Here is a 57,671-nt window from a genome sequence, read left to right as displayed (position 1 = left end):
ATTTATTTGGGATAATATAACTGTTCATGATTGAACAAAACATCTATGCATATTATGAATTTTTTTCGTCCAAACGACTGCGTGAAACTCCATGCAAGATTTTTGTTGAAAAAGCGGGGAAACCCTTGATTCATATCGGATCCAAAAGGATGAAAACGGAGAAAACTGGTGAAAAAAATTCATTGAATTATTATGTATATGACTGTATAATCATACATATATTTTCGGAGTAACGGGGGAATTCATATGAGTCAAATCGTTAGAGCGGCTATTATTGGGGCTACAGGGTACGGTGGCGCGGAAGTAATTCGTCTTTTGCAGGCGCATCCTCTTGTGAAAATCACTTCGGTCATCTCGACCTCGAATGCGGGAGCTCCGCTTGCTGATCATTTTCCGCATTTGCAGGAAGTGGTTGTTGATATCTTGGATCAACTCGATGTTGATCTTATTGCTAGCAAATCCGATGTCGTGTTCCTGGCAACACCAGCGGGCGTAAGTGCAGAGCTTTCACCCAAACTTTTGGCTGCCGGGCTGAAGGTTATTGACATTTCTGGGGATTTGAGATTGAAATCAAGCAGTGATTATGAAAAATGGTACAAAAAGAAGCCGGCTTCCGAGGACATGTTGGCGAAGTCGATCTATGCTTTGTCCGAGGTATTCGGGGACGAAGTCAAAGGCAGCAATTTGATCGCAAATCCTGGCTGTTACCCGACAGCAACGCTGCTGGGGCTAATCCCTGCTGTGAAAGCAGGCTGGATTGATCCGTCCACGATCATCATTGATGCCAAATCGGGCGTATCCGGCGCAGGGCGCGGCGTTAATCTGGGCGTACACTACGCGGAAGTCAATGAGAATTTGAATGTGTATAAAGTGAATAAACATCAGCATATTCCGGAAATTGAGCAAGCGCTCAGCCGTGTAGCGGGTAAGCCGGTTGTGACGACATTTACAACACATCTTGTGCCAATGACGCGTGGAATTATGTCCACGATGTACGCTACCGTCAATGGTGAGCATACGGCTGCAGATTTTATTGAACTCTATCGTCAATTCTATGAGGGTCGCAAGTTTGTACGGATTCGTCAAGAAGGCAAGTTCCCTTCCACGAAGGAAGTGTATGGTTCTAATTATTGTGATATTGGTTTTTCCGTGGATGAGCGGACGGGTCGCGTGACGATTGTTTCCGTTATTGATAATGTCGTGAAAGGCGCTGCCGGGCAGGCCATTCAAAACTTGAACTTGATGTACGGTTGGGAAGAAACGACCGGATTGCTTTTCGCACCGGTATATCCATAAGAAGCGGAACATGTGAGGAGACGAGGATGTTGGATACAGTTAGTTTCACGGTGGTGCCTGAGGGCACAGTAACGACACCGAAAGGCTTTCGTGCAGGCGGCCTGCACTGTGGATTAAAGAAAACGGAGCGCTTTGATCTAGGCGCGATCGTATGTGATGTGCCGGCGGCAGCGGCAGGCGTGTACACGCTGAACGCGTTTCAAGCGGCACCGCTGCGCGTGACGCAAGAAAGCATTGCCCAAGGCGGCAAGCTGCAGGCCATGATCGTGAACAGCGGCAACGCCAACGCGTGCACCGGCCAGCAAGGCGAAGACGACGCGTACGCGATGCGTGCAGCCAGCGCGAAGGCGCTAGGCGTAGCTGAGCATCAAGTCGGCGTGACGAGCACAGGCGTAATCGGCGAGCTTCTGCCGATGGGCAAAGTGCTGGCAGGCATCGAGCAGCTGCCGCAGCGCATTAAGCTAGACGGAGGCGAAGACTTCTGCCAGGCGATCCTGACAACGGATCTTGTGCAGAAGATGACGTGTGTCCGTCTTGTTGTGGGCGGCAAAGAGGTTCACATTGCCGGTGCAGCCAAAGGTTCGGGGATGATTCACCCGAACATGGCGACGATGCTCGGTTTCATGACAACCGACGCACCGATCGAAAGCGAATACCTGCAGCAGCTGCTTAGCAGGATTACAGATAACACCTTCAACATGATTACTGTTGACGGCGATACCTCCACCAACGACATGGTCGTGGTGATGGCTAGCGGTTTGGCTGGCGGCGAGACACTGACTCCGGAGCATCCGGATTGGGAAGCATTCGCAGCAGGTTTCCAATACGTTGGCGAGTATTTGGCCAAAGCGATTGCACGCGACGGCGAGGGCGCAACGAAGCTGATTGAGACGACGGTTATCGGCGCGGAGAGCGACGAAGCAGCTCGCAAGATCGTGAAATCGATCATCGGATCGAGCCTTGTGAAGTCCGCTGTGTACGGCGCTGACGCGAACTGGGGCCGAATCATTGCAGCTGTCGGTTACTCGGGACAACCGGTGAATGTGAACACCGTCGATATTCGCTTAGGCGATATCGCAGTGCTCGAGCAATCGCGTCCGGTGAAGTTCGATGAGGAAGCGGCGCTTGCTTATTTGAAAACAGATACCATTCAAATTCATGTGAATTTACATATGGGCACTGGCAAGGCAACGGGCTGGGGCTGCGATTTGACATATGATTACGTGCGCATTAACGCGGCATACCGCACATAAGAAGGGGACCGAACGCAGTGAAGAACAATTGCTTTGTGATGAAATGCGGAGGCAGCACGCTTGCGGCGCTGCCTGCCAGCTTTTTTGAAGATATGCGTCAGCTTCAGGAGGAAGGCATCGTAACGGTTATCGTTCACGGCGGCGGCCCTGCCATTTCGGAAACGCTCGGGAAGCTGGGCATCGAGTCCGGTTTCGTGAACGGCTTGCGAGTGACGAACGAAGCGGTGCTCGACGTTGTAGAGATGGTGCTTTCCGGCCAGATCAACAAAGAGATCGTACGCCGCATTCAATTGACAGGTGCAGCAGCGTTAGGTTTGTCCGGTGTGGATGGACATTTAATTGAAGCTAAGCCGGTGGCGAACAGCCACGAGGTCGGTTTAGTCGGCGATGTGACGAAGGTGAACGCGGAGCTGATCCAAGGCATCGTGAACATGGGCTACATTCCGGTTATTGCGCCGGTTGGGCTTGGTGAAGATGGCGGACAGCGTTACAATATTAATGCGGATACGGCAGCTGGCGCGGTGGCCTCCCACCTTGGCGTGGAACAAATGGTTGTCGTGACAGACGTACCTGGCATCATGAAGACCGTAGACGGCGAGAAGCAGGTGCTGCCGGTTGTGAGTGTTGCTGAGATCGAAGAAATGATTGCAAGTGGAGACATTTACGGCGGTATGATTCCGAAAGTTCGCGCAGCGATCGCTTGCATTCAAGGCAAGGTGCAGGAAGTTGTGATTGTGAATGGAGCGGAGCCGAATGTGCTTAGCAAAGTGCTGAAGGGCACGGGAATTGGTACAAGAATTGTACGATAACACTATAAGGAGGGAATGTACATGAGTGAAACGGGTAAAAGCTCGCTCTTTCCAACGTACGCCAGATATCCAATTACGCTGGTGAAGGGGGAGGGCAGCCGACTATGGGACGATACAGGTAAGGAGTACATCGATTTGATGAGCGGAATTGCGGTAGCGAACCTCGGGCATGCGCCTAAAGAAGTGAAGGAGCAGCTTGTTCAGCAGCTTGATCAGCTATGGCATGTCAGCAACCTTTTCCATATTCCGAACCAGGAAAAACTAGCTTCCTTGCTTACGGCTAACAGTTGTGCGGATGCTGTATTTTTCTGTTCCACAGGAGCAGAGGCGAATGAGGCCGCAATTAAGCTGGCGCGTCGCTACAACCAAAAGGTGCTGAACAACGGTCGGTACGAGATTATTACGTTCAACATGTCGTTCCACGGACGGACATTGGCAACATTGACCGCTACAGGTCAAGACAAAGTGAAGGAAGGCTTCCTTCCGCTTCCTGAAGGCTTCGTGTATGCGCCTTATAACGATATCGAGGCTGTGCGCAGTCTTGTGAATGACAAAACATGTGCGATCATGTTGGAAATGGTACAAGGGGAAGGCGGCGTATTGCCGGCTGATCCGGAATTCGTGAAACAATTGGCGGAGCTGTGCAAACAGGAAGGCCTGCTTTTGATAGCGGATGAAATCCAAACGGGCGTAGGACGTACAGGCAAGCTTTTTGCCTATGAACACTATGGTGTGGAGCCTGACATTTTCACATTGGCCAAAGGACTGGGCGGCGGATTCCCGATTGGGGCTATGCTGGGGAAAGCTTTCCTTGCTGAAGGTTTTAGCGCTGGCAGTCATGGTTCGACATTTGGTGGAACGCCGATTGCGACGGCTGCGGGTTTTGCGGCTGTGGATACAATCCTTGCACAGAAGCTGCCGGAACGCGCAGCAGAGCTAGGTGAGTACACGATCAAGAAGCTGGAGAGCAAGCTTGCCGGCAATCCGCTAATCGCGAAAATTCGCGGTATCGGGCTTTTGATCGGGATTGAGTGCACGCAACCTGCAGGTGAAATCATTAATGAAATTCATAAAAAAGGCGTGCTCGTTATTCCAGCTGGGCCTAACGTTATTCGTTTAGTGCCGGCCTTAAATATACCGCAAGAAGATTTGGATCAAGGGCTGGATGTGCTGTGCGCGGTCCTTGCAGAGAAGGCATCTACGATCAGCAGCATCTAGGGAAGTAACAGGAGAGAGGTTGAATGAAATGAATATTACCTTACAAGAAGAAATGGCTGCCCAATTGAAGGGCAAAGATTTCCTTGCTTTGGCTGACTATACACCGGAAGAAATCGAATACTTAATTCACTACGGGATCGAGCTCAAGCGTAAGCAAAAGGCTAGAGAGCCTCATGCTGTGCTTGCCGGCAAGACACTCGGGATGATCTTCGAGAAATCCTCGACGCGTACGCGTGTTTCCTTTGAAGTGGGGATGTACCAACTGGGAGGTCAGGCTTTATTTTTGAGCAAAAATGATCTGCAGCTTGGACGCGGTGAAACGGTTTGGGATACGGCACAAACGCTGTCCCGTTACCTCGATGGCATTATGATTCGTACGTATGAACACCGTAAGGTGATCGATCTTGCGCGCGGTGCGACGGTTCCCGTTATTAACGGCCTGACGGATTATGCGCATCCTTGCCAAGTTATGGCGGATTATCAGACTGTTCTTGAGAAAAAGGGCCGTCTCAAAGGCATTAAAGTAGCTTACATCGGGGACGGCAACAACATGGTGCATTCCTTAATGGTGGGGGCAAGCAAATTGGGGATGGACTTCGCGATTGCTTCTCCTGAGGGTTATGATCCTGACCAGGAAGTGATTCAGAATTCCAAGGAAAATGCTGCGCATTACGGCGGCAGCGTACTTCTCACACGCGACCCTCGCGAAGCGATTGAGAATGCGGACATCGTCTACACGGATGTATGGGCAAGCATGGGCTTCGAGGCTGAGCAGCAGGAGCGGGAGATTGCTTTTAAAAACTACCAAATCAACGAAGATCTGGTGAAGTACGCCAAATCGGATTACTTGTTTATGCACTGCCTGCCTGCACACCGCGGGGAAGAAGTGAGCGAAGGCGTCATTGACGGCGCACATTCCATTATTTTCGACCAAGCAGAGAATCGTCTTCATGCGCAAAAGGCTATTATGGCCGCGACCATGATATAATAAATAGATAGAAGAAACGGAGAGATTTGTAGACATGGCTAAGGAAAAAATCGTGCTCGCCTATTCCGGCGGGTTGGATACTTCGGTAATTTTGAAATGGCTTAAAGAGACTTACGACGCTGAAATCATCGCGTTCACGGCAGATATCGGGCAGAAAGATGAGCTTGACGGTCTGGAAGAAAAAGCGCTCGCAACCGGCGCCTCCAAAATCTACATCGACGATCTGCGCGACGAGTTCGCGAAGGATTTCATCAACCCGATGTTCCAAGCGGCTGCGCTTTATGAAGGCCAATACCTGCTGGGCACGAGCATTGCGCGTCCTTTGATCGCGAAGCGCATGGTTGAAATCGCACGCGCAGAAGGTGCAACAGCGATTGCACACGGCGCAACCGGCAAAGGAAACGACCAAGTGCGTTTCGAACTAACAGCTGCAGCGCTTGCTCCTGAGATTTCGGTGATCGCGCCTTGGCGTTTGGAAGAATTCCGCGAGCAGTTCCCGGGCCGCGCTGAGATGATCGCGTATGCCGAGAAACATGGCATTCCGGTAACGGCATCCGCTGCGAAGCCGTATTCGACAGACCGCAACTTGCTTCACATTTCCTTCGAGAGCGGTATGCTGGAGGATCCTTGGTTTGATCCATCCGCTACATCCAACAAAGATATGTTCGTGCTGAGCGTTGACCCTGAGGATGCGCCAGACCAAGCCGAATACATTGAACTTGAGTTTGAAAAAGGCGACTGCGTAGCCGTTAACGGTGCGAAATTGACGCCGCTTCAAGTGATGGAAACGCTGAACGAAGTCGGCGGCAAGCACGGTATCGGCCGTGTCGATATGGTCGAGAACCGCTTCGTCGGCATGAAGAGCCGCGGCGTATATGAAACTCCAGGCGGTACGATCCTGTTCACCGCTCACCGCAAAATGGAGTCCTTGACGATGGACCGCGATGTGATGCACCTTCGTGACTCCCTGATCTCCAAATATGCAAGCCTTGTTTACAACGGCTTCTGGTTCGCTCCAGAGCGTTTGGCCATTCAAGCGCTTGTTACAGAAAGCCAAAAGAACGTATCCGGTACAGTTCGCTTGAAATTGTACAAAGGCAACGTTATCGGAGCTGGCGTGAAAAGTCCGGTATCCTTGTACAATCCGGATATTGCCACAATGGAAGCTGATCCGACGAAAGCTTACGATCAAGGCGATGCGACAGGCTTCATTCACTTGAATGCTCTTCGTTTGAAAGTATCTTCGGGTGTTGAGCAAAACGCTAAGAAGTAAGTTAACATAGGCTGTGAAACCGGGCTTTCCCTCGTGGAAAGCCTTTGGGCTGTCAAATAGAGAGGAGTGGGTGCACGTGTCAAAACTATGGGGTGGACGATTTACGAAGCAAACCGACCAATTGGTTGAAGAATATACAGCATCAATTATGTTTGATAAAGAGCTGGCCGAGGAAGATATTCAAGGCAGCTTGGCGCACGTGACGATGCTTGGCAAATGTGGCATTCTTCCTGCGGAAGATGTCGAGAAAATCAAGGACGGCCTCTATGCGGTCCAAGGCATGATTCGCCGCGGCGAGCTGGAGTACACGATTCAGAACGAAGATATTCACATGAATATCGAAAAAACGCTGATCGATTTGATCGGTCCTGTTGGCGGCAAGCTGCATACGGGCCGCAGCCGTAACGATCAGGTAGCGACGGATATGCATCTGTACCTGCGCAAGCGGGTAGTCGAGTTCGTTGGCCACCTCATCAAGCTGCAGGAAGCTCTTCTTGAACAAGCGAAGAAAAACATCGATACGATTATCCCGGGATATACGCATCTTCAGCGTGCGCAGCCGATTTTGTTCGCGCATCACATGATGGCTTATGTCAGCATGTTCCAGCGTGACCTTGAGCGCTTGCAGGACAGCTACAAGCGCGTAGACATCCTGCCGCTGGGCGCTGGTGCGCTAGCCGGCACGACGTTCCCGATCGACCGCCATTTCGTGGCGGAGCAGCTCGGGTTCGGACGCGTGTACGAGAACTCCCTGGATGCGGTCAGCGACCGCGATTTCATCCTGGAGTTCCTCTCTAACGCGTCCATGATCATGATGCACCTTTCTCGCTTCAGCGAGGAAATGGTGCTCTGGTCTTCCACCGAGTTCGCGTTCGTTGAACTCGATGATGCTTTCTGCACCGGCAGCTCGATCATGCCGCAGAAGAAAAACCCGGACGTGGCGGAGCTCGTCCGCGGTAAAACAGGCCGCGTCTACGGCAACTTGTTCGGTCTGATGACCGTGCTGAAGTCGCTGCCGCTGGCGTATAACAAGGACATGCAGGAAGATAAAGAAGGCATGTTCGATACGGTTCGCACGCTGCAAGGCGCGCTTCAACTGTTCGCTCCAATGGTCGCTACCATGAAAGTGAACACGGATCGCATGAGACAAGCCGTGAACCAGGACTTCTCGAACGCTACGGACATCGCCGATTACCTTGTAAACAAGGGACTGCCATTCCGTCAAGCTCACGAAGTTATCGGCAAAACGGTGCTGTATTGCATCCAGAACAAAAAGTACTTACTCGATATGAGCATCGAGGAGTTCAAAACGTTCTCTACGCTGTTTGAGTCCGATATTTATGCCGTGCTGCAGCCGGAACAAGTTGTGAATGCACGTAATGTATACGGCGGAACGGCAAGCAATCAAGTGTCGGAAGCTATTGCCCGCGCCGAGCAAGTGTTGGCGCAATCCAATGAGTGGTTGCAAACATATTTGGAGAAGAGCAAATAAGTTTAATGATATAAAAAGCCTTCAACGTCATCCGAATGGATGAAATTGAAGGCTTTTTGCTGCTTATCTACCCGTAACCGAGATATATCCGGTGTCGACGCGAACTTTCACTTTTTTGCTGCCATCTCCGAGAGTACCTTTGGCAGAGTGATGGTCTTCCCGATCTACAGTAAGACCAGGCACTTCCAAATTGGCGCTGCCTGTATCGGCGCTTAGATCGAAGCTCACATTTTTAGGCGTTGGCTCAAGTGTAAGGCGGACACTGCCGGTGTCGGATTCTAAGGAAACGGAGTCGCCGATATCGCTTAATTTTGCTGTAATGCCGCCCGTATCGGTTTTTATCTTTATATCTCCTTGGGCTTGCTGGATGTTGATATGCCCTGTATCAGCTTGGAGGTTAAGCTGTTTGCCTTCGTAACGGTCGAGTGAAATGCTGCCGGTATCCGTATTGGCCGTCAGCTTCTCCGATTTGAGATCATTGAATTTGATACTCCCCGTATCGGAAGAAACGGTGATGGCTTTGTACATTTTATCCGGTAGGGAGACTTCGGTTTTGAGCCCAAAGCCGCGGCCGGCAATCAAATTTTTGAGTTCGGTGATGTCAAAACCAAAATTGATGCGATCTTTTTCTTTCTTGCAAACATCAACCCGCCATACATTGCTTCCTTCTGTGGCTGCGTCAATCGTGCATTCATTCGCGTTAGCTTCCCGCACCGTACCGACCAGGTGAACTTTAATTTCATCGCTGTTTGTAGGGACGAAAGTGATGTTCGAGTTATCATTTTGAAGGATGAGGGTGTCGATATTTGCCGCTGCAATCTTTTTCTCGATATTAATGTTGGAGACGCCTGCATTCAAATCTAAGGTTTTGAAGGAAACAGCCGCACCGATGAGTCCAACTGCCAGGCAGGTAAAGCCCGTTATTAAGAAAAATTTATATCTGCTTTTCACGGCTTAAGCCCCCTTAATTAATTTGGCATTGAACTGGATGTACGCCCGGGTGATTTTGAAAAAAAGTTGGAGCAGCCAGGTGCTGAGCGTAGTGAGAATGACGCCTAACCCGAAGCATGCCAACATGGTAAATCCAATGAACTGCAGATCGCTGCCGACGTGCTCCATAAAGCTGCCAAGCATACCGGCGATCGGAGCGACGATGAGTGCAAAGCCCGAAGCGAATAACGCGATTAACGCTGCCAAGATACCGAACCATGGGCCAACAACGAACAGGAGGTTGAAAAAGCCGAGCGCAATGCTGACGATAATCGCCTTCAGCCCTGTTTCCTGCTTAGCCGGGTAGGGGTAAGGAGGTTGCTGAGCGTAATAAGGATTCTCATAAGGCGGCGGCGTATAGGACGGAGGTGTATAGCCCCCGGCTTCTGGTGCCTGCTTTGGTGCCGCTGACTCGGGTTTCGTATATATTTTCTCAAGCGGAGGAGCTGTTGGTGCTTGAGGAGCTTGATGTGCTTTAGGCGTTGGAGGCGTTTGAGGTGCTTTAGGTGCTATAGGAGCTTGAGGAATTGACTCCTGTTTTGCACTTTTTGCAGACTCCGGATGGCTGACCGTTGAGGCATCTTTCTGTGCGTCCCAGTTAGGGATTCGCGGATAACCTAGCGATTGTGCTACCTCATCCTCGTGTTTGCCGTTCTCAATGGCTTTTTGGAACAATTCCTCGTAGACAGACAATATATTTTGGCGCTCCTTCTCTGGAAGTCCGCGCAGTCGATAGTTGAGTTCTTTGAAATAATCAATCTTGCTCATCGTTCATCCTCCTTATCTCATATTGCGTACTCTTATCATAATAAAAAAAAGTCATAGTGACCTAGTAACTACAGTCACATGACCTTTAGATGTTTGACCCTTTTTATGGTTCAAAATAGTCACAAAGATTACCGGAAGGAAGGTCCTTTGACGCCGTCTTCCAAAATGGGTTGTGGCTCCGGTGCGCCCCCTAGTTCAGGCTTGATATCGCCCCGGTTAGAGGCGACCAAGGTCGGCACCGGAGAGTACTGATCCTTCGAGATGAGCTCTTTGCTGACGAAAACGCCGTTTTCCCTTTTAATCCGATAGGTTTCAACTTTGTAACCTGCTTTACCTGTACTGATGGGCCGAGTGGCTCCTGGGGCTAGCGTTGTATTATGCAAGTATTTAACGGGAGGTTGAATCGTCTCTGTGACGTTTGATTCTATGTCATATGTGATCGAAGGAGACATGTGTCCGAACAGCTTGACGGTGACGTCCCGATCCGTTGTGACAGTGCGAATCAATAGATAGGCATCGGTATTGTTGCGAAACTTGAAATTGATGTAGCCGTTGGCAAAAGTCGCATCTTGTCCAAGCGTGACGTAGCTGACAGGCAGGGAGTGGTTACGGCGCTCAACAATAGCGAGTCCGCTGCGCAAAACAGCATTGTACAGTGTTGTCGATACTTGGCATATGCCGCCGCCGATGCCGGGAACCAGCTTGCCGTTAAGGATAACCGGCGCTTCCTTATAGCCGAACGTGGTTTCTGTCTGTGCAATGATTTTGCTATAGTCGAACGTCTCTCCTGGTGCCATGAGATAATCTTGAATGGACGCGGCGGTAGAACGAATATTGTGAATTCGTCCTTCACCGGAAGCGGGAAATGTGGTCGTAAACTCGGATATTTTGCGGTCGATGCCCTGCTGCTTCAATGTTTCTACGGTTACGGCAGGACTCTGCTCGTACAAGGGCAGCGTCAATCGAACGGGTGCGGCGTTGTGAATATACGAAATGGAGGGAGCGACTTCTTGCAGGTGTTCCCCCAAATGTACGGTGTCAATGCGTAGTACTCTGTGTTCCGGTTCATAAGTTAGCGAGTCCTGAGCGGTCACGATCCGCTTCGCCGGCGCAGGCTGCTGGCTATAAAGGTCTTTCCATGCCTCTTTCAACGCTGCGTTTAGCTGATCTTCGTTCACGGTGACCTCAATCGGAATATCGGCATGACGAAGCTCCCAGCGGGCTTTTATCCGTTGCAAGGGTGAAGCTTTGAACAATTGGGCGATAGATTGCGTGAGGGCCTCATCATGATATTCGACGCCTAGCTGTCCAAGGGTCAATTGTCGATTGGCGATGTCCGTATAGGAGGTTTGCAATTGGACAGGAAAAGCGTTTAGCAGCTTAAGCCTCTCCTCGTATTGCTGCTGGAACGTATCATAAGGCATGCCGCCGACGCGCCAGCCGGCAACCGTAAATTTCGGAGGCAGTGTGCTCTGAGAACCATACAGGTATAGACCGATACTTATAGAGCTTAGCAGTCCTATGGTGATCGTCGCATAGAAGGTTGCTTTTCTGATGAGGGGTGGCATGTACAGCGGCTCCTTTACATACGAATGAGTGAAAGGCCTGTACTACCATATGTATCTTCTTTCCGATCAATTTATTACTAAAACCTTGTGACCCTTAAATGTGTACAAATCATGATATAGTGACAGTAAACAACAGGAATTTTGAACGATTTTAGAAGGAATTTCCGACTTTGTGTCGAACTCCTTAAAGCTGTCTGTACAGCAGAGAGACTTTAGGCTTCGCTTAAGGACCCCTATATTAGGATGTGATATTGTGATCGAAATGCAGGACGTATGGAAAACGTACTCCAACGGTACTCATGCATTGAGAGGGATTAATGTAAAAGTAGACCGCAACGAGTTTGTCTATGTTGTCGGACCTTCCGGGGCTGGTAAATCGACATTTATGAAATTGATGTATAGAGAAGAAAGACCGACCAAGGGCCAGATTTTCGTGAATGGATTCAATTTAGAAAAGCTGAAACAGCGTAAAATACCTTTTTTGCGTCGAAATATCGGAGTTATTTTCCAAGATTATCGATTGCTGCCGAAGTTGTCTATTTTCGACAATGTAGCTTTTGCTATGGAAGTGATTGAAGCACCGAAGAAACAAATCAAGAAACGTACGATGGAAGTGCTTGAACTGGTGAGGTTGAAGGATAAAGCCAATTCGCTTCCCTCACAACTATCCGGCGGTGAGCAGCAGCGTGTCGCCATTGCCCGGGCAATAATCAACAATCCTTCCGTCATTATTGCCGATGAACCGACAGGAAATCTCGACCCTGAGACATCGTGGGGGATTATGAAGCTTATGGAGGAAATTAACTTCCGTGGTACGACAATCGTCATGGCTACGCATAACAAGGAAATCGTAAATACGATGCGTAAAAGAGTCATTGCAATCGAGAATGGCCTTATTGCTCGTGACCAGTTACGGGGGGAATACGGCTATGAAGATTAGTACATTCTCCCGGCACTTGCGGGAAGGTACGCGGAATGTTGTCAGGAACGGATGGATGACGTTTGCGTCGATCAGTTCAATCGCAATCTCGTTGTTCATTTTAGGAATATTCGTACTGATAACATTGAATGTCAATGACATTGCCAGTCAAATTGAAGATCAAGTTGAGATTAATGTGTACCTGGAGGTTAACACCCCTCAGAATCAAATCACAGAGCTTCAGACCCAAATTCAAGGTTTACAAGGAGTTAAAACGATCAAGTTCGTTTCGAAAGAAGAAGGACTTGTCTATTTGCGTCAAAAGTTAGGGGAAAGCGGCAAGGCTTTGCTGGATGGTTTTGAAGGAGAAAACAATCCGCTGAATGATGCATTCACGGTTGAAGTGGATGATCCCCGTAATGTAGCCGTGGTAGCGGATCAGATCAGCGCACTTAACGCAGATAAGGATCCGAAGCCTATTTATAAAGTGAATTATGGCAAAGGGACTGTTGAAGCTTTATTCAAAGTAACGCAAATTGTTCGTTGGGTCGGCTTTGGAATTGTGATTTTGCTCTCCTTTACGGCGGTGTTCTTGATTGCCAACACGATTAAAATTACGATTTTAGCCCGTCGCAAAGAAATTTCAATTATGAAAATGGTTGGAGCGACGAATTCATTTATTCGTTGGCCGTTTTTTATAGAAGGAGCTTTACTTGGATTTGTGGGTTCTCTCATTCCTGCTGTGGTCATTCTCGGCGGATATTGGAAGTTGCTGAACTTAAGTTCTTTGAACTTAAATTTATTAATGATTGAGCTGACGCCTTTCGGAAAAATTGCTCCTACGATGATTGCTTTGTTGCTAGGTATTGGCATTGTCATTGGCGTCTGGGGGTCCCTAATCTCCGTCCGCAAATTCCTCCGCGTCTAATAAGGTGGCTTTAAAAGCCGACTTTGATAACGAAGTTATTCTCTGTAGCTTACTCGGCATCGAATCTTGAACGAAAATGGGGTAGTCCGGTACTCATGTAGCTCGCTACACTCCGTTTCCTCCTACACCCATTTTCGTCCAACCTTCTCGGTTCTGAAAGCCGGTTTTTAAAGCTTTTATTTATGTTTTCATAGATTCAAAGATTAAGAGATAAGAGAATAAGAGATTTGAGATGAAGTCCAAAAAAAGCATCATGTTTTTGATGATGAGGAGGCTACGTGCTTGAAGAAGAAGATTCTACCCTTGGTGATGTCATTTGGGATTGCCGCTTCGCTAGCGGTGCCATATGCAGGTTATGCCGCATCCACAACGGATAAGATCGATCAGCAGTTGACTCAACTTAAGAAACAGAAGGCAGAAGCGCAGCAGAAGGCGAAAGACGCCGAGAATCAGATAGATAAAGTGCATTCTGAGAAAGACCAAGCCACCAAGGATATGAATACGCTTGTCCAACAAGTCAATGAAGCCAGTAAAAAGCTTACGCTGTTGAACGAGCAAATCGATCAAGTTACCGATACGTTGGAGGAAAACGGGAAACAGCTGGATGAGGCGATAGCACGGGTAGAAAGTCGCGACCAAATGCTGAAATCCCGCGTGCGTTTGATGTATATGAACGGTTTTGTTTCCTATATGGACGTGGTTCTGAGCGCTACTAGCTTTTCTGATTTCTTGAACCGGATTGAGGCTTTGAAATCTATTGTAAATCAAGATAAAGTCGTACTAGAAGCAAATAAGAAAGATAAAGAGATTGTTGCTAAGAAGAAGGAAGAGACCGAGCAGCAGCTCGAAAAGGTCAAAAAGCTCTACGCAGATGCGGATGCATTAAGAGATGATCTGCAGGCTAAGGAGAAAGCGAAAGAAGTCAAAATTGCTTCGCTTACGAAGCAGGAGAAGACGCTTGAAGATATTTCGGAAGAGAGCGATAAGTTAATTACGCAATTGGCGAAGCAAGAGGCGGATCTTCAAGCGAAGAAACGTGCTGCGACCAAAGCGAAGTCTCCTTTCACTTATGCCGGAGGCAAGTTAGGTTACCCTCTGGCAGCGCAAGCGCCGCTTACGTCGGATTTTGTTAACCGGATTAATCCCGTTACAGGTAAGGCAGAGAATCATAAGGGCATCGATCTAGGCGCTCCAAAAGGGACAAGCATTCTTGCAGCGGAGAACGGCTCCGTCATTTATGCTTCGTGGATGAACGGTTACGGGAACTGCGTTATCGTCGATCACGGCAATGGATTATGGACACTGTATGGCCATATTATGAACGATGGTATCTATGTCAAAGTCGGCGATACAGTCAAACGAGGGCAGAAGATTGCCGGAGTTGGCTCAACAGGGCAATCGACAGGAAACCATCTGCATTTCGAGGTTAGGCTGAACGAAACTCCGACCGATCCTAAACCGTTCTTGCGATAGGACAACTTGGTTATAAAACGGGAAGAGCTTGTCATATACTACAAACAAGCGAACCCGAATGGGTTTTAGGAAAAAGGTGGTGAATCACGCTTTGCAATTCAAAGGGCGCACGGTCATTGTTTTTGTATTGTTAGCTATGTTTGCAAGTAGTATTGTGACATTGACGGTAGTCGATCCATCCTTCACATGGGGGCGGAGTGAGCAGCCAGCGGGTAGTGCAGCCGACTCAACAGGATCTTCGGCAGGACTGTCGAGCAAGGATTTGAGTAAAATTTCTACAACCTTTCAACTGATTGAAAGCAAATATTTGAAACAGCCGGATCATGATAAGCTCGTTAACGGTGCGATCAACGGCATGTTAGAATCTCTGGAAGATCCGTTCACGGTCTATATGGATCAGAAGGAAGCGAAGCAGTTCGATGAAAGTATTACGTCCTCTTTTCAAGGGATAGGGGCTGAGGTGTCAATTGAGGAAGGCAAGTTCGTCATTGTTTCCCCAATTAAGGGCTCTCCAGCGGAGAAAGCAGGTATTCAAGCCAAAGATGTCATCCTCTCGGTGAACGGAGAAAAGCTGGATGGTTTGACGCTTAACCAAGCGGTCATGAAGATTCGTGGTCCGAAAGGAACACAAGCGAAGCTTGATCTTCTTCGTCAAGGAGCGGGTGATCCGGTTCAAGTAATCGTCGTCCGCGATAATATTGATGTGGAAACCGTCTACGGAGAAATGATGCAGGATCAAATAGGGAAAATTGAGATTCGCCAATTCTCTTCTAATACGGCTGTACGCTTTGCTGAAGAGCTGAAAAACCTTGAAGCCAAAGGGATGAAGGGACTCGTTATCGATGTTCGTAATGACCCGGGCGGTCTTTTGAACGTCGTTGTCGACATCGTGAATCCTTTTGTGAAAAGCGGCAAACCGATTGTTCAAGTGGAAAATCGGGATGGCAAGCGGGAGCCGACGCCATCGACAGGGACAGGCAAGAATTATCCGGTTACGGTATTGATCAATAAGGGCAGCGCCAGTGCTTCGGAGATTTTGGCAGGTGCTTTCCAAGAAGCGGTCGGAAGTAAAATTGTCGGTGAAACTTCTTACGGTAAAGGGACGGTTCAAGTCACTTTTGAGAAGGAAATGGGCGATGGCAGCAACATTAAGATGACCGTCTACAAATGGTTGACGCCGAATGGCAATTGGATTCACAAAACAGGTATTCAACCGGATATCGCCGTAGAACAACCGGCTTATTTCAAAGCGGCGCCGCTTTCCAAGAAAACTGCGCTTAAACAAGATATGACGAGCGATGATGTGAAAAATTTGCAGCTGATGCTCGCAGGTCTTGGTTTTAACCCGGAACGTTCCGACGGTTACTTCAATGAGAAAACAACGACAGCCGTGAAAGCTTTCCAACGGACGAACAGCTTGCCGATGACGGGTGAAGTCGATACGGAAACCGCGAACAAAATCGAGAAGCTGCTATTGGAGCAAATTCGCGAGCCTAAGAACGATTTGCAGTTGAAGGCCGCAATTGCGCAAATTCAAAAGCAACTCGGGAAATAATTGTTAGTGAGATATTGGAAATTCGCAGCGCAAGGCAGGAAAATGAGCCCTCGCAGTCGAAATAGAGTAGGAAGGGTGCTTCGGCAGCCTTCCTATTTCTTTATATCGAGGAGACCGGAATAGTTATGGATGTTCTGATTCAACTCTTGGAGAGGCTGCTTCACGCGGTAGGGCAGCTGTTTGCGAATCCTTTCTACTATATAGGTGTTTTATTTATCGTGCTGCATTATCGAAAGCAAATTCAAATGGAACGTAAGTTATTTCATACACGCCTGCATTCTCTGCTCAATGAGACGTGGCGAACGGTCTTTTGGGGATGGATTGGGGGGCTGTGTGCCTCTGTACTTTTGCTGTTCGTAGGCGTAAACATTCAATTTGATGTGGTTATTTTATTATGGGTTATCACGGTTATCCTAGTCCTGCTCAGAGTGAGATTCCTTTGTTTGGCCTACGCCGTTGGCATCCTGGGAGCTGCCCAAGTGATCTTGTCATGGATTCCGGATATGGCTAGTCTGAAAGAGACATTGCCGATGTTGGATATCGTCAGGCATGCGGATATTCCTTCTTTGCTGGCCATTGTAGCTGTTCTTCATCTGCTCGAGGGGATGCTTGCTCATTTCCAAGGAGCGCGTATGGCGACGCCGTTATTTCTCGAGGGTAAACGCGGTCAAATCATCGGAGGGCAGCAGCTGCAAGGCTTCTGGCCTGTGCCGTTATTTTTGCTGGTGCCTTTGACGGGTGGTAGCGACATAAGCTTACCTTGGACAACTTTGTTCGGTGCGAACCTCGCCTCAGGATGGACCTTGCTTGCATTCCCGGCGATGATCGGATTCACGGAATTAACGATCTCGAAGCTGCCTCGTAAGCAAGCACGCTCAAGTGCGAATCTGCTCTACTTATACGGCATAATTTTGCTGGTTGCCGCGGTTGCTGCGCATTTTTGGTCGGCGATTGTACTATTAGGGGCTTTGTTAAGCATAGTGCTGCATGAGGGATTGATTCGCTATAACCAATGGACGGAAGAGAAGCAAATTCCTTTCTATGTCCATTCAACACGAGGACTTATGGTGCTCTCCGTTGTTCCCAACAGCCCTGCGCAGGAAATAGGGATCCAAACGGGTGAAATCATTCATAAAGTAAATGGCTACAAAATTAAGACAAAGTCTGATTTGCATTTAGCTATGGGGCTGAACTCGGCTTTCTGTAAACTGGAAATCTTGAATGAGGAAGGCGAGGTTCGCTTTCTGCAGCGGGCAATCTTTAACGGCGATCATCACCAACTAGGCATTATTTTAGCTCCGGACCAAGAGGCTTTGTATTTCACAGAGCATAGACCTGTGCATCTATTTTCTTATTTGCGAGGGAAATTAACTGGTTTGCTGAAAAATGATTCGACGAAATCGATGTAAAAAAGGAAGACCCTATCTCACTAAAATTAGGAGGTAGGGTCTTTTGCTTATTTCGGTACACTGGTTGGAGCCAGTCCATCACGCAGGACAATGATTTCAACGCGGCGGTTTTTGCTGCGGTTCTCATCGCTGTCGTTTGGAACTTTGGGCATTGTATCCGCGTAGGCTGTCGCGATGAATTTGTTATCATCCAGCTTGGCCGTATCACTGAAATAGCGCAGCACCGATAGGGATCGAGCGAACGAGAGTCCCCAGTTATCTTTGTATGGAGAGCCGGTTGCGAGCGGCAAATCATCGGTATGGCCTTCAATGCTAACCTTACTGTTTAGCGTCGGGAAGAGCGAAGCGAGCTTTTGCAAAATAGGGGCCGAGCCACCTTTGAGATCTGCTTTTCCTAAATCAAATAAGAACAAATCATTCAGTGTAATCGCTACACCGCGCTCTGTATCGCTTGCGGATACTTGCGCCTCCAGATTTTGATCTTTAATGTAAGCTTGTACTTGTTTTAAAAGATCTTGAAGTTCTTTCTCGCGCTTTTCCTTCTCGTTCTCGTCAGGTTTTGCTTTATCTTTTTCTTCCTTCTGATCGTTCAAGTTTTGCTTGGTATAATCTTTGTCCTTGCTGTCGGAGTCGCCTTGCTTCGGAGTCATCTGGCCGCTAATGCCGTGTCCTTTGTCCAAAACAGAGTCGGCTTTCTGGAACTGCAGGTTTAATACTTGCGCCAGAACGGCATACTTTTGAACATCGACCTTACTCATTGCATACATAATGATGAAGAAAACGAGCAGAAGGGTGATTAAGTCAGCATAAGTAATGAGCCATCTTTCATGATTGACGTGCTCTTCTTGCTTCTTACTTCTCCTCGCCATAATCGGCTTCCTCCTCTACCATTGGTGCTTTTTTGGACGATTTCTCGTGGAGGAAGGAGGTCAGTTTTTTCTTAATCAATTGCGGGTTTTCGCCGGCTTGCAGAGCAAGAATGCCTTCAAGCATCAGTTCCATTTCGGCAACCATTTCCTTACCGCGCACTTTAATTTTGGTCGCAAGCGGCAGATAAATTAAGTTGGCGCTCATAACCCCATATAGAGTAGCTGTGAAGGCAACAGCGATGGCTGGGCCAAGACTCGAAGGATCTTCGAGATTGCCTAGAACGTGAATGAGTCCCATAACGGTTCCGATAATCCCCATCGTTGGCGCATAGCCGCCTCCAGCTTCGAATATTTTGGCCATATTATCAACCTGGTGCTCAATGGCATCCATTTCGAGCTCGAGAATTTGTCTGGTCAATTCGGGATCTGTTCCATCTACGACCATAAGCAAACCGTCTTTCAGGAAAGGATTGGTATGCTCCTGAGCGCGCTGTTCGAGAGCAAGTACACCTTCTCTTCGTGCAATGGAAGCCATGTCTACTAGTTCTTCAATTGTAGCTGCTGGATCTCTCTTTACTTCTTTGAAAGCAATGCCCAGAGCCTTAGGGATTTTCGCGAGAATAGAAAGAGGAAAGCTGACTGCTACCGCTCCAAAAGTTCCGCCGAATACAATTAACATCGCGCTTGGGATAATTAATGAACTAATGTGGCCGCCATCCCACATGTAACCGCCAATCAAACCTACAAGACCTAAGACTAATCCTAAAACTGTTGTCAAATCCATGACTTTACCACTCCTATTTAGCATAAAAAGAATTGGGGCCCTACAAGTGGCCTGATGAAAGTGTGTTGGTGTCTCGTGATGAAGGATTCAGGCCGTAACAGATATTGCCGTTTGCATCAAAGATTTAAAAAGAGTATAATGGAAAAACCAGAACAAACATTCTTATGATGAGTGTCAAATGTTACCATCATATATGTACGACATGTTCCATAAACTTCTTTATCGGAAATTACAAAAAGAAAATGAATAGGATAAAAGTTCGATTTATTACCAATAAGTGTAGGTGATTATTGATGAGTGAACTTGTTAAGAGCTCTAAGAAATTTGAGCTTGTTTCTGATTTTGCTCCACAAGGGGATCAGCCCCAAGCTATTGAAGAAATCGTTCGAAGCATTCAAGCCGGCAATAGACATCAAACGCTCTTAGGAGCTACGGGAACAGGGAAAACGTTCACTGCTGCACAAGTTATTGCGAAGTTGAACCGCCCTACCTTGATTATTGCGCATAATAAAACATTGGCCGCACAGCTTTGCAGCGAATTTAAAGAGTTTTTCCCCCACAACGCCGTCTCCTATTTCGTTAGTTACTATGATTACTACCAGCCAGAAGCCTACATTGCCTCCTCCGACACCTACATCGAGAAAGATTCCAGCATCAATGAAGAGATCGACAAGCTTCGCCATTCCGCGACCAGCTCCTTATTTGAGCGTCGTGACGTGATTATCGTTGCGAGTGTGTCGTGTATTTACGGCTTGGGTTCGCCGATGGAATATGGCAATTTGCTGCTTTCTTTACGCGTAGGGATGGAGAAATCACGCAATGAGATTTTGCACAGGCTTGTGGACATTCAATATCAGCGCAATGATTTGAACTTTGTACGCGGGACATTTCGTGTACGCGGGGATGTTGTTGAGATTTTCCCGGCCTCACATGGTGAACAAGCGGTTAGGGTTGAATTGTTCGGTGACGAAATTGAGCGGATCACGGAGATTAATGTACTGACAGGCGAGATTGTCGGTGAGCGTGATCATATCGCGATTTTCCCGGCATCTCACTTTGTGACGCACGAAGATACCATGAAGCGCGCGCTTGTGAATATTGAGCGAGAGTTGGAAGAACGTCTTGCGGAGCTGAAGGAGCAGGGGAAACTGCTTGAAGCACAGCGATTGGAACAACGAACGCGCTATGATATGGAAATGATGCAGGAGATGGGCTTCTGCTCCGGAATTGAGAATTACTCAGGACCGCTGACATTCCGTGAGCGCGGGGCAACACCATATACGCTGATTGATTATTTCCCTGATGACATGTTATTTATGGTCGATGAGTCTCACGTGACGTTGCCGCAAATTCGCGCCATGTATAACGGGGACAGAGCTAGAAAAGAAGTGCTGGTTGATCACGGCTTCCGCTTGCCTTCTGCACTGGATAACCGTCCATTGCGGTTTGAGGAGTTTGAGGAGAAAGTTAACCAGATTTTATATATATCAGCAACACCAGGACCTTATGAGTTAGAGCATTGCCCTCATATGACACAGCAGATTATTCGTCCTACGGGCTTATTGGATCCTATTATTGAAGTGAGACCGACCAAGGGTCAAATCGATGATTTGATTGCGGAGATTCAAGATCGGATTCGGAAAGACGAGCGGGTGCTCGTTACGACGTTGACGAAGAAGATGTCAGAGGATTTGACGGATTATTTCAAAGAAATCGGCATTAAAGTTCGCTATTTGCACTCGGATATCAAGACGTTTGAGCGGATGCAAATTTTACGTGATCTACGCTTGGGTACCTTCCATGTGTTAATTGGGATTAACTTGCTCAGGGAAGGGCTTGATTTGCCGGAGGTATCCCTTGTCGCCATTCTGGATGCGGACAAAGAGGGTTTCCTGCGGTCGGAACGCTCGATGATTCAAACCATTGGTCGCGCAGCGCGTAATGCCAATGGCCGGGTTATCATGTATGGAGATAAGATTACGGACTCTATGGAGAAAGCCATCCGTGAGACGAGTCGCCGCCGCAGCATTCAGGAAGCTCATAATGAGAAGATGGGAATCACACCACAAACGATTGCCAAGAAAATCCGCGATGTCATTGAAGCTACGAAGGTAGCTGAACAGAAGGCGGATTACTTGACCGATGTGAAAGGTGCGAAGATGTCGAAGAAAGACCGCGCTTCTTTGATCGAACGTTTGGAAGGCGAAATGAAAGAAGCTGCGAAGAATTTGCAGTTCGAACGGGCGGCACAGCTGCGTGACGCTATTATGGAAATGAAAGCTGAAGCCTAAATGGGCTTCAGTTTCACATAGGAGAGGAAGGTTACCCGTGTCTAGAGATCAAATCGTCATTAAAGGAGCCAGAGCTCATAATCTTAAAAATATCGATGTCACGATTCCGCGCGATAAGTTTGTAGTTCTAACGGGCTTAAGCGGCTCGGGCAAATCGTCGTTAGCCTTTGATACGATTTATGCCGAAGGTCAGCGCAGATACGTTGAGTCCTTATCTGCATATGCCAGACAATTTCTAGGCAATATGGATAAGCCGGACGTAGATTCGATTGATGGACTATCACCGGCTATTTCTATTGATCAGAAGACAACAAGTCGAAATCCGCGCTCCACAGTAGGGACCGTAACGGAGATTTATGACTACTTGCGGCTACTATTCGCGCGTATCGGACGTCCGCATTGTCCAACGCATGGCATTGAAATTACATCGCAAACCGTAGAACAAATGGTAGACCGAGTCATGGAGTTTCCGGAGCGCACCAAACTTCAGATTCTGGCTCCTCTTGTTTCAGGACGCAAGGGTGAGCATACGAAACTTTTTACCGACGTACAGAAACAAGGTTTTGTAAGGGTACGCGTGAATGGAGAGACAATGGACCTCTCCGAGAAGATCGAGCTCGACAAGAACAAGAAGCACACTATTGATGTTGTTGTTGACCGTATTGTGATCAAAGACGATGTGCAAACACGTCTTGCCGACTCGTTGGAAACTGCGCTTAAGCTCGCGAATGGACGAGTCATTGTTGACATTATCGACAAAGAAGAGCTAATGTTCAGTCAGAATCTGGCATGTCCGGAATGCGGTTTTAGCGTAGAGGAATTGGCGCCAAGGATGTTCTCCTTTAACTCGCCTTTCGGGGCTTGCCCGGAATGTGACGGACTCGGCAGCCAGATGATTGTTGATCCTGACTTGTTAGTGCCTGATATGAAACTGACGATAGAAGAAGGTGCTTTTGAAGCTTGGGCCGGCAGCACGTCCAACTATTATCCGCAATTTCTTGCGGCAGTTTGCGATCACTATTCGATCCCTCGCAATGTCCCTGTATCCGAGTTGTCGAGTGAGCAAATGAAGGTCATTCTCTATGGGACAGGCGGGGAGAAGATCCGCTTCCGCTACGAGAATGATATGGGAGCGACCAAGGAAGCGCTGGTTCCATTTGAAGGAATTATCCGCAACTTGGAACGCAGATTTAAAGATACCTTCTCTGAAGGCATCAGAGAGCACATCCAGACTTATATGAGCACGAAGCCATGTCCGAAGTGTAAAGGGCAGCGTCTGAAACCCGAAACACTTGCGGTGACGATCAATGGCAAGAACATTGCTCACGCGACTTCCCTTTCCATTGGAGATGCGGAAGAATGGTTCAAAACGTTAGATCTGAACGAGAAAGAGCTTACTATCGCGAACCTAATTCTCAAAGAAATCAGAGCACGCCTTGGATTCTTGGTGAATGTCGGTCTTGATTACTTAACGATGCATCGTGCAGCGGGGACGTTGTCAGGAGGAGAAGCACAGCGGATTCGACTTGCGACGCAGATTGGCTCCAGCTTAATGGGCGTTCTTTATATTTTGGATGAGCCGAGCATTGGGCTGCATCAGCGGGATAATACGCGTCTGATCCAGACGCTTGAACATATGCGGAACCTGGGTAACACCTTGATCGTCGTTGAGCATGATGAAGATACGATGATGGCAGCGGATTACATTATCGATATCGGACCTGGTGCCGGTATTCACGGGGGGCAAGTGATTGCCCAAGGTACGCCAACAGAGCTTATGGCGGACGAGAACTCACTTACCGGTCAATACCTTAGCGGCAAGAAGTTCATTCCGATTCCGGCGGCGCGCCGTAAACCGAATGGCAAGTGGATCGAAGTCAAAGGGGCCAAAGAGAACAATTTGCGCAATGTTTCGGCTAAAGTACCATTAGGTGTGTTTACTTGCGTAACAGGCGTATCCGGCTCCGGCAAAAGTACGTTGATTAACGAAATCCTATTCAAAACGCTGGCACGCGATTTGAATGGAGCGAAAGTTCGTCCTGGTGAACACAAAGAAATTGTTGGGCTTGAGCACGTGGACAAGGTTATTGATATTGACCAATCGCCAATCGGTCGTACACCTCGTTCAAATCCAGCGACCTATACAGGTGTGTTTGATGACATCCGTGATGTGTACGCGAATACGAATGAAGCAAAGGTACGTGGCTACAAAAAAGGACGCTTCAGCTTTAACGTGAAGGGTGGCCGTTGTGAGGCATGCCGTGGGGATGGCATCATTAAGATCGAGATGCATTTCTTGCCTGACGTTTACGTGCCTTGTGAAGTGTGCAAAGGTAAACGATACAACCGTGAAACCATGGAAGTGAAATATAAAGGCAAAAGCATTTCGGAAGTGCTTGAGATGACGATCGAGGACGGCTGCGAGTTCTTCAAGAACTTGCCGCGGATTCATCGTAAGCTGACTACACTTCTAGATGTGGGGCTGGGCTACATGACACTTGGCCAACCGGCAACGACGTTGTCCGGGGGCGAAGCCCAGCGCGTGAAGCTCGCGGCGGAGCTATACCGCCGCAGTACAGGCAAGACGATCTATATCTTGGATGAGCCCACAACTGGGCTCCACATCCACGATATCGATCGTCTGCTGAAGGTGCTTCACCGCCTCGTAGAGAGCGGTGAAACCGTGCTTGTCATCGAGCATAACCTCGATGTAATCAAGACGGCGGACCACCTCATCGATCTAGGCCCCGAGGGCGGCAGCCGAGGTGGTCAGATCGTAGCTTCCGGTACGCCGGAAGATGTTGTGAAGGTGGCCGGGTCCTATACCGGCCAGTACTTGAAACCGATCCTGGAGAGGGATCGGGAACGCTCGGAGAACTATGCGAAGCGGTTGGAAGTGTTGGAAGAATCGGTCGGTTAAGCGGCCGAATCGCAGCAAGGCCTCACGGATGAATGCCGTGGGGTCTTTTTTTGCGTGCGAGGATGGAGGGGGACAAGACCCGCGATGATGAGTCTTCGTCAGACTACTAATCTTCGACAAAAGAGGGTGATCCGATCTTATTCGTCAGAATATTCATAATTCCGACTTATTTAACATGGCTTTTGTTAAGACTTAATTGGATTCGACAATTTAACCCTCTATCAAAAAATAAGTGAATAGTCCTATAATTAAGATAGTAGTTTCAACACGATATTCCTAGCTGACTATTCAGGATCGAGAGATATAAGCTGTACAAATCTATCACTTCATGGAGGATTGCTATGAAACCGACATTAGACATACAGGAGATTGTTTCTGCATTAGGAATAGATCCATTTCGTTTTTTAGACTGGCAAGAAAAAGAAATAGGGCTTAAGGATCAGCCAACAACACCCATCGAGGAACATAAAGAAACGCTCTCAGCCTATGGATTAATGGCATAGGAAGTAGTTCTATACATAAAATAGTCAGCTAAGCCCGAGTGTCTTTCAGAGACGTTCGGGTTCTTTAATTTTTTATCCATAATGGGTGAACACGAACAAGAGCACGAGCTGTAATAAAGGGATAAAAAGTAGGGCATTGTAACCTTAAAGGTGTAATATTTTCCGCAGAAGGTGGTTAATCTAACCAAAAGGTGACAAACTTGTTACACATGCGCCTAATCACTTGCATCTAGTGTCCAATCAAGCTAACATAGAATTAAAATAGCAGGACGTGTGCCTTGCACCGAGTTATTAGAAGGAGGGTTTCACCATGTTATTCGCGGAAGAAGCAGCAGCAACAACAAGCACGTATACAAGCTTTGATATTTATGTTTTGATTTTCACAGTGATTATTGCCATTGCAGTTATCAGACAATTGATGTCCCCCAAAAAAAACTATTTTGCCCTAGGATTCGCGGTAATCTCCTTGCTCGTATTCGGCCTCATGGATTATGTCATGATCACAGGCTGGTAATTCAGAGCTAACCCATGCTTTACAAGATAAAAGCCCACAGGACCAAGATCGTAAGATCATCGGAGCCTGCGGGCTTTTTTGATGGTTAGGAAGGGGGTAAGCGGCTAGCCGCTTATACCCACCACATTTCTCCAAGCGGTTCTTTGATAAGAACTTGTTGAAGGTTTTGAACAGCTTTGGAGAAGCCTTCTTCAACGGACATCAATCCGTCTTCGTGCTCAATACTCACGACGTAGTCGTAGCCGACAAGACGCAGGGCGCTGATGATGTCAGCCCATACTTTCATGTCATGACCGTAACCAACGGAGCGGAACTGCCATGCACGATCAAGCATGTTTGCATAGGACTGCATGTCCGTAACGCCATAACGGTTTACATTGTTAACATCCATGGATGTGTCTTTCGCATGGAAATGGTGAATTGCTCCTGCGCGGCCGAGAATTTGTACGGCTTGTACAGGGTCAATTCCTTGCCACCACATGTGACTTGGATCTAGGTTGGCACCAATCGCGTCACCTGCTGCTTCACGCAGACGGAGAAGGGTAGCTGGTGTATGTACGGAGAAACCACCGTGCAGTTCCAAACCGATTTTGACATTGCGGTCAGAGGCGTATTTACCTGTTTCCGTCCAGTAAGGAATGACTTTATTTCCCCACTGCCAGTCAAGAATCTCTTGGAAATCGTTCGGCCATGGAGCTACCGGCCAGTTCGGATATTTGGCATCCTCGTGGTCCCCAGGGCAGCCTGAGAACGTGTTAACTACAGGGACTTCAAGGCGCTCAGCAAGATCAATCGTTTGTATAATAGCATCATGGAATTCTTTCGCAATTTGCTTTTGCGGGTGAAGCGGGTTTCCGTGAACGCTCAAAGCACTAATCGTCAGACCGCGGGATTCTACCGCATGTTTAAAAGCTTTTAACTTCCCAGCATCAGCAAGCAGCTCAACCGGATTACAGTGCGCATTACCAGGGTAACCCCCAGTCCCAATTTCGACAGCTTCTAAGCCCTTAGAAGCCACATAATCAAGAGCTTCCTCTAAAGGTTTTCCACCAAACAGAACCATAAAAACGCCTAACTTCATTAGGTACACCTCCATAAATGGTAAACAACCACACAAATTATAACACTATCATCCCGTAAAATGAAGCAAGCCTTTATAGATCCGCAGCACCGTCTCATAATTCGAGCTATAAATAATAACGGAGAACGTCACTAAGACTTGCGTCACGAAACAGCGGAAGTAAAAATAGGTTTTTGAAACTTTCTTTCTATTTACCGTTGTAATTTTGAAAATGTTCTCGATCGCCAGAATGATCCCGTGATAGAGACCATAGAAGAAGTAAAGCCAAGTAAAACCATGCCACAGGCCCATTAAGACCATAATCAAAATGGACAAGCTGGAGGCAACCCAGCGGGAAGGCACAGTACGCGAGAAGAACATGAAGATATGATCACGGAAAAAATCGCCCAGCGTCGCGTGCCAGTTGCGCCAGAACTGTGTCATGGAAGGCGAGAGCAGCGGCCGTTTGAAGTTTTCAGGCATCGTATACCCCATCAACCGCCCAAATCCGATGGCCATATCCGAATAGCCGGAGAAATCGAAATAAATGAGCGCATAGAACCATACGAGGAGAAATAATGATTGATGCGTGTGCAAGTCCTGCTTCAACACTTGATCGAAGACGCTGGTCATCCAAGTGACGACAACGATCTTTTTGAACAGACCTAGAATAATGCGTTTGACACTGTCTTCGAAGAGAGCGGCGTCTACCGTGTACGGCTTTTTGCTATCGGCCATAAAATCACGGAATTTCAGGATCGGTCCTGAAGTAAACGTTGGGACAAACAGCAGATAGTTCGCATAATCAATGGCAGGCACTTGGCCGTCTTTTCCAAAGAAATAAGCAAAATAATAAGCATCGATCACTTTCAAGACATTATAAATGAGTCCAAGGTAGATGACGGCGTCGAACAGCGGATTGTGGAAAACGCCCATGACGAAAAGCCGGACACCTAGAAAAACGCCGATAATATTAGCGGCAAGCGCAAAGATAAAAGTGGCTTTACGCCAAACGGTCGTGCGGCATAAATACACAAATCCCGCATAGTTGATCACAGTAAAAGCAGCGTAGAAAATAAGCAGCTTTTGACTGTAGAGCAGTAAAAAGCAGAGACTGAAAATAATCATCAGAATACGTTTGTTGTCGGCCCACTTGCGGGTGAGCATCAGAACGGCGACCATGCCTATCATAGCGATAATCGCGTTCATTTGCATATAAAACATAGCTTTAGAACTCCTCGCTTGGAAAGCCCGATTAGAATTTCTCGTAGATAAATAGGCCCTTACCGGTAAAATAAATGAAAACCAGATACAGCATCACGAGATAGATGAGGACTTCGGCTATTTTCCTAAGGACTTTAACCATGTGTCCACCTCCTTCGTAAATAGCGGAGCGCCTTCTTCGCGGTTTAAGTGTACAAGATCATGAAAATACTTGGGATCGTATGTATGCATCAAATCCAACACGGGTACACCGGCGGTCTTCAATTGGCCGTTTACCGCTTCTTTCAAAGAAGCCACGTAGGGAGGATCGGCATATCCTTTGTTCCAGGGCATCCAGATCACTCGCAATGGAAGCTGCTGTTCCTTAGCATAACGGATGACCCACTGCAGGGCGTCAAGATTGTCTTGGAAATCTTTTAAGGTCATAGTGCCAAACCGTTTGTCATAGTCGGTCCATTTCGACTGAAGGAAAGCATTGTCCTTGCGGCCAGGATACAGCTCTTTATCTATCCAGCGCGGCTCATAGGCTAAGCTTCCTTTTCTTAAATTACGGACGAATTCTTCTCCGGAATCGCGGAAATAATCACGGTACGTGTACACATAGGGCTGATACCATGGTTTGAACCATTGGTAGGTCGGATCGGTTTCGAGGGGATCGAGCATCGTATGAACATCAATGCCGATTACCAGTTCATCACGAACCTGGTACAAGTGATTCTGGAGGATCCCTTTAAGATCGGTGATCTTCCCATAGGAAAGCCCCATCTCTACCAAATGGGCATCGGACTTCTCTTCGATGTAAGCCCCTGTTACAGCCGAATTACCGAAGAAAACCGGTCCCGATTGGGACCAGCTATGGTGGTAGAGTGTTTTGGTAAAGTCGTTTTTGTAGAAACGGCGCGAGCTAACCATCGGGTTCCACCAGGAGATGAGAAGATCCGAAACGACGATCGCTAGCAGCAGGCCGAGTACGAAACTATTCTTTTTAAGAAATGTGGCTGCTTTCAACGGAATCACTCATTATCTTGGATTAGGATGGGGCCCACAGCTGACTTCCAACAATCAAAGGTCGGCGTGTGGGCCCAAATAAAAAGTTTGAATAGAAGAATAGGACGACTAAGTGATGAAAAGGGACTAACGGTTCCTTACAGAGCCTTTTCCTGCCAAGCGTGGTACTGCTCGCGGAAAGTAGCCGGCCACTGCTGCTCGTCTAATCCGTATTGCGCCAAGAACGCGAACGCCCAGCGCTCAATACCGAAGCCTACGCAGCCTGTAACCGCGTTGCGTTTGCCCATTTTAATGTTAAAAGCATTCCCGAAGGTGTTACTGTGGAAATTGACAGAAGAGCAGGCAATCGACTTCTTCACATGCGGAATTGTCAAACGCAGCTCGTATTTCATTTCTTGATTTCGTTGGAAGGAAGCCTTCACTTGGAAATCATTCGTGAAGAAAGGATCATTCGCGATTTCCAACATGGAATCTACATTCCATTCCACCGCTAATTCTTTGAGATATTCAATCGATTTCAAGCGATTTTCTTTGACGAAGTCCGGTTTGCCGACAAATATAATTTCGCGCATGGAGAAGTCGAGCAAACGGCCGAAATCGCTGTGGTTTTTGGACTCGAAGCGGTGGCACTTGGCAATTGCCGTTACCACGATACCTTCACCCTCAAGCGTCTCATTCTCTAACCCCTCGTAGCAATGGTAGCAAGTAGAAGGATTCATCATGAAATTAGGCTTCACCATATTAGGATCAAGCTCTAACGGCTCATCCTGCTTCCAACCGCCGGCATCGCGAATGGATTGCGAGAAAGATTCAATAACGTCCAAATCCTCACGCAAATGCGTAACGAAGTGAATGTGCTCCGGGAATGACGTGAAATGGTTTGTTTTGTTCAAAGTGTGGCTATGAATAACCGCAGGATACTGCTCTTCCTGCATGCCTTCAAAGCGCTTAGCGATTTTCGTAACGAACGAGTAATCCAGGAAGCGCATCAAGCTGGAGAAAGGCTCACGGAAAATAAATAGTCCGGGTTCCAGAATTTTAATGGCTTTGCGCTCTACTAATTCAGCGATAATATCGCCTTCATAAGGAGTGTTTACTTTATTTTCGAATAAAATATTTTCTTTGAATCCGAAATCGCCATGGGAGAATCGTTCGATTAGGCGACCGACTCGCTCCGTAATTCCCTCGTTGCCATTCGGCGAGTTGTGCGTGATGATGATGTGGCCATCAACAAGCGCGATATCCTGAATATGCTCATCCGCAAAGGCCGAAGCATACTTGACTTGCCCGTGCTGGCTTTCGGCTAAGCCTTCTAAAGAAATTTTACATGTCAACATGAGTGGGTTACCTCGCAGTCTTCTTGGAAATAAAATCGGCAATTTCGCTTACCGTGTTCATGGAGTACAACATGAGATCTTGATTCGTCACTTGGATGCCATACGTCTTCTCGATGTGGGCGATCAGTGCCGTAGCACCGATGGAATCGATAAACCCATAATCGAACAAATGAACATCAACGCCAAAATCGTCATCGTCCTCTGCAATTTCATAACGCTCGCGAATATGCTGCTCAAGCTGCGTAAGTAAGTCTTCATTAGACATGATGGAAAGCCTCCTGGTTAATTGAAATTTAAGGTTGTTTTTTAAAAAGTAGAGAGTAATTCAGCGCAAGTGCATTGTCACTTTGTTTGGCTTGTGAACGATATGGTAGTTACATCACCATACCGGGTAATGGTGTAGAGATGGTTCGCTGCGTCATACTCGATTTTGGCATCGCCTGTGAATTCAAGCTCTGCAGGACTGAATAATTTCACCTGCTGCAAGCCAGCAGCCTTAAGTTCTAAATTGCGGGTATTTCCTTGCGCTGTCAGGGAAAAAGGTACGTTAGCACGCACAATATGCAGCCGTTCTTTGGCCGGCGCAATGCTGATGGCGGATGGTCCAGCCAATCCTACATAGAAACGGTTGTCAATCGTCGTATAGGTATCTGAATCACTTTGCAGGGAGTACAAGGCTAGTTTCTCGCCTTTTTCTATGACTACTCCTAGCGTTCCCGCATACTCTTCAGCCAAGCTAGGCACTGCCTTCGCATTCGGTGTGAGAGTCGCATGGAAGTGCGGGTTGCCACCCGCTAAACGATCCTTGAGCTTGTCCCATAAATAGAAGGTCCATGACTGGCTAATCCGAACCTCGCTTTTTATAGCGGTTAAGAAGGATTTGGCCATTTGTTTCTCGGTCATGAAATTATAATCATGCTTCGTGCGAAGCTTGTCAAAATAGTCAGCGAACTGCGTCAAATCGGCGATTTTGGCTGGTTCGGGAAAATGGTACTCGATGTGCTCGAAATAATCAATCGGCATGTCCAGCTTGACCATGGATTCGAACACATCCGTCGTGGCATAGTCGCCTGTGCGCAGTACCGGTGTCGGTGTATGTATCAGCATGGTACGGTCCGTGCTGCCTTGTTTGTCTTGCAGCAGGAATGGCAGCGACCATATCGACTCAGGCCGGGAAATAACGGGCGATTCAGAAGGCAGGAAGCCGAAATTATACCACATTCCGTCCTGTTCCTCACTTCGCAGCGTTTGCTGATGATCTTTGTTATTTATGCGCCATGTGTGCTGATTCGTGCCGGGATGCAGCCAAGGAATGCCTAACTTGGCGAAAGCCTGCTTATGAAGGGCAAGCTCAGCTTGTTCCTGTTCAGCGCTTTTGAAATTGTGAACAAAGGTATGCGGATCTAGGTCTAGATGGTTATCTCGCGCATATTGGATGAATTCCTTCAGTTCGGCTTGATACGGGAACTGCGGATCGTCAATTGCCACTGGGGATCCGAATTCGATGCCTCCGACGATAAGATCGTCTTTGCCGTCGTGATTGAGATCCAGCCATAGCGGAACCGAGTTATGTCCGGCAACCAATGCCCGATTGCCGACCTGGTTTAAGGTTGTGCCTTCCAGGGGACCCGTATTCGTCCAAGCGCCAGCGGCGCTTTGGAGGAATACTTGCAGGTCCCCGTCGCTGCTGCCGACCACAAGATCGAGTCGGCCATCGCCGTTCATGTCGCGTGCGGCCGGCGCAGCGTACGCGGCGTTGTTAGGCAGCGTGAAGATCTCGCTGCCTGCTTCTAAAGCGAGGGCCGCTGCGCTGCGGCCCTTGTAGAGCCATACTCGTCCATCGGCTCCGCCCAGGACGAGGTCAAGCTTGCCGTCGCCGTCGATATCGGCGACATACGGCGCTGCAGCCCCTCCGGGCAGCTGCAGCGGTTTCCCGCCCGCGCGCACGGCCGCGGGCTTCGCGAACCTGCCGCCAGCGAGCTGCGGCAGCTCGTACACGGCCCCGGACTCGTCGGAGACGACGAGGTCCGGGCGGCCGTCCCCGTTCACGTCTGCGGCGTGAACGGCACTGTAAGGGCTGAGCTGGAGCGGCACGCCGGACTCCAGCATCAGCTTCGCCGGCGCGCCGAACGTGTCCGGCAGCGCCATTCCAGCAGGCGGCGGCTCACTCGTGTACGCCGCCGGATCAGGCCCTTGATTCGTGTAGACGTACACGAATCCATCTGCGCTGCCGGCCAGCACGTCGGTGCGGCCGTCGCCGTTCAGATCCGCGGCGGCCGGGTACGCGCGGTAGGGCAGTTCGATCGCGCTCGCCAGATCGCGATATTGCGGGAACAGCGCCTGCCGCAGCGGCTTGCCGGCTGACATCACGTGCAGGCCGCTTGCGTAGCCCGAGCCTGGCAGCTCCCCGATGAACGCCGGTTGCGCGTTCGTCCCGGTATTGAGCTGCACCGTTAAGCTCTCGCGCCACTGCCCCCAATAGAAGGCATTGCGCACGAGGGTGAACGAGGGAATCTCGTTATACTTTTTGAGCTCCTCGGCCCAAGCGATGCCATCTTTGTGTTGAATGGCCGGCATCGCCTCAAAGTGATTCTGAAAAGCCATGGCAGGTCTGCCGTAAGGGCCGAGCACTTTGCGAACACTGTAACCTAACGTCTCCTTGGCTACATACGACAGCAGCTCACTGCGATACTGCATGTTGGCCGCTGCGAAATCAAAATTGAAATAGGGATCAATCGGTAAAGCTCTTTTATTGAAGTAAGTCGTCCCCGGCGTTGATTTGCCTGTGGCTTGATATTTGGCTGCCAGTTGAGCGAAGCCCAGGTTCAGGTCAGCTCCGCTTTGCATGTCGTAACCGGTTGGAAAGTAGCGGTTAGGCAAGAAATTGCTGGAGATCAGCACAGTGCCTTTCCCTACACGATTCTGCATGGCGAGCGAAACGGGTTTGCCGGACACATTCATCGCGACAAGGGTCTGTCCTGAAGACGGAACGAAGCCAAACCCCATATGAAAACCCGGAAGATCCTCCATCGTATGATGCTTGAGGTAGCTTTCGGTAAACAATTGAAAGGTTGTCTGCACGCCTTGTAGATTCATAGAAACCTTAGGATAACTAAGGCTTGGCGTATTTGCAGCCAATTGCGGCGTTCCTAAACCAGTAAGCGAAACTTTCTGCAAATTAACAAGCTCTGAAGCGCCAATGAAATCCAGTGGCAAGCGGGGGGCAAATCCATTTTCGACTAGCAAATGTCCGCCTTGCTTCACATAACTTACGAGCTTTGCTGTCTGCTCCGTCCATGCGGGATCTTCGGCTAGGGCCGGGTCCAGATAGATAGCGTCGTATGTTTTCAGCTTTCTGGCAGATAGGGCTGCTAGCTTCTGCTTATCTACAGAAATGCCGGCCTGCAAGCTCTGCGAAAAGTTGCCATACGCCGCCGTATCATACGAATCTCCACTAGTTGCGTAGAGAAGCTTGGTTTCCTCTATTTTTGGCAAAAATAGAAGTAGGCCCACTACCAATAGGAAACCGAGGGCTAGTCCGATAACAATTTTTAAAATGCGTATTTTCGACAAAACCAAAAGGATCCCTCGATTACTAAAATGGTCACTATCCTTGACATTATAGCATTCATGGGTAAGTTTGTTAACTTTTAAAGGGTTATCCGGCATGCAGGTAAGGTTTGGGAATTTGCGGAGGCTGTCGGATATTGACCGGGTTTGGAAATGGTTGTGCCCTAGATTCCTACCTATCGTTTCTGTTACACTAAAGAGAAGACTTAGAGGGTCGCTTGAGGATCTACTATTGAAAGGATTTGCTGCCATGCGTACGATACGCAGAGAAGATATAGAATTATTGGCTCCTGCGGGGGGCTGGGATTGTTTAAGAGCGGCTGTTGCCAATGGGGCGGATGCCGTGTTTTTTGGTGTGGAGAAATTTAATGCTAGAGCGCGCGCGCACAATTTCACGATGGCCGAGCTGCCGGATATTATGTCTTTCCTTCATCTATACGGCGTTAAGGGTTTTCTGACTTTTAACATTCTAGTATTTGAGGAAGAGTTAAGCGAAGCGAAACAACTGATCGAGGCTTGTGTGGATGCGGGTGTTGATGCGGTTATTGTACAAGATCTTGGTCTTGTGAAAATGATTCGTGAAATTTCCCCGGATTTCCCGATTCACGGTTCCACGCAGATGACGATTACATCGCCTGAAGCTGTTGAATTTACGAAACCTTTCGATATTGAACGGGTCGTTTTGGGACGCGAAAATAATTTGAAACAAATTAAACAAATCGGGGACCAAGCGAAACTTCCGATGGAAGTGTTCGTGCATGGCGCGCTATGCGTGTCCTACTCGGGCCAGTGTCTGACCTCTGAAATGTGGGGCGGCCGTTCGGCGAACCGTGGAGAGTGCGCGCAAGCCTGCCGCTTGCCTTATGATTTGATGATTGATGGTGTTCAAAAGCCAATGGGCGACGTAGCGTATTTGCTGTCACCCAAAGATTTGGCGGCCATTGAAATTGTGCCTGAGTTGATCGAAGCGGGCGTGTGCTCCTTCAAAATTGAAGGGCGTTTGAAAACCCCTGAATACGTGGCTAACGTCGTGAGCAAGTACCGCAGCGCGATTGATCGTTATTTTGAAGGCAAAGATGCTCGTCCTTCGAAAGAGGAAGTTCGCGAGCTGCAACAAAGCTTCTCGCGTGGCTTCACGGTTGGTTTCTTGAACGGAACCAACAATAAACAGCTCGTCGACGGTACGTTTCCGAAGAGCCGCGGGGTGTTCGTTGGCCGCGTGAAGCAGATTTTGCGCGACGGTGTGGTTTGTGAGCTTGAAGCGCCGATCAAGCGCGGAGACGGGATTGTATTCGACGCCGGAGATCCGACGAAGAAGGAAGAAGGCGGCCGTATCTACGATTTGCGCCGCAAAGGCGAGAAAATCGAAGGCGAAGCCGAGGGCGGCATGATCGAAATCATTGCGGGACGCAATGATGTGGATCTTAGCCGCTTGCATGTGGGGGATCGGATCTGGAAGACGAACGATCCGCATTTGGACAAACGTCTGCGTCAGACGTTCGAGACCGATAAGCCTTACCGGACGTTCCCGGTTAGCATCAAGATTACCGGCGCTGAAGGCGAGCCGCTCAAAAGCTGGTGGACCGATGTACAAGGCGGCCATACCGTCTTCGTACAGTCCGAACTTCCGCTTGTTCGCGCAGAGAAAAGACCGATGGATGAGCAACTGTTCGCTGATCAGTTTGGCCGTCTTGGCGGTACGATCTATGCGCTTAGCGATCTGGACGTTCAGTTGAACGGCGAGCTCATCGTGCCGATGCGCGAGCTTAATGCTATGCGCCGCAGCGCGGTAGAGCTCATGGAAGACGAGCGTCAGAAGCCGCGCGCGTACATGAAGCGTGAGATCGGCGTTTATGACGACGTGCCTGAGCCGGCTGCAGAGCGACAAGCCGCTGGGCAGGCGCCTGCGTTGTCGTTGGCGGATCGCAGCGGAGTGCACCTTACAGCACTTTGCCGTAACCTGGATCAAGTGAAGGCCGTGCTCGAAAAAGACGACGTTCAAATGATTTACGCTGATTTTGAGTTTATTAAGCAGTTCCCTGCGGCTGTTGAAGCTGTACATGCGGCCGGGCGCAAAATTGCATTGGCTACGCCGAGGATTCATATGCCTGGGGAAACGGGCTATTTCAACAATATCTTGAAGCTAAATCCTGACGCCGTGCTGATTCGAAATACAGGAGCCGCTTACTTCTTCTTGAAGCATCAGCTGGAGCACCCGAATGGGCCTAAGCCACAGCTTATCGGAGATTTTTCCTTGAACGTGGCTAACCACAAAACAGCTTCCTTGTTCTTGGAAGCCGGTTTGTCGAAGGTTACGCCTTCTTACGATTTGAACATTCAACAAATGGTTGATTTGCTGCGCCGGGCTGAAACTTCCAAGCTGGAAGTTGTCATCCATCAGCACATGCCGATGTTCCATACGGAGCACTGCGTATACTGTACGTTCTTGAGCGAAGGCACAGACTTCACGAACTGTGGTCGTCCATGTGAAGATCACCATGTGTCCTTGCAGGACCGGGTCGGGATGTCGCATCCCGTTCGTGTCGATGAAGGCTGCCGCAACACAGTTTATAATGCAGTGGATCAATCTGGCGCTGAGTATCTGAACCATTTCATGGATTTGGGCATTCGCTCTTTCCGCGTCGAGTTCCTTGAAGAGACGCCGGATAAAGTGCATGAGATTCTAAGCTTGTACCGCCGTGCGATTAACGGTGAAATCAGCGGGACGCAAGTGTGGCGTTCACTGAAAGCGACCAATCAGCTGGGTGTAACTCGCGGTCAATTGGTGAAATAAATGTTGAATAATAGATCATAAACGCTTGCCGTTTATGGTCTATTTTTTATTTACCCCCGCCTGCCTCCCACGTTGTGTTAGGGGAACTACAGGGCGCAATTTCTGCGAAATCGGCCCCTATATGTGCCGAAGGGGAACTGGGGTCCCTTATTTCTAAGGATTTGGCTGAGTTTCCGCCAGATTCATAGAAATAAAGCCCTGTAGTTCCCCGAAAAGCTCTGGAATAACCTTGAGGACACAAATAGTGCCCTCAGGTTCCGCTATTTCGGCATTTTCACTTGTAACGGGTCTCTTTGCGGAAACAAGGTCTTGTAGTTCCCCAGGTGCCCCGCAGGCACACTTTACTTTCGCTGTGCTGGCCAATCCACTCCGCTATGCAGCTCCGCCCAAACGCGCTCACCCCGACGCAGAAGTATTTCATTCTCCGTGTTTAACTTAACTTTTGCTGGTTTAGACTGAAATTAAGGCTTAAACTACATATTTTGTTCACAATTCAGACACAACTTTTTAATGTATTTTTCAGATTTGCTTAAGGTTGGTTTATTGTTCCACGCGTATAGTGATGATGGTTACTATGAACGAAAGAATGAATGGGGGATCTTGGATGCTTGAGGTCAAACAAGTCAGCAAGCTGTACGAAAATGATCGCGGCGTACATAACATCGATTTCTCGATGCAGCGCGGCGAAATCGTCGGCTTTTTAGGGCCTAACGGTGCTGGCAAAACAACGACAATGCGCATGATCACGGGTTACTTGAATCCGACGCACGGCCAAATCCTGGTGGACGGCCACTCCATGGCGGACAATCCGAAGAAAGCGCGCCGCAAAATCGGCTACTTGCCGGAAACGCCGCCGCTTTATCCGGAAATGACGGTGCAATCGTACCTGCGTTTTATCGCGAATCTTCGCGATGTGCCGGCACGGGAGCAGAAGCTGCGCGTCGGCGAAGCAATCGACAAGCTCGGTCTGCAAGGCCGCGAGAAGCAGATTATTCGCTCGCTGTCCAAAGGCTACAAACAGCGCTTGGGCCTCGCGCAAGCGATTCTGCACCAACCGGATCTGCTAATTCTGGACGAGCCTACGTCAGGCCTCGATCCGAAGCAGATCATCGAAATCCGCCAGCTGATTCATGAGCTGGGCGAGAACCACACAGTGCTGCTGAGCACGCACATTTTGCCCGAAATCAACGCGATTTGTAACCGCGTTCTCATTATTAACCAAGGTCGCGTCGTACTCGACGAGCGTCCTGAGCATCTCGGCCGCACGATGGGCGAGACGTTTGAAGTGTCCCTCGAGGTCAAGGGACCTCGCGAGCGGATTTTGACCGAGCTGCGCAGCTTGGGCACGGTCGCTGACGTGAAAGAGCTTGATGCTCCAGCTCCGGTAGAGGAAGCATCCGCAGAGCCTGCGGCTGAAGAAGCTCCTGCCGCCAAGGAGTCCGTGAAGCTGCTCGTCACTTCTGCGGATCGCTCGGATATCCGTGAGGATCTGTTCTTCCGCCTGGCCGGCGCAGGATACCCGATTCTCGAGATGAAGCGCGAAAGCCTCAGCCTGGAGGATATCTTCCTCAAGCTGACGACGGACGAGCCTGCCGAAGCGGACAGCAAATCGGAAGAGGAGGAAGACAACGATGCGTAAAATCTGGGCGATCTGCTCGAAAGAGCTGCAAATGTATTTCTTTTCGCCAGTTGCTTATGTAGCCTTCGCTTTCTATGTGCTGCTGTCCAGTTTTTTCTTCTACATCAATTTTGTAAGCGGTCAGCCGCCGATTGTTGATGCGCGTTCCGTGGTAGGCAACACTTCGTTTATCTATCTGTTTATCATCCCGTTATTGACGATGCGTCTGATCGCGGATGAATTCCGTCAAGGCACGGATGAGCTTTTGCTTACATCGCCTGCAGGCATCGGTGAAATTGTGATGGGTAAATATTTGTCCGCTTTCATCGTGCAGGTAGGACTGGTGGCGATTTCCTTGATTTATCCGCTTATCATGTCCGCTTTCGGAGAGATGGATAAGCCTGTGTTATGGCTTTCCTATTTGAGCATGTTCCTGATAGGATGCGCGATGATGGCTATTGGCCTGTTCGCATCCAGCCTATCTAATAACCAGATGGTTGCGGGTATCACCGGTTTTGTGATTTTGCTGCTGCTGTGGCTGCTTGATTGGGTGAGCTCCAGCATGACAGGCAAACTGAAGGATTATGTCGGTCAATTCTCATTGACGAGTCATTTGACGAACCTGCAAAAAGGCGTTCTGCATGGTGGAGACATCCTCTTTTATGTCACATTAACAGCGGTATTTCTCGTTCTTAGCATACAAGTCCTTGAAAGAAAGCGTTGGAGGTGAGCGGGATGAACAAGTGGATACGGGGAACGAATGCGACAGTTTTATCCATCGCGGTGATCGGTATTTTCATCATTCTGACCATTTTCCTTCACTCGCTGAAAGGCTTTCAGGTCGATTTGACGAAAAACAAAAATTTCACGCTTTCGGAGCAAACGGTCAACACGCTTAAAAATCTAAATCAAGATATTCATGTTATTGCTTTTACAAACAGCGGCGACAACAATGAGTTCGTAACGCGTCAGGTTACGGATATGATCCAGGAATATAAGAAGCAAAGCAGCAAAATCACGTATGACGAATACGATATGCTGAAACAGCCGTCTATGGCTAAGCAATATGGTGTCGATCAAGGCGGCACGCTCGTTTTTGAAATGGGTACCAAGAAACAGAACGTGAATTTCTACGAATTGTTCGTGGGTCAGCAGGACGGATCTTACACGTTTTCAGGGGAAGAGAAGTTCACGCAAGCCATTACAAGCTTAACATCTACGGAGAAACACACGGTGTACATGCTTTCCGGTCACCAAGAGTATCCCCTGACGGCGATGTCAATCTTGAGAAGCAGTCTGGAAGCCGCCAATTACACGGTGAAGGATCTCAATCTGTATGTTGAAGGTAAAATACCTGACGACGCGCAGATGCTTATGCTGCTAGGTCCGCAAAACGATTTGAACGACAAAGAAGCTGAACTGATTAAGGCTTATTTGAAGGATAAAGGTAAAATTTACATGGCGCTGGGCTTTGATAAAGATATGGCGACCAAGTGGAAAAATATCGATGCCATCATGAAAACATATGGTATCCAGGATCAGCACGCAATCGCCATTGAGCCAAAACAAACGTCGCTGTACGATCCGTTAACGATCATTCCGGACTACGGTTCTCACGACATTACGAACAAGCTTTCGAGCAATAATCTCGTTACGATGCTTTCGCTGGCAGTGAGCTTGAATGCAGATGAAAGTGCGCCGGATTACACGCAATCGCTGCTTTTGAAAACGACGGACAAAGCTTACGGTGAAACGGATATTAACCTTTTGGCCCAATCCAAAACGAAACAGGATGCGACGGATGTCAAAGGCCCGTTGAATTTGGGTTATGCGATTTCGAACAAAGATAACAAGCCTAAGGCTGTTATTCTTGGTGGTTCGACGTTCGTATTGGATCAAGATATTCAGAACCAAGGGAATAAAGATTTTGCAATGAACAGTATCGGTTGGCTGCAGGAGCAGAAGGATCAAATTACGATTCGTCCGCGTCAAGGAGATGCCTTCCAGCAAGCGATGATTACGCCTAGCCAGGCGAATACGATTTTCTTGGTCACGATCGTGTTCTTACCGCTCTTGTTCTTGGTCATCGGCGGCTTGATCTGGTGGAGGAGGAGAAGAGGATGAAACGGTTTATTCCTACGATTCTGTTAGTGGTTATTTGTATCGGCGGTTTCTGGTACGCTTCGAGCAAAGACTTCTTTCAAGAGAAAAAAGAAGAACCGAAAACCCTTCTCACGCTAAAACAAGAAGATGTGAAGTCCCTTGCGGTGAAAACCGAAGAACAGCAGATTGATCTAAACCGCACGGACAGCGGCTGGGAGATGAAAACGCCGGCTGCGGCGCCGATAAATGCGAATCAGGTTGATTCGTGGCTGGATGCTATCGGTTTAGTGACTTCGACCAAAGTTGTGGAAGAACAAGCGAGTAATTTAGCCAATTATGGCTTAGATAAGCCTGTTGGCACTTATGAAGTCACGATGAAAGATGGCTCTAAAAAGGGGCTTCTGGTCGGAACTGCCCTTCCAATCCAAGGCTTCTCCTACGTTCAGGTGGAAGGTTCTCCAGTTGTTTACCAAGTCAGTGATCAATCGTTGTCTTCGCTGAACAAGGCTCCGGTTGACTTTGCCGAAACAAGCCCTTTCAAGATCGAGAATGACAAGGTTCAGTCGGTGAAGGTCACTTGGAAGGGTCAGACCTGGACGCTTGCCAAAACCGACAAGGACAAAGTGGCTGCTGAGGCGAACTGGAAGCTTGGCGATAAGGATCTGAAAGGCGCGGATGCGAGTCCTTTGCTGGATGAGCTGGTCTTTCTGCATAGCGCCGAGCTGCCACAGCCGCTCGCTCAGAAGCCGACGGCAGGCGGCGAGCTCAAAATCGAGCTTGGTTTGTCCGTAGACGGCAAAGACGTTACCGAGGTTTATGAAGGTAAAGTAAGCCAAGACCAAGTCTGGCTGGCTAAGCAGGGCGGGACATGGTCGTTCCAACTTGCAGCGGCAGACATACAGAAATTAGCGGATGCTTATGCCGGTAAGACGGCGCAGCCTGCTTCATAGAAAGAAAGCCCTGACAGCTGCATGCTGTTCGGGGCTTTTTTCATTGGACGAATTTTGTGGGATTTTTTTACCAAACGACATAAAACGGCAATTTTTGGGAAACCTACAAAGAAGGAATGGAAAGGAGGGTAACATTCACATGTACAACAATCAAGGGAACCAAACCATTACCGGCAAGGAGCTCTCGTACCTATCGGATACGTTGAAGAATGAAGATTTGTTAGCAAAGCTTTGCGTGCACGCTTCTGTTGGCAGCCAAAGTCCATCATTGAAGCAAACCATGTCTCAGCTTTCCCAAGAACGGCTCCAAAGCGTCAGCATCCTCATCAACACGCTGCAGCAGCAATCAGGCTTGACCCACTAACACGTACACAGAGGAGGTGCAAGAAGCATGTATCAACAAAATGCCTACCAACAACAGCAGCAACAGCAGCAGCACCAGGTGCTTTTGCAGGAGCAGGACCTTGCTAATTTAGTTCTATCCGAGTTGAAACGCAGTGCAGGGGAGTACACAACAGCGGTCACAGAGGCCGTGAATCCCCAAATTAAACAGACCTTTCAAACTTTATTGACCAAGACACTTCAATGTCATGCGACTTTATTTCAAGAAATTCAAAAGCTCGGATACTACGAGGTACAGCCGGCTGAGCAGCAGCGAATCCAACAGGAGCTGCAGAAACAAGGCCAGACCGCAGCTCAGCTTCAGTCTTTCGTGCACCAGAATTTGAGCCAGGCATCGACGACGATGAGCTACCAACAGCAGGAGTCGATGGGGATTTCCCAGCAGCAGCCGCAACAACAACAGCAGCAGTACTCGCAAATTCAGCACCAACAGGCGCAAAGCCAACAGCACAATCCAATCGCTGGCCTGCATCAACATCAGGCGCCAATCCAACCAATCATCAATACGTCCCAGTATCCGAATGCTGTGCATAATAATCAAGGGCAAGGTTACGGCCAAACGAGCTATGGTTACTCCCAAAGCTACGGAGCATCAGAGAATGCAGGTATGACGGGCAAATCGGCGAATTCAAGCATCGCTTCCCGCCAAACTTCCAATGTAACTGGCGAGAATTCCTACATGAACAAACAACACGAAGGCAGCAAATACAGCTTTTAACCAACTAGACGTCCGCAGCGCTAAGCTTAGGGCGTCTTTGTTTGTTCTACGTCCCAACTATTTTTTAATTTTGTCCCACTTTTCTCACAATCAAGGTATGGAAGCGGCTTGTCACACATATATAAGGAACAAGGATGTCCAAACTTATGGGAAAAGGGAGTAGAGCTGATGAAAAAAACATGGATTTACGGCGCAGCGACTTTAATGTTACTTGGAGCAGTGACAACTGCATGCGGTTCTAAAGAGGAAGTCATTAGTTCAACCGGAGCAGGCCCCAAGGTAGCGACAACGGTGGCAGGCGGCCAAGCAGAAAGCAGTGTGAAAACGGTGGCTTCAGGCGCCAAACCGGCTATTGATGCGCAAGTTTCCAAAGTGGATGGCAGAAATGTAACCATTACGTACCAGACAACAAATTTCCAACTATCCGCCGATAGTATGGATAAAGCCAATGTACAGGGGCAAGGACATCTGCATCTGTACGTTGATGGCAAGCAGAAAGCGATGATCGGCAAAACAGGTCCGTTAACGCTGAACAATTTAGCTGCTGGTAAACACGAAATTCGCCTAGAACTTCAGCAAAATGATCACAAAGACCTGAATGTTGAGAAAATTCTTAACATTGAAGTGAAATAAGTGGGAACATTTGTGCGCATTCAGGCGGAAAACTAACTCGCGTGAAGATCGGAACACACTGTAAGCATATTCTTTGAAAAGACGGGCAAATAGCCCGTCTTTTGTCATTTGACACACCCGAATGGGTAGCATAGACTGTTGATAGTATGGCAGGATTGCCGCCTAATCGGAGGGAAACAATTGATTGTCGATATACGGAAGTGGAATCATGTTTTTAAGCTGGACCCTGATCGTGATATATCCGATGAGGCTCTTGACCTCATTTGTCAGTCGGGAACGGATGCAATAATGGTTGGAGGTTCAACGGGCGTAACGTTTGATAATACCGTAGACCTCATGGCCCGGATTCGCCAGTACGAATTGCCGTGTGTACTTGAAATTTCTAGCCAAGAGGCTATCGTCCCCGGCTTCGATCTCTTTTTTATTCCCGTGGTGCTCAATGCGGAAGATCCGAATTGGATCGTCGGGCAGCATCATGAAGCGTTGAAGGAGTATGGTTCTCTGCTCAATTGGGATGAGATTGTAACGGAAGGTTATGTGATTCTCAATAGCGAGGCTGCGGCGGCGAAGCTGACGAAAGCTCGTGCGAACTTGGATGCCAAAGACGTTGCGGCTTACGCACGAATGGCGGACAAGTTATTTAACATGCCAATTGTATATTTGGAATACAGCGGTGTCTTCGGCGATATGGAGCTGGTGCGGAGGACGCGGCAAGTTCTGGAGAATGCCCGTTTATTTTATGGGGGCGGCATCGACAGCTTGGCCAAAGCGCAGCAAGCGGCGGAAGTGGCAGATACCATTGTCGTAGGCAACATCATCTATAGTGATCTGGAGCAGGCGCTTCAGACAGTGAACGTGAACTTTGATAGAACAGGAAGGTAACTTAATGAACGAGACAGTCAATATCTTAGATGCGATTAAAAGGTTGAATCCCCAGCAGCGCAAAGCGGTTGAAGCGGTTGACGGTCCACTTTTGATTATGGCTGGCGCGGGAAGCGGAAAGACGCGGGTGCTCACGCATAGGATCGCTTACCTCATCGGCACACGCAAAGCGGCGCCATGGAGCATTCTAGCGTTAACCTTTACGAATAAAGCAGCACGTGAGATGCAGGAGCGTGTGGGCAAATTGGTCGGCGGGAGCGGGAACGATATTTGGGTTTCCACGTTTCACTCCATGTGTGTGCGTATGCTGCGCAGAGATATTTCGCGAATCGGTTTCACCTCGAATTTTACGATTCTGGATTCAGGCGACCAGCTCTCCGTGATCAAAACCTGCTGCAAGGAACTCAACATCGATACGAAGAAGTACGAACCCAAGACGTTTCAAGCGGCAATCTCTACAGCCAAAAACGAACTTATTTCTCCTAAACAATTTGAAGATAAAATCGGTGACTACTTCGACGGACTGACCTCGAAAATTTATACGCTTTACCAAAAAAAGCTCAGAAGCAACAACTCTCTGGATTTCGATGACCTGATTATGGCTACTATTCATTTGTTTAAAGAAGTACCGGAAGTTCTGGATTACTATCAAAACAAATTTCAATATATTCACGTCGATGAGTATCAAGATACGAATAGGGCGCAGTATATGCTGTGTCAAATGATTGCTGCCAAACATAAGCGCATTTGCGTCGTAGGGGACAGCGACCAGTCCATTTACCGTTGGCGCGGAGCCGACATTACGAATATTCTTAATTTTGAAAATGATTACCCGGATGCCACGTCCATTTTATTAGAGCAAAATTACCGCTCCACCTCGAATATTTTGAACGCGGCCAATAAAGTCATCGCCAACAATACGGGCCGTAAGCCCAAAAATTTGTGGACCGACAAAGAGGGCGGCGCAGGCATCAAGCTATACCAAGCCGACACGGAACATGAAGAAGGCTATTTCATAACAGGTGAAATTAACAAAAACAAGTCCAAAGGTAAAAAGTTCGCCGATCATGCCATCCTCTACCGGACGAATGCGCAATCACGGGTAATAGAGGAGATTCTCATTAAATCCGACATTCCGTATACGATTGTTGGCGGCGTGAAGTTCTATGACCGTAAAGAGATCAAAGATATTTTGGCTTATTTGCGGCTCATTTCCAATCCCAACGATGATATCAGCTTGAATCGGATCGTCAACGTTCCGAAGCGGGGGATCGGCGGCACCACCATGGATAAAGTTGCGGAGATGGCGGGACGCCGCGGGATTTCGTTATTTGCCATGCTGGAGGAGATCGACGTTCTTGAGATTAATGCCAAAGCGAAGCACGCGTTGGCTGATTTCCGTGAGATGATCGATAATCTGAACCGGATGGTTGAATACTTATCCGTGACAGAACTTACCGAGAAGGTGCTGGAGCTATCTCAGTACCGTTTGGAAATGCAGCGGGAAAATACGATTGAATCCAAAGCTCGTCTCGAAAATATTGAAGAGTTCCTGTCCGTGACCATGGACTTTGAGAAACGCAACGAAGACAAGTCCCTCATTTCGTTCTTGACCGATTTGGCGCTTATCGCCGATATCGATACCTTAGATAAAGACCAACCTGAGGAAGAACAAGACGCAGTCGTATTAATGACGATGCACAGCGCCAAAGGTCTGGAATTCCCGGTTGTTTTCATCATCGGGATGGAAGAAGGCGTCTTCCCGCACAGCCGGGCTTTTGCCGATAACGAAGAGCTTGAAGAGGAACGCCGTCTGGCCTATGTCGGCATCACGCGCGCCGAGGAAGAGCTGTTCCTCACGTGCGCGCGCATGCGCACGCTCTTTGGCCGCACCGCCGCTAACGCGCCATCGCGATTCCTGCAGGAGATTCCGCCGGAACTCCTGGAGAAAGTCTCGATGGGAGGTGCCATCGGCGGAGGCTTCTCACGAGGTGGCCGCGCCAGCTCGTGGGGCAGCAGCGGAGGCAGCAGCGCCGCCGCCTCTCAGGCGAGCCGCGGTTCCGGCGGCTCGTCTGCCTGGGGCACGCCGTCCTCCTTCGGACGGCCAAGTGCCGGCGCGGCTGCGCCAAGCCCCGCAGCGGCTGCGAAGCCGCCTGCTTTCCGGGCTCCGCAGCCTGCCGCAGGCGGCCCGGTGCCGGACTACAAAGCCGGCGACAAAGTGTCGCATGGCAAGTGGGGCGTCGGCACCGTTGTGTCCGTGAAAGGCTCGGGTGACGACACCGAGCTGCAAATTGCTTTTCCGGCGCCTAATGGACTTAAGCGCCTGCTGGCGAAATTCGCCCCGATTACCAAAATGTAGGGGCAGAACTTTTTCAGCCTTGGATTACCCATTTCCCATTAGAGAGGAAGAGCCCGTAATGACAGATGCCATCGCGGCAATGAAAACCCTCATCCAAGAAATTAACAAGCACAATCATAATTATTACACGCTCGATCAACCGACGATTTCGGATGCCGAGTGGGACGCTTTATATGATAGATTAACAGCGCTGGAGAAGGAGACGGGAACCATCCTGCCTTCTTCCCCAACCCAGCGTGTGGGCGCCGATATCCTGAAAGGTTTCGAACCGCACCGCCATCTAGCCCGTCTTTGGAGCTTGGACAAAGCGCAAAATGCGGAAGATCTGCAAACCTGGCATACACGTGTTCTTAAATTGATTGCCGACTATAACAGCAAGAACCCGGAAACCCCTCTGCCGGACCCTACCTATGTTGTGGAATTAAAGTTTGATGGGCTTACGCTCAATCTTACCTATGAAGCGGGTCAGCTTAAACAGGCCTCCACGCGTGGAAATGGTACCGTAGGAGAAGGGATTTTAGCACAGATCAAGACGATTAAATCTATCCCGCTCGAGATTCCTTATGATCAAGGGACGATTGAGGTGCAGGGTGAAGGCATGATGTTCCTGTCTGTCCTTGAAGCGTACAATCAGACGGCCGCAGAGCCGCTCAAAAACGCTCGTAATGCAGCCGCCGGAGCACTGCGTAACCTGAATCCCAAAGTAACCGCAGAGCGCAAACTGAACGCTTTCTTCTATAACGTAGGTTATTCGGACAATATTCAGTTTGCTAACCATGCGGATATGGTTCAGTTCCTACGGGACAACCATTTCAAAATCAGCAACCGTACACGGTATTTCAATACGATCGAAGAGGTAAGCGCAGAGCTGGAGCGGATCGCCGAAGAGCGTTTAGGTTTTGATTTCCTCATCGACGGTAGCGTCGTGAAGCTTACGGACATGCGCACGCGGGAAGTGCTTGGCTATACGGAGAAATTTCCTCGTTGGGCGATTGCGTACAAGTTTGAAGCCGAAGAAGCAACAACGATCCTGCAAAGCGTATCTTGGGAAGTAGGCCGTACCGGCAATAAGTATACTTTTACAAACAAAAGTAAAGAATTGTGTTATTGCTAAAATGATGTAATCAGTATAGGGACTCGAGGGTTTTGTTTAATATAAATTGTGAGTAAACGAAACAAACGAAATATATCTCTTTTCAATGATGACTTTTGTTTAAAAATAAGAAGCAGAGAAAGATTATCATGAAAGAAATGCTTAAAAAATATACAAAGAATTAGTGGCCCTCATGATAAAATACAATAAACAATGTAATAATAATTTAATAAGTGTGGGGCGTGTTGGCATGAATGTGAGGGAAAGAATTGAGGAATTAAGAAAGTTAATTGAGTACCATGACAAAAGGTATTACGATGAGGAACAGCCAGAAATAACCGATTATGAATATGACCGAATTGCTAATGAACTAGAAGAACTAGAAACTAAACACCCTGAATATGTTAATGCAGATTCCCCTACACAAAAAGTAGGAGGGTCTGTTAAACGTGAATTAAGGAAAGTAGTACATGATGTACCAGTAATAAGTCTACAAGATGCATTTACAAAAGAGGAGATATACAATTTTGTAAATAAAGTAAGCTCACAGGTTTCTAACCCCAAATTCGTAGTTGAGATGAAAATTGATGGTTTGACCGTAATGTTAAGATATCACAATGGTAAATTAACGGAAGGAATCACGAGGGGCAATGGTGAGGTTGGAGAATCAGTTTACGAAAATCTCTTAGAGATAAATTCGATTCCTAAAGAGATTCCAACTAAAATACCTTATTTAGAGGTTCGTGGAGAAGTTTATATGTCCAATGAAACCTTTGAAAAAGTAATACAGAAACAAATAGATACAAATGGTAAAAAGTACAAAACACCAAGGAACTTAGCAGCAGGTACTTTAAGGCAGTTAGATTCAAGAGTGGTTAGAGATCGTAACTTAGACATATTCGTTTTTAATCTCGAAATATCAGAAGGAATAGACTTCATATCCCATAGTGAAACTTTAAAATGGTTAGAAAAACAAGGATTTATAACAATCCCTGACTATAAAGTTTGTACAACAGCAGATGAAATATGGAAGTATGTATCAGACATTGGAGAGAAAAGATCGAGATTATCTTTTGGTATCGATGGAGCTGTTATAAAAGTTGATAATCTAAATGACAGAAAAATATTAGGAACGACAAGTAAAGTGCCAAGGTGGGCTGTTGCCTTTAAATATCCACCAGAGCAAAAGGAAACGGTCATTAAAGACATTAAAGTACAAGTAGGGCGTACTGGCAGATTAACACCTTTAGCTCTTCTAGAGCCTGTAACATTAGCAGGCACTGAAGTTTCTAAAGCGACTTTACACAATCAAGACTTTATCGATTCTAAGGATATACAAATAGGAGATACTGTTGTTATACAAAAGGCAGGAGATATTATTCCTGAAGTTGTAAGAAGCATTCCTGAGAAGAGACCGAGCAATGCGGTTAAGTACACAATACCTCAAGAGTGTCCTATCTGTAATTCTCCTACAGTTAGAGATGAAAATGGAGCGGATATTCGTTGTGGTGGAAACGAATGCTTAGCCCAATTGATGCGGGGAATCATCTATTTTGCTTCTAAAGATGCGATGGATATAGAAGGTTTTGGGCCAAGCTCAGTTGAGGCTCTCATGTCAGAAGGATATATCAAAAATATCGCAGATATTTATCACCTTAAAGAATATCGTGATGAGCTAATTGAGAAAGGGATAGTTGGCCGGGAGAAGTCGGTTGATAACCTGCTGAATGCGATTGATAAATCAAAAGAAAATGACTTGGACCAGCTGATTACAGGTTTTGGAATAAAGAATGTAGGAAAGCAAACGGCAAGAGCGTTGACGTCTAGTTTTGCAAATGTAGACGAAATTAGTAACGCTACCTACGATCAATTAATTATGTTACCGGATTTTGGCGAGACAGTTGCCAATAGCGTTTTGAATTTCTTTAGTCTTAGCAGTACACATGACTTAATTGAAAAGCTGAAAAAAGCTGGTGTTAATACCCAATCAAAAGTATCAGAAGTAAGTAAAGACGACAGATTTACGGGGAAAACATTTGTTATTACCGGAACGCTTCCGAATCTAAAGAGAGACGAGGCTACCCGATTAATACAAATGCATGGTGGCAAAGTATCGAGTAGTGTTTCCAAGAAAACGTCATTTGTCCTTGCGGGAGAAGAGGCAGGGAGTAAATTAACAAAGGCAGAGGAATTAGGCGTTAAAATAATTGATGAACAAGAATTCACTGACATGTTAAACTAAAAAAGACAGCTTAGATCGACCGTAAAGGTGTGTATACTTAATAAGTGGCACACCTTTTATATTTACTTTATGCTTATAATAGCTAAGGTTAGATTAAATGTAAGTGAGGTGTCAGGCTTGCTCAGATGGTTAGACCAAAATGAAGGAACGATGCTCAAAATAGTTTGTGTGATATTTTTTGGTTTTGGGACTGGTCTACTCCTCGCTAGCGAATATGTCCAGGCGTTGGAAAGTGGGTTGATTGGAATCTTGATTTATGGAATATATCGGTTTGGTTCAAAGCTTGAAGAACATTTGAACGATAATAACGATCCTAATTGAATATAGGTTGCGTGACTATGAAAATAAAATGGCTAAAACTATACCGATTAATTGAGGATAACCTCAAGGGCGGACTTGATGGTTTGGCAGACCTTGAATGTTTGAATGACGAGTACAATGGCTTTCAATATAGATTGTACGTCCTAAAGGATGGTTTTGATGAAGGAGATCCTAAATTAATTACGGCTGTTTTAGGAATGTACGACATCGAGTCTGAATTCGAGCACGAACCTTCGATATTCCAGATGCCAAGCACCATAATAAACAGCTTACATTGTCTTGTTAACAGGGATTTTGATAGGAAATAGAAGACAAAAGTGGCGATGGATGATACATGAGTTGTTGTAGTTAACAGGGTGATTGCACTAAGCTGGTTACAAGAAGCATGCTTGGAATGTCATAGTTTTTTGATCGAGAATTATAGAGTTTTGAGTAGACCCAAGTAGACCCAGGTAGGCCATCAAAAGCCTGTGTAAACTTCGGTAAACCGGGGTGGAGTATAGTAAACTCAGTAGACTGCTTGAACCACAGGCGGTTTCGATTCTTCTGCTGGAATCGTTGTGCAGCGATGACTGATTCCTCGTTTATTTGCATGCGTTGAGTGTTGTAACCCCGCGCCATGTACTTTTCCGCTTCACTTACCCCGGTAGCGGAATCGGGATGGGTTACATCTTATGTTTAATGCAGCGGCAGCGTTTGGCTACATTACACCGGGACCGATACTGATCACAGCTACATTTGTCGGATACAATCTGCAGGATTTATAGGTGAGGTTGTGGCTACAATCGGTGTATTTTTCTTCGTGGTTGTTTTCTGCCTTAGCAGCCAATAAAATTCAACGTTTTGCTAAAAGTCGATGGTTAAAGGATTCTGGAAAAGGCGCAACACCTTCGGATATCGGACTTCTATGCGTAACCCTGTTCTCTTTAGGACAGAATGCTTTAATACTTGCAGGAGCTGCCATTCTCGTTTCGGCAAAAACCAAACTTCATCCAATTCTGATTTTGATCGGTGGGGCCGTCTGCGGTATTGTAATTGGAAAATTAAATTCTTAATGAGATGCCGGTCTTCTTATTTGATTATAATTCCATGCGCGCGAGTAGTAACAGCTACGCTGGTACTACTCCAATTTGGCGATCTCTGTTTCTATTTATTACGAAATAACGACGTGTCAGAAAGCATGCGCATTACGTAACAAATATATCTTTAACTAATTTCGTATTGACGAATTAAGGGGAATCGAATAAGATTAATTCATGTTGAATAGGCGATGGAGTTCGCCATAACCGCCGTAAGGCTAATGACTCCTACCAGAGATGATTAATCCCTGGTAGGAGTCTGTTTTTTTGTCCAAAAACAATGATTAGAGAGGATGCATTAAAAAAGATGGCTAGAATTAGGGCAAAGCTTCTTAGATTTACGAAACAATCGATGTCTTTTGCTTTATGTTTGACTTTTATCAAATGGATACTGCTTGGGGGTGGGGTAGGCATATTAGCAGGGACAGCCTCGGCATTCTTCCTGGAAGGCTTGGAATATGTTACTGACCTTCGCAACCTTCACCCATGGCTGTTATTCGGACTGCCATTGGGTGGTGCATTCGTCAGCTACTTATACTTAAAGCTCGGAAAGAATAGTTCAAAGGGGAACAATTTGATCTTAGAGCAAATCCATGAGGGACAAGAGACGATTCCCTTGAGAATGGCTCCGTTAGTCTTATTTGGAACATTGGTCACACATTTATTTGGGGGTTCCGCTGGGCGCGAGGGTACCGCCGTTCAGATGGGGGGCAGCTTAGCCGAAGCATTCGGACGCATCTTGAAGGTAAGCGCGAAGGATCGGAAAATGCTGTTGATCTGCGGAATAAGCGGCGGTTTCGGTTCCATATTTGGCACTCCGCTGGCGGGGACTGTATTCGGTTTGGAGGTATTGGCTATTGGGCTTATCTCTCATGAAGCCTTAATTCCTGCTTTTGTAGCCAGTATGGTAGGCGACTTGGTTACGACTTCATTCTGGGGCGTTCATCATATTCATTACGAAATGGGACCCGTACCTGACTTTTCGTTAGGGGTCGTGCTCAAAGTCGTTTTGGCTTCGGCCCTCTTTGGCCTCACAAGCTTAGTGTTTAGTGAATTGACTCATTTTCTGAAGAAGATGTATACCAAGATTTTTAAAAACCCGATGCTAAAATCCGCCTGCGGCGGCTTGATTGTTATCGGTCTGGTATATGTTGTTGGAACAAGAGATTATTTAGGACTGAGCATTCCATTAATTCAACAATCCTTCAATGGCGATATTCCATCGCTGGCTTTCTTGTGGAAGCTTCTTTTCACGTCGCTCACGCTTGGGGCTGGTTTCCAAGGCGGAGAGGTTACCCCATTGTTTGGTATCGGTGCGACTTTGGGGCATACCTTAGCAGAGGTATTTGGTTTATATGCCCCGTTTTTAGCGGCATTGGGCTTTATCGCTGTTTTTTGCGGAGCAACGAGCACGCCCATCGCTTGCTTCATTATGGGCATCGAGCTGTTTGGTTCCTATGGGGCGGAGTATCTTTTCATTGCCTGTATCGTCAGTTATTTAGCCTCCGGTCATACAGGAATCTATACTTCGCAAAAAATAGGTATTTCCAAAGTGCATTCGATACATGTGCCCGAAGGCACCACACTGGCAACCGTTAAGCAACACAAAAAGAAACTGGCCGACAAGGCAGCAGAGGGGTGATTCCATGCGTTGGGTATTCCAAGATCGGGTATTATCACAGACCGAGGATACCATTGAACTTAATGGTCAATTCTCTAGAGGCTACTCATCAGCGATACTTACTTTTCCGCAGGTGGGCAAATATGAATTAATCATTCGTTTGGCCAAAGGAATTCTTAGAGTTAATCATTTGTCCTTTACAGATGTGGAACTAGGCTTCGGAAATCCATCCAATGGCCAACCTGCCCATTACGATTTGGGTGAACCCGGTACACATTCTTTAGTGCTTAACATTGGCCGTAGCTTAAACCGGGTTGATCAGATTAGTTTCGTGAACCCTCGGTGGAGGCAGGAGGTTTCATTTCATTATCAAGTCCTCAACAGAGAAAGGAAGACATGAAGGTTCGTCATCTGATCTAAATAGTTACCTCGTTTATTTTAGAGGTAAACATTAAGGGCAATCCTATACTTGGATAACCTGAATAATAGCAAGAGAGAAAGGAGGCCTATAGATGAATTTTTGGGCGGTTGGCCTTTTTGGAAGCGTAGGTGCCATACTCCGCTTTCTAATTGAACGTTGGACCGCAGCCTGGTGGAGTTCTCCCTTTCCATGGGGGACCTTGCTTATCAACCTTTTGGGATGTTTGGTACTGGGTTGGTTTTCGACGTGGACGTACTCTCGTTCCAATCTACCCGCATGGTTGCGTCTAAGTATCGGAACAGGGCTGATCGGATCATTTACTACGTTTTCAACGTTTAGTGTTGAAACGATTACTCTACTTCAAGCCCAATTACTGGAGATGGCATTGTTGTATGTCCTTCTTAGTATGGCGGGCGGGATTGTTTTTTCCTGGCTCGGTTATCAAATATATCGCCGGCAAAGCCATCGCAAAATAAGAAGGGTAAGGCCGTTATGATCAGTTTGGTTTGGGTAGCTCTGGGTGGATTTTTGGGTGCTTGTACCCGTTTCATCATTAGTACCTGGGGCAATAAAAAATTTCATCCGATTCTGCCGCGTGTTACATTGTTCATCAATGTCTCAGGTTCCTTTTTACTTGGATTGCTTGTCGGTGGGGCGTGGAATGAAAACCTCTACACTTTTCTAGGAACCGGTTTTATGGGGGCTTATACGACATTTTCTACATTCAACATGGAAAATGTGCAGCTCATTAAAAAAAGAGAGTGGAAGGTATTGTTCGTATATGTAGTGGGGAGTTACGGATTGGGCATTCTATTTGCAGGTATAGGTTTTTATGGAGGCACATGGATGAAGGGGTGAGCAATATGAGCTTACGGCTACTTCAAATTGTTGTTGGGGAATTCGATGATAGCAAAAGTGTATGGAGGCCGTTGTATCACGAGGTTCTGCAATTATTGTGGAAGTCCGGGGTCGATGGGGCTACCGTTGTCCGAACGGATGAGGGAATTGGTCAGAAAAACGATAAACGATCTGTTTTATTGGAGGAGGATATTCCTTTCAGTAACCTACCGCTTGTTATCGAGGCGATCGATACTTACGAACGGCTCGAAACGATTTTGCCCGAATTGAAAGGTATGATTCCCCATGGAGCCATTGCTTTAATGGAAGTCATCAACGTTTTGAAGGAGGATCTCTCGATGAACGACCAATCCTATCTTATGCTCCGGGTGTATGTGAAGGAAGAAGCGCATGTATTTCAGCTTGCCAATTTCGAAGAGATTTTGCAGCTCTTTCAGGAACATGATCTTATATGGTCTACCATCACAAAAGCTATCGAAGGTTTTGGCAAAGACCATGTCATCCATAAGCAATCGCTCTTCACGTTATCGTCTCATGCTCCCGTCATCATTGAGTGTGTTGGTAAAGCGGAGAAGATCCGTCAAATCATTCCGGAGCTAAGGGGCAAAATCGGAGATGGACTGGCCATTGCCATTCCTATTCAAGTGATAGAAGATCGTTAACTCCTTAGAAAAAAGTCGTTGTGCAATAAAAAAATAAAATCGGAAGTGTTGTCGAATTGGCCATTTTATCATTTGAAGGTCTCGTCAGAGCGTTGCCAACCCAAAAGAATGGCATTCTCTTTTCAGATGTATCTGCTATAGTTGAAACACCAGTTACCATTGCTTTAATCGGAACATCGGGACAAGGGAAAACATCGCTATTACGCTTGCTTTCTTTGCTTGATGAGCCTGAAGAAGGTGAACTCTGGCTTCAGAATCGTTCTTTTCGGGATTGGTCACCTACGGAGTGGAGGAAACATGTCGTTTATGTAGCCCAACATGCTGTCATGCTGCAGGGGACTATTGAGGATAATTTGAGGGCAGCAAGTCGGATTCACCGGGTTCCATTTGATCAAGGAAGAGCTGAATTTTTGATGGCATCACTTGGTCTTGAACATTTGGGATGGGGGAAGAACGCTGGTGACCTCTCAGGTGGTGAAAAACAAAGAATAGCTTTAATACGTGCGCTAATGCTAAATGCACCGGTGCTGCTATTGGATGAAGTGACCGCCTCACTTGACCAAAACAGTAAACATGCCGTTGAGGAGTTATTGACAGACCTTCACACCCAAGAAGGAGTCACCATGATTTGGATTACTCATGATATACAGCAAGCGCAAGCCATCAGTCAGCGCGTCTGGTTTATGGCGGAGGGAACGCTATTGGAGGATACGAGTTCAGATTCGTTTTTTAAGCAGCCTAAGACATCCGCGGCGCTACGCTACCTCCAATTGAGAGAGGAGGGAAACTATTAGTCAATGTCAGCCTATGCCTTAGCCTTTACGCTTGTATTTATTGCTATTACCATTTTTGTTTCCATGTGGCAGAAACTCGGGCTTGAACGTGAAATAACGATCGGTACGATTCGTTCCAGTATACAATTGTTGTTAGTAGGATATGTCCTTCACTTCATATTTCATACGGATGCCCCCATTTTGATTGTATTGATTGTTGGTGTCATGATCACGGTGGCATCATGGAATGCCTCACAAAGAGGAAAAGGGCTTTCAGGTATACGCTGGAGAATTGCCTTATCAATAACGGTAACAGAAGGTCTTATTATGGTTCTCTTGCTCAGCTTACGTATCATTGAACCAACGCCGCAATATATCATCCCTATAAGCGGTATGACGATTGGTAATGCTATGGTCGTTTCCAGCTTGTTTTTAAATCAAATGAAGCGTGACGTGCAATCGTCCAAAGGGGAGATCGAAGCTTTGCTCTCCCTGGGGGCCAATGTACGCCAATCCATCCAAGATTGTATGAAGCGTGCCGTAAAGGCGAGCATGATTCCGACTATTGATGGAATGAAAACGGTTGGTCTTGTTCAACTTCCGGGCATGATGACCGGAATGATTGTTGCAGGCGCCGACCCAGTAGAAGCGGTAAGGTATCAAATTCTTATTATGTTCGCGTTTACTTCTTCAGCAGGAATAACCAGCATTTTGCTTAGCCTTTTAAGTTATAAATTATGGTTTACAAAAAAGGCGAGCCTGCGTTCGTTGTAAGCACTTTTTAAAATAAACACTATAATTAAGCATGGATAGGAGAATATGAATGGATTATATTACAGCCATTATTTTAGGGATAGTCGAGGGCATCACCGAATTTTTACCGATTTCTTCAACAGGTCATCTCATATTAGCGGGAGATTTGCTTGGATTTAAAGGAGGCAAGGCTGAGACGTTTGAAATCGTCATCCAATTAGGTGCGATTCTCGCAGTAGCCGTTTTGTATCGGAAGCGAATTGCCGATCTATTATTTGGATGGAAGAAACCGACGGAGGCCGGAAAAAGAACCGTTCAACGAATGAATCTGCTACATATCGTGCTTGGTATGTTGCCTGCACTGATACTGGGTGCGATTTTACATGACGTTATCAAAACCTATTTGTTTACAACAAACACTGTGCTATGGGGGCTTCTTGTAGGTGGGGTTTTCATGATTTATGCTGAAAAAAGGAAATCGGTTGTTAAATCAGAAACGATCGACCAGTTAAGTTACAAACAAGTTTTCTTAATTGGGCTTGCTCAATGCTTATCGCTTTGGCCTGGTTTTTCAAGAGCAGGCGCAACAATTGCAGGTGGATTACTCGTCGATGCAAATTATAAAACATCTGCTAATTTCTCGTTTTTAGTCGCCATCCCGATGATGGTGGCTGCCAGTGGTTATGATCTTTTGAAGAGCTATAAACTATTATCTACCGGTGACATTGGCTTTTTTGCAGTAGGTTTTATTGTTGCATTTCTCGTTGCAATGGCAGCCGTCGCTACTTTTATGCGGATTCTTGAAAAAGTAAAGCTGACTCACTTTGCCTATTATCGTTTTGTTGTCGCAGCCATTTTCTTTATCTTTATTATGAGTTAAGAAGTCGTTCTTCATTGATCGATAAAAAAATGACGATACACCTTCTTCCTTGAAGTGTATCGTCATTTTTAGTTTTACGGTCGCATCATTTTGTAAGCCATGATTCCTATCCAAACAGCGCAAAGAATCCAAATGGCAATGAATAAAGCACCGACGAGCCAATTCTTTGGTTTCTTTTTCCCCAATTCTTTCGCTTTTTCTCGATACTCCTCCAGTATAGGCTTTGGAATAAATCGCAAGGCAAGGGTAACCCCTAAAGGAACCAAGATCAAATCATCAAGGTAGCCCAGTACAGGAATGAAATCAGGAATTAAATCGATGGGGCTGCATGCATAAGCGACTACACATATCGCAATCCATTTCGCGTACCACGGTACTCGAGGGTCTTTGTAAGACAAGTATAAGGCTATAATATTCTGTTTTAAAATTCGTACCTGGTGCTTAAGTTTGTCTATGAGAGTTGTGGCTACCTTATTCATAACTTTTTTTT

At 47.4% G+C, this 57,671-nt stretch carries 49 protein-coding genes, 1 pseudogene and 1 riboswitch; of the genes and pseudogenes, 38 read left to right on the top strand and 12 right to left on the bottom strand.

From position 1 onward, the window contains the following. Positions 1-246: 246 nt before the first annotated feature. The 7 genes from argC (at position 247) to argH (ending at position 8,329) form a co-directional block, all read left to right on the top strand. Positions 247-1,296, top strand: coding sequence for an N-acetyl-gamma-glutamyl-phosphate reductase (argC, locus tag PCH02S_RS12180; protein ID WP_127453300.1), 1,050 nt, complete (start codon positions 247-249; stop codon positions 1,294-1,296). A 26-nt stretch (positions 1,297-1,322) separates the two neighbouring features. Further along, on the top strand, positions 1,323-2,549 hold the full coding sequence (gene argJ, locus PCH02S_RS12175) for a bifunctional glutamate N-acetyltransferase/amino-acid acetyltransferase ArgJ (RefSeq protein WP_127453298.1): 1,227 nt from the start codon (positions 1,323-1,325) through the stop codon (positions 2,547-2,549). A 38-nt stretch (positions 2,550-2,587) separates the two neighbouring features. After that, entirely contained in the window at positions 2,588-3,358 is a 771-nt protein-coding gene (argB, locus tag PCH02S_RS12170; protein WP_127453494.1) for an acetylglutamate kinase, read from the top strand. 21 nt (positions 3,359-3,379) lie between these two features. After that, positions 3,380-4,576: an acetylornithine transaminase gene (locus PCH02S_RS12165; protein ID WP_127453296.1), complete on the top strand. Its 1,197-nt coding sequence runs from the start codon at positions 3,380-3,382 to the stop codon at positions 4,574-4,576. Between the two features lie 28 nt (positions 4,577-4,604). Beyond that, positions 4,605-5,564, top strand: a complete 960-nt coding sequence (gene argF / locus PCH02S_RS12160) for an ornithine carbamoyltransferase (RefSeq protein WP_127453295.1) — start codon at positions 4,605-4,607, stop codon at positions 5,562-5,564. Positions 5,565-5,598: 34 nt separating this feature from the next. After that, positions 5,599-6,837, top strand: coding sequence for an argininosuccinate synthase (locus tag PCH02S_RS12155; protein ID WP_127453293.1), 1,239 nt, complete (start codon positions 5,599-5,601; stop codon positions 6,835-6,837). 76 nt (positions 6,838-6,913) lie between these two features. After that, positions 6,914-8,329 (top strand): argininosuccinate lyase, encoded by a 1,416-nt coding sequence (gene argH, locus PCH02S_RS12150; RefSeq protein ID WP_127453291.1) that lies wholly within the window; start codon positions 6,914-6,916, stop codon positions 8,327-8,329. 63 nt (positions 8,330-8,392) lie between these two features. Here the strand turns inward: argH and PCH02S_RS12145 are convergent, their stop codons facing one another. From PCH02S_RS12145 to PCH02S_RS12135, 3 genes are all read right to left on the bottom strand, one after another. Next, positions 8,393-9,280, bottom strand: a complete 888-nt coding sequence (locus tag PCH02S_RS12145; RefSeq protein ID WP_127453290.1) for a DUF4097 family beta strand repeat-containing protein — start codon at positions 9,278-9,280, stop codon at positions 8,393-8,395. Positions 9,281-9,283: 3 nt separating this feature from the next. Continuing rightward, positions 9,284-10,087 carry an HAAS signaling domain-containing protein gene (locus PCH02S_RS12140; RefSeq protein WP_127453288.1) on the bottom strand — a complete coding sequence of 268 codons (804 nt, stop codon included), beginning with the start codon at positions 10,085-10,087 and terminating at the stop codon, positions 9,284-9,286. A gap of 128 nt (positions 10,088-10,215) precedes the next feature. After that, complete coding sequence (locus PCH02S_RS12135; RefSeq protein ID WP_127453286.1) at positions 10,216-11,655, bottom strand: VanW family protein; 1,440 nt, start codon at positions 11,653-11,655, stop codon at positions 10,216-10,218. Positions 11,656-11,908: 253 nt separating this feature from the next. Between PCH02S_RS12135 and ftsE the strand changes: the two genes are divergently transcribed. The 5 genes from ftsE (at position 11,909) to PCH02S_RS12110 (ending at position 17,939) form a co-directional block, all read left to right on the top strand. Next, a complete protein-coding gene (gene ftsE, locus PCH02S_RS12130) occupies positions 11,909-12,595 on the top strand; it encodes a cell division ATP-binding protein FtsE (RefSeq protein ID WP_127453284.1) in 687 nt (228 codons plus the stop codon). Continuing rightward, complete coding sequence (gene ftsX, locus PCH02S_RS12125) at positions 12,585-13,502, top strand: permease-like cell division protein FtsX (RefSeq protein ID WP_127453282.1); 918 nt, start codon at positions 12,585-12,587, stop codon at positions 13,500-13,502. The genes ftsE and ftsX overlap by 11 nt, the downstream gene beginning before the upstream one ends. A 282-nt stretch (positions 13,503-13,784) precedes the next feature. After that, complete coding sequence (locus PCH02S_RS12120; protein ID WP_127453281.1) at positions 13,785-14,975, top strand: murein hydrolase activator EnvC family protein; 1,191 nt, start codon at positions 13,785-13,787, stop codon at positions 14,973-14,975. A 91-nt stretch (positions 14,976-15,066) separates the two neighbouring features. Next, complete coding sequence (locus PCH02S_RS12115) at positions 15,067-16,530, top strand: S41 family peptidase (protein WP_127453279.1); 1,464 nt, start codon at positions 15,067-15,069, stop codon at positions 16,528-16,530. A 125-nt stretch (positions 16,531-16,655) separates the two neighbouring features. Beyond that, a complete protein-coding gene (locus tag PCH02S_RS12110) occupies positions 16,656-17,939 on the top strand; it encodes a PDZ domain-containing protein (protein ID WP_127453277.1) in 1,284 nt (427 codons plus the stop codon). A 47-nt stretch (positions 17,940-17,986) separates the two neighbouring features. On the opposite strand, the gene PCH02S_RS12105 is transcribed toward PCH02S_RS12110, so the two are convergent. After that, positions 17,987-18,808, bottom strand: coding sequence for an OmpA/MotB family protein (locus PCH02S_RS12105; protein WP_127453275.1), 822 nt, complete (start codon positions 18,806-18,808; stop codon positions 17,987-17,989). Next, positions 18,792-19,592 carry a flagellar motor protein gene (locus PCH02S_RS12100; protein WP_127453273.1) on the bottom strand — a complete coding sequence of 267 codons (801 nt, stop codon included), beginning with the start codon at positions 19,590-19,592 and terminating at the stop codon, positions 18,792-18,794. The genes PCH02S_RS12105 and PCH02S_RS12100 overlap by 17 nt, the downstream gene beginning before the upstream one ends. A 293-nt stretch (positions 19,593-19,885) precedes the next feature. Between PCH02S_RS12100 and uvrB the strand changes: the two genes are divergently transcribed. From uvrB to PCH02S_RS12085, 4 genes are all read left to right on the top strand, one after another. Continuing rightward, the gene (uvrB, locus tag PCH02S_RS12095) at positions 19,886-21,883 is read left to right on the top strand and encodes an excinuclease ABC subunit UvrB (protein ID WP_127453271.1); all 1,998 of its coding nucleotides are present in this window, start codon (positions 19,886-19,888) and stop codon (positions 21,881-21,883) included. 37 nt (positions 21,884-21,920) lie between these two features. Then, entirely contained in the window at positions 21,921-24,803 is a 2,883-nt protein-coding gene (gene uvrA / locus PCH02S_RS12090; RefSeq protein WP_127453269.1) for an excinuclease ABC subunit UvrA, read from the top strand. A 341-nt stretch (positions 24,804-25,144) separates the two neighbouring features. Continuing rightward, positions 25,145-25,306: a hypothetical protein gene (locus PCH02S_RS35730; protein ID WP_164819538.1), complete on the top strand. Its 162-nt coding sequence runs from the start codon at positions 25,145-25,147 to the stop codon at positions 25,304-25,306. 310 nt (positions 25,307-25,616) lie between these two features. Then, positions 25,617-25,820, top strand: coding sequence for a DUF2759 family protein (locus PCH02S_RS12085; RefSeq protein ID WP_127453267.1), 204 nt, complete (start codon positions 25,617-25,619; stop codon positions 25,818-25,820). A 112-nt stretch (positions 25,821-25,932) separates the two neighbouring features. On the opposite strand, the gene PCH02S_RS12080 is transcribed toward PCH02S_RS12085, so the two are convergent. The 6 genes from PCH02S_RS12080 to PCH02S_RS12055 form a co-directional block, all read right to left on the bottom strand. Further along, entirely contained in the window at positions 25,933-26,901 is a 969-nt protein-coding gene (locus PCH02S_RS12080; RefSeq protein ID WP_127453265.1) for a sugar phosphate isomerase/epimerase family protein, read from the bottom strand. Between the two features lie 48 nt (positions 26,902-26,949). Continuing rightward, positions 26,950-28,104, bottom strand: a complete 1,155-nt coding sequence (locus tag PCH02S_RS12075) for an MBOAT family O-acyltransferase (RefSeq protein WP_127453263.1) — start codon at positions 28,102-28,104, stop codon at positions 26,950-26,952. A 117-nt stretch (positions 28,105-28,221) separates the two neighbouring features. Next, positions 28,222-29,112 carry a hypothetical protein gene (locus PCH02S_RS12070; RefSeq protein ID WP_127453261.1) on the bottom strand — a complete coding sequence of 297 codons (891 nt, stop codon included), beginning with the start codon at positions 29,110-29,112 and terminating at the stop codon, positions 28,222-28,224. 137 nt (positions 29,113-29,249) lie between these two features. Further along, positions 29,250-30,449, bottom strand: a complete 1,200-nt coding sequence (locus PCH02S_RS12065) for a class-II aminoacyl-tRNA synthetase family protein (protein ID WP_246069049.1) — start codon at positions 30,447-30,449, stop codon at positions 29,250-29,252. Between the two features lie 7 nt (positions 30,450-30,456). Then, complete coding sequence (locus tag PCH02S_RS12060) at positions 30,457-30,714, bottom strand: acyl carrier protein (RefSeq protein WP_127453260.1); 258 nt, start codon at positions 30,712-30,714, stop codon at positions 30,457-30,459. A gap of 77 nt (positions 30,715-30,791) precedes the next feature. Next, positions 30,792-34,022, bottom strand: a complete 3,231-nt coding sequence (locus PCH02S_RS12055) for an FG-GAP repeat domain-containing protein (RefSeq protein WP_246069048.1) — start codon at positions 34,020-34,022, stop codon at positions 30,792-30,794. Between the two features lie 247 nt (positions 34,023-34,269). Here PCH02S_RS12055 and PCH02S_RS12050 point away from each other — a divergent pair, with 247 nt between their 5' ends. From PCH02S_RS12050 to PCH02S_RS11945, 22 genes and pseudogenes are all read left to right on the top strand, one after another. Further along, the gene (locus tag PCH02S_RS12050) at positions 34,270-36,813 is read left to right on the top strand and encodes a DUF3656 domain-containing U32 family peptidase (protein ID WP_127453256.1); all 2,544 of its coding nucleotides are present in this window, start codon (positions 34,270-34,272) and stop codon (positions 36,811-36,813) included. Positions 36,814-37,417: 604 nt separating this feature from the next. After that, entirely contained in the window at positions 37,418-38,452 is a 1,035-nt protein-coding gene (locus PCH02S_RS12045; protein ID WP_127453490.1) for an ABC transporter ATP-binding protein, read from the top strand. Further along, positions 38,445-39,161 carry an ABC transporter permease subunit gene (locus PCH02S_RS12040; protein ID WP_127453255.1) on the top strand — a complete coding sequence of 239 codons (717 nt, stop codon included), beginning with the start codon at positions 38,445-38,447 and terminating at the stop codon, positions 39,159-39,161. Before PCH02S_RS12045 ends, PCH02S_RS12040 begins: the two co-directional genes overlap by 8 nt. A gap of 5 nt (positions 39,162-39,166) precedes the next feature. Then, positions 39,167-40,555: a GldG family protein gene (locus PCH02S_RS12035; protein ID WP_127453254.1), complete on the top strand. Its 1,389-nt coding sequence runs from the start codon at positions 39,167-39,169 to the stop codon at positions 40,553-40,555. Next, entirely contained in the window at positions 40,552-41,484 is a 933-nt protein-coding gene (locus PCH02S_RS12030; RefSeq protein ID WP_127453253.1) for a DUF4340 domain-containing protein, read from the top strand. The genes PCH02S_RS12035 and PCH02S_RS12030 overlap by 4 nt, the downstream gene beginning before the upstream one ends. 139 nt (positions 41,485-41,623) lie before the next feature. Continuing rightward, positions 41,624-41,848 (top strand): hypothetical protein, encoded by a 225-nt coding sequence (locus PCH02S_RS12025; protein ID WP_127453252.1) that lies wholly within the window; start codon positions 41,624-41,626, stop codon positions 41,846-41,848. 27 nt (positions 41,849-41,875) lie between these two features. Then, positions 41,876-42,604, top strand: a complete 729-nt coding sequence (locus PCH02S_RS12020) for a spore coat protein (protein WP_127453251.1) — start codon at positions 41,876-41,878, stop codon at positions 42,602-42,604. A gap of 168 nt (positions 42,605-42,772) precedes the next feature. Beyond that, positions 42,773-43,237 (top strand): DUF6130 family protein, encoded by a 465-nt coding sequence (locus PCH02S_RS12015; RefSeq protein ID WP_127453250.1) that lies wholly within the window; start codon positions 42,773-42,775, stop codon positions 43,235-43,237. Between the two features lie 180 nt (positions 43,238-43,417). Continuing rightward, a complete protein-coding gene (gene pcrB, locus PCH02S_RS12010) occupies positions 43,418-44,119 on the top strand; it encodes a heptaprenylglyceryl phosphate synthase (RefSeq protein WP_127453249.1) in 702 nt (233 codons plus the stop codon). Positions 44,120-44,123: 4 nt separating this feature from the next. After that, positions 44,124-46,478 carry a DNA helicase PcrA gene (pcrA, locus tag PCH02S_RS12005; protein ID WP_127453248.1) on the top strand — a complete coding sequence of 785 codons (2,355 nt, stop codon included), beginning with the start codon at positions 44,124-44,126 and terminating at the stop codon, positions 46,476-46,478. Positions 46,479-46,536: 58 nt separating this feature from the next. Beyond that, positions 46,537-47,544: pseudogene (ligA, locus tag PCH02S_RS12000) on the top strand (NAD-dependent DNA ligase LigA); the annotation flags it as partial. A 220-nt stretch (positions 47,545-47,764) separates the two neighbouring features. Next, complete coding sequence (ligA, locus tag PCH02S_RS11995; RefSeq protein WP_246069047.1) at positions 47,765-49,813, top strand: NAD-dependent DNA ligase LigA; 2,049 nt, start codon at positions 47,765-47,767, stop codon at positions 49,811-49,813. Between the two features lie 338 nt (positions 49,814-50,151). After that, complete coding sequence (locus tag PCH02S_RS11990) at positions 50,152-50,442, top strand: hypothetical protein (protein WP_127453246.1); 291 nt, start codon at positions 50,152-50,154, stop codon at positions 50,440-50,442. Between the two features lie 465 nt (positions 50,443-50,907). Continuing rightward, entirely contained in the window at positions 50,908-51,189 is a 282-nt protein-coding gene (locus PCH02S_RS11985) for a chromate transporter (RefSeq protein ID WP_127453245.1), read from the top strand. A gap of 202 nt (positions 51,190-51,391) precedes the next feature. Then, a riboswitch (Fluoride riboswitch) is annotated at positions 51,392-51,451 on the top strand. A gap of 69 nt (positions 51,452-51,520) precedes the next feature. Further along, on the top strand, positions 51,521-52,855 hold the full coding sequence (locus PCH02S_RS11980) for a voltage-gated chloride channel family protein (RefSeq protein WP_127453244.1): 1,335 nt from the start codon (positions 51,521-51,523) through the stop codon (positions 52,853-52,855). Between the two features lie 4 nt (positions 52,856-52,859). Further along, entirely contained in the window at positions 52,860-53,234 is a 375-nt protein-coding gene (locus PCH02S_RS11975) for a hypothetical protein (protein ID WP_127453243.1), read from the top strand. Between the two features lie 112 nt (positions 53,235-53,346). Continuing rightward, on the top strand, positions 53,347-53,751 hold the full coding sequence (crcB, locus tag PCH02S_RS11970; RefSeq protein ID WP_127453242.1) for a fluoride efflux transporter CrcB: 405 nt from the start codon (positions 53,347-53,349) through the stop codon (positions 53,749-53,751). Beyond that, on the top strand, positions 53,748-54,113 hold the full coding sequence (locus PCH02S_RS11965) for a fluoride efflux transporter FluC (RefSeq protein ID WP_127453241.1): 366 nt from the start codon (positions 53,748-53,750) through the stop codon (positions 54,111-54,113). Before crcB ends, PCH02S_RS11965 begins: the two co-directional genes overlap by 4 nt. A gap of 5 nt (positions 54,114-54,118) precedes the next feature. Beyond that, a complete protein-coding gene (locus tag PCH02S_RS11960) occupies positions 54,119-54,775 on the top strand; it encodes a DUF190 domain-containing protein (protein ID WP_164819537.1) in 657 nt (218 codons plus the stop codon). Between the two features lie 56 nt (positions 54,776-54,831). Then, positions 54,832-55,569: an ABC transporter ATP-binding protein gene (locus tag PCH02S_RS11955; protein ID WP_246069046.1), complete on the top strand. Its 738-nt coding sequence runs from the start codon at positions 54,832-54,834 to the stop codon at positions 55,567-55,569. 3 nt (positions 55,570-55,572) lie between these two features. After that, positions 55,573-56,322, top strand: a complete 750-nt coding sequence (locus PCH02S_RS11950; RefSeq protein WP_127453239.1) for an ABC transporter permease — start codon at positions 55,573-55,575, stop codon at positions 56,320-56,322. Positions 56,323-56,371: 49 nt separating this feature from the next. Continuing rightward, entirely contained in the window at positions 56,372-57,181 is an 810-nt protein-coding gene (locus PCH02S_RS11945) for an undecaprenyl-diphosphate phosphatase (RefSeq protein WP_127453238.1), read from the top strand. A 74-nt stretch (positions 57,182-57,255) separates the two neighbouring features. Here the strand turns inward: PCH02S_RS11945 and PCH02S_RS11940 are convergent, their stop codons facing one another. Beyond that, complete coding sequence (locus PCH02S_RS11940) at positions 57,256-57,660, bottom strand: YkvA family protein (protein WP_127453484.1); 405 nt, start codon at positions 57,658-57,660, stop codon at positions 57,256-57,258. Positions 57,661-57,671: the final 11 nt, after the last annotated feature.

This window comes from Paenibacillus chondroitinus NBRC 15376, from assembly GCF_004000765.1.
Classification (GTDB): domain Bacteria; phylum Bacillota; class Bacilli; order Paenibacillales; family NBRC-103111; genus Paenibacillus_E; species Paenibacillus_E chondroitinus.
The sequence above is the reverse complement of the archived record's forward strand: the minus strand, read 5'-3'. Positions and strand labels throughout refer to the sequence as shown.

What these genes read in the sequence shown, in the direction of transcription:
- PCH02S_RS35730 (WP_164819538.1), top strand. Translation starts at nt 25,145, where the DNA reads ATGAAACCGACATTAGACATACAGGAGATTGTTTCTGCATTAGGAATA.
- ligA (WP_246069047.1), top strand. Translation starts at nt 47,765, where the DNA reads ATGATAAAATACAATAAACAATGTAATAATAATTTAATAAGTGTGGGG.
- PCH02S_RS12060 (WP_127453260.1), bottom strand. Translation starts at nt 30,714, where the DNA reads ATGTCTAATGAAGACTTACTTACGCAGCTTGAGCAGCATATTCGCGAG.
- argC (WP_127453300.1), top strand. Translation starts at nt 247, where the DNA reads ATGAGTCAAATCGTTAGAGCGGCTATTATTGGGGCTACAGGGTACGGT.
- crcB (WP_127453242.1), top strand. Translation starts at nt 53,347, where the DNA reads ATGAATTTTTGGGCGGTTGGCCTTTTTGGAAGCGTAGGTGCCATACTC.
- PCH02S_RS12105 (WP_127453275.1), bottom strand. Translation starts at nt 18,808, where the DNA reads ATGGCGAGGAGAAGTAAGAAGCAAGAAGAGCACGTCAATCATGAAAGA.
- argF (WP_127453295.1), top strand. Translation starts at nt 4,605, where the DNA reads ATGAATATTACCTTACAAGAAGAAATGGCTGCCCAATTGAAGGGCAAA.
- PCH02S_RS12100 (WP_127453273.1), bottom strand. Translation starts at nt 19,592, where the DNA reads ATGGATTTGACAACAGTTTTAGGATTAGTCTTAGGTCTTGTAGGTTTG.
- pcrA (WP_127453248.1), top strand. Translation starts at nt 44,124, where the DNA reads ATGAACGAGACAGTCAATATCTTAGATGCGATTAAAAGGTTGAATCCC.
- PCH02S_RS12025 (WP_127453252.1), top strand. Translation starts at nt 41,624, where the DNA reads ATGTACAACAATCAAGGGAACCAAACCATTACCGGCAAGGAGCTCTCG.
- PCH02S_RS12015 (WP_127453250.1), top strand. Translation starts at nt 42,773, where the DNA reads ATGAAAAAAACATGGATTTACGGCGCAGCGACTTTAATGTTACTTGGA.
- PCH02S_RS12085 (WP_127453267.1), top strand. Translation starts at nt 25,617, where the DNA reads ATGTTATTCGCGGAAGAAGCAGCAGCAACAACAAGCACGTATACAAGC.
- PCH02S_RS12110 (WP_127453277.1), top strand. Translation starts at nt 16,656, where the DNA reads ATGGATGTTCTGATTCAACTCTTGGAGAGGCTGCTTCACGCGGTAGGG.
- PCH02S_RS11940 (WP_127453484.1), bottom strand. Translation starts at nt 57,660, where the DNA reads ATGAATAAGGTAGCCACAACTCTCATAGACAAACTTAAGCACCAGGTA.
- PCH02S_RS12140 (WP_127453288.1), bottom strand. Translation starts at nt 10,087, where the DNA reads ATGAGCAAGATTGATTATTTCAAAGAACTCAACTATCGACTGCGCGGA.
- PCH02S_RS11980 (WP_127453244.1), top strand. Translation starts at nt 51,521, where the DNA reads ATGGCTAGAATTAGGGCAAAGCTTCTTAGATTTACGAAACAATCGATG.
- argB (WP_127453494.1), top strand. Translation starts at nt 2,588, where the DNA reads ATGAAATGCGGAGGCAGCACGCTTGCGGCGCTGCCTGCCAGCTTTTTT.
- PCH02S_RS12040 (WP_127453255.1), top strand. Translation starts at nt 38,445, where the DNA reads ATGCGTAAAATCTGGGCGATCTGCTCGAAAGAGCTGCAAATGTATTTC.
- PCH02S_RS11950 (WP_127453239.1), top strand. Translation starts at nt 55,573, where the DNA reads ATGTCAGCCTATGCCTTAGCCTTTACGCTTGTATTTATTGCTATTACC.
- PCH02S_RS12030 (WP_127453253.1), top strand. Translation starts at nt 40,552, where the DNA reads ATGAAACGGTTTATTCCTACGATTCTGTTAGTGGTTATTTGTATCGGC.
- PCH02S_RS11990 (WP_127453246.1), top strand. Translation starts at nt 50,152, where the DNA reads ATGAAAATAAAATGGCTAAAACTATACCGATTAATTGAGGATAACCTC.
- PCH02S_RS12065 (WP_246069049.1), bottom strand. Translation starts at nt 30,449, where the DNA reads ATGTTGACATGTAAAATTTCTTTAGAAGGCTTAGCCGAAAGCCAGCAC.
- PCH02S_RS12050 (WP_127453256.1), top strand. Translation starts at nt 34,270, where the DNA reads ATGCGTACGATACGCAGAGAAGATATAGAATTATTGGCTCCTGCGGGG.
- PCH02S_RS11945 (WP_127453238.1), top strand. Translation starts at nt 56,372, where the DNA reads ATGGATTATATTACAGCCATTATTTTAGGGATAGTCGAGGGCATCACC.
- PCH02S_RS12080 (WP_127453265.1), bottom strand. Translation starts at nt 26,901, where the DNA reads ATGAAGTTAGGCGTTTTTATGGTTCTGTTTGGTGGAAAACCTTTAGAG.
- ftsX (WP_127453282.1), top strand. Translation starts at nt 12,585, where the DNA reads ATGAAGATTAGTACATTCTCCCGGCACTTGCGGGAAGGTACGCGGAAT.
- PCH02S_RS12045 (WP_127453490.1), top strand. Translation starts at nt 37,418, where the DNA reads ATGCTTGAGGTCAAACAAGTCAGCAAGCTGTACGAAAATGATCGCGGC.
- PCH02S_RS12135 (WP_127453286.1), bottom strand. Translation starts at nt 11,655, where the DNA reads ATGCCACCCCTCATCAGAAAAGCAACCTTCTATGCGACGATCACCATA.
- PCH02S_RS11960 (WP_164819537.1), top strand. Translation starts at nt 54,119, where the DNA reads ATGAGCTTACGGCTACTTCAAATTGTTGTTGGGGAATTCGATGATAGC.
- PCH02S_RS11975 (WP_127453243.1), top strand. Translation starts at nt 52,860, where the DNA reads ATGCGTTGGGTATTCCAAGATCGGGTATTATCACAGACCGAGGATACC.
- PCH02S_RS12020 (WP_127453251.1), top strand. Translation starts at nt 41,876, where the DNA reads ATGTATCAACAAAATGCCTACCAACAACAGCAGCAACAGCAGCAGCAC.
- PCH02S_RS12035 (WP_127453254.1), top strand. Translation starts at nt 39,167, where the DNA reads ATGAACAAGTGGATACGGGGAACGAATGCGACAGTTTTATCCATCGCG.
- uvrB (WP_127453271.1), top strand. Translation starts at nt 19,886, where the DNA reads ATGAGTGAACTTGTTAAGAGCTCTAAGAAATTTGAGCTTGTTTCTGAT.
- PCH02S_RS12155 (WP_127453293.1), top strand. Translation starts at nt 5,599, where the DNA reads ATGGCTAAGGAAAAAATCGTGCTCGCCTATTCCGGCGGGTTGGATACT.
- PCH02S_RS11965 (WP_127453241.1), top strand. Translation starts at nt 53,748, where the DNA reads ATGATCAGTTTGGTTTGGGTAGCTCTGGGTGGATTTTTGGGTGCTTGT.
- PCH02S_RS12165 (WP_127453296.1), top strand. Translation starts at nt 3,380, where the DNA reads ATGAGTGAAACGGGTAAAAGCTCGCTCTTTCCAACGTACGCCAGATAT.
- argJ (WP_127453298.1), top strand. Translation starts at nt 1,323, where the DNA reads ATGTTGGATACAGTTAGTTTCACGGTGGTGCCTGAGGGCACAGTAACG.
- PCH02S_RS12075 (WP_127453263.1), bottom strand. Translation starts at nt 28,104, where the DNA reads ATGTTTTATATGCAAATGAACGCGATTATCGCTATGATAGGCATGGTC.